We start from the raw sequence: 54469 nt of genomic DNA, 5'->3' as shown, positions 1-54469 counted from the left end.
CTGGCCGAACGCCAGACCGGCGGGCGCGGCCGCCGCGGCCGGCCCTGGGCCTCGCCGCTGGCCGCCAACCTGTACCTGTCGGTGGGGCGCCGCTTCGATGCGGGCCTGGCGCGGCTGGGCGGGCTGAGCCTGGTCGCGGGAATCGCGGTCGTCGAGACCCTGCACGCGCTGGGCGTGGCCGTGGCCCGGCTGAAGTGGCCCAACGACGTGGTCGTGGCCGAGGGCGGGCGGCTGCGCAAGCTCGGCGGCATCCTGGTCGAAGGCGGCGGCGAATACGCGGGCCCGGCGCGGGCGGTGATCGGCATCGGGCTCAACGTGCGCATGCCGGCGACCGCCGGCGCCGACATCGACCAGCCCTGGATCGACCTGCAGGCGCTGTGCGAGCCGCCGCCGCGCGACCACATCGCCGCAACCCTGCTGGCGCGGCTGCTGCCGGCGCTGGCGCGCTTCGACGAGGCCGGGCTGGCGCCGTTCCTGCCGGCCTACGCCAGGCACGACGCGTTGGTTGGGCAGGCGGTGCGGATGCAGTCGGGCGATATCGAGCAACACGGCATTGCGCTGGGCCTGGGGGCCGATGGCGCGCTGCGGGTCCGCATGGACGATGGCGAACGCAGCTTCCATGCAGGCGAAGTCAGCTTGCGCCCGGGAGCGGATGCGTGAGCGCGTGGTTGTTCGACGTCGGCAACTCGCGGCTCAAGTGCGCGCCGCTGGGCGGGGACGGGCGTCCGGGCGAGGTCCGGGCCTTCCCCCATCAGGACGGGGCGCTCGCGCCGGGCTGGGCAGCGGACCTGCCGCCCCGGATCGAGGCCGCGTACGTGGCGAGCGTGGCCTCGCCGGCGCTGCGCGTGGCCCTGCTCGACGCGCTGGCCGCGCGCTGCGGCCGCATCAGCGTGGCGACGACACGAAAGACATGGCAGGGCCTGCGCATCGCCTACGACGAGCCGGCGCGGCTGGGCGTGGACCGGTTCCTGACCCTGCTGGCTGCGCACGGGCGCGGCGGCGCGTGGCTCGTGGTGGGGGTTGGTACGGCGCTGACCATCGACCTGGTCGATGCCGAAGGCCGCCACCACGGCGGGCGCATCGCGCCGGCGCCGACGCTGATGCGCCAGTCGCTGCAGGCGCGCGCGGCGCAGCTGCCGGCAGCAGGTGGCGACTATCGCGTCTTCGCCAGCGGGACGCTCGACGCGCTGGCGTCCGGCTGCCTGGGCGCGGCGCTGGCCCTGGTCGAGCAGAGCCGCGAGGCGGCCGCACGGGCCTGCGGCGGACCGGTGTCGCTGCTGCTGCACGGCGGCGGCGCCGCGGACCTGCTGCCACACCTGGGCGATGCCGTGTGCGAGCCGGCGCTGGTGCTGGAGGGTCTTGCGCGCTGGGCCCGGGTCGACGCCGGCCACGGCTAGAATCCCGCAATGCCCAGCCGTGCCCTGATCGTCCTGCTGCTGATCCTCAACCTTGGCGTCACGCTGTGGTGGATCACGCGCGTGGACACGCAGCCGGCGCCGGTGGTGGCCCTGCCCGAGGGTGCCGAGCCGCTGCGGCTGCTGGACGAGGCCGCCTCACCCGCGATCGCCGCCGTGCCGATGGTTGCGCCGGTGCCGACCCCGGCGCCTGCCCCCGCGGCTGCGGTTCCCTCTGTCGTTGACGTCGACGCCGCCGCCGCCGTTGCGACCGTCTGCCGCAGCTTTGGCCCGTTCGACGATGCCGCCGCCGCGCAGCAGGCCCAGGCGCGGCTTCGCCCCCTGGTGCAATCGCTCGCGACCCGCCAGGTGCAGCCCACGGCGCGCGGCTGGCAGGTGCGGATGCGTGCGCTGCCCGACCGCGCCGCCGCCGCGGCCACGGCGACGCGGCTGGCCGCGGCCGGCTTCCGCGATCATTACCTGATGCCGGCCGATGCCGACGGCTGGGTCGACATCGCGCTGGGCCGCTTCGGCAGCGAGCCGGCAGCCCGGCGCCACCAGCAGGCGCTGGTCGCGGCGGGGTTCGCGGCGATCGCCGAGCCGCTCGGTGATCCCGCCACGGCGCGGCACTGGATCGATGTGGCGGCGCCCGTGGGGGCCGACCTGGCCGCCCTGCAGCGCGCCAGCGGTGCCGCGCGCAGCGAGGCAGTCGAGTGCGCAACCCTGCCGCGCTAGAATGCGGCCGCGCGGCGCCAGCGCCGGCGCGGTCATCTTCGCCGCTTTAGCTCAGTTGGTAGAGCAACGGTCTTGTAAACCGTAGGTCGTCCGTTCGATTCGGACAAGCGGCACCACCCCCGCAGGCGCGGGACTCTCGGTCGACGCCTGACTGCGCCGTGCGATCCACCCGCCGTGCGCGGGCGCATCGATCCGGGTCCCTGCTGCCCCGTGTCATCCGCGCAATCGCAGGGCGCGTCCAGCACTGCACGCCGCTGCGCCGTTGCAGGTGGCCGTAGACTCGGCAGTAATCCCTTGCAGGAGCAACCGTCCATGTCCCGACGCTACCCCCCGGTTTCGATCTTCGGCGTGCCCACCGACATCGGGGCCGGTGCCCGTGGTGCATCGATGGGCCCCGAGGCCCTGCGCGTGGCGGGGCTGGGCGAGGCGCTGGCGGCGCGTGGCGTGGATGTGGTGGATCGCGGCGACGTGGTCGGCCCCCGCAATCCCTGGCAGCAGGCGGTCGACGGCTATCGCCACCTCGACCAGGTCGTGGCCTGGACCCAGGCGGTGTTTGACGCATCCTCGGCGATCCTCGCCTCCGGACGGCTGCCGCTGATGCTCGGCGGCGACCACTCGCTGGCCGTGGGTTCGATCGCGGCTGTCGCAGACCACTGCCGCCGCAGCGGCAAGACCCTGCGGGTGCTGTGGCTGGATGCGCACACCGACTTCAACACCAGCGCGATCACACCCTCGGGCAACATCCACGGCATGCCCGTGGCCTGCCTGTGCGGGATCGGCCCGGACCCGCTGGTGCGCATGGGCGGGCACGTGCCGGCGCTGGTGGCGGCGCAGATTCGCCAGATCGGCATCCGCTCGGTCGACCAGGCCGAAAAGCGCCTGGTCAAGGAGCATGGGCTGGACATCTACGACATGCGCTACATCGACGAGGTGGGCATGCGGCAGACGATGCAGCAGGCGCTGTACGGCCTGGACGAGAACACGCACCTGCACGTGAGCTTCGATGTCGACATCCTCGACCCGACCATTGCCCCCGGCACCGGCACGCCGATCCCCGGCGGGGTCAACTATCGCGAGGCGCAGCTGATCATGGAGATGATCGCCGACACCGGCTGTCTGGGATCGCTGGACGTGGTCGAGGTCAATCCGGCGCTTGACGCCCGCAACAGCACCGCCGAACTGGCTGTCGACCTGGTGGAAAGCCTGTTCGGAAAGTCGACGCTGATGCGCGACTGAGGCCTTGACGCGCCGTTGACAACGCTGAACACCGCTACGGGCAACGCATCCTGCCATCGCCAATCAAACGCGCCTTTCACGCTTCTAACGGTCAGATGTCCGGGACGAGCGCGGAAGGCCGCGCCGCACTACCTGGAGATTACAGATGAAGCGTTTGATGGCCCTGATGCTGCTCGCCATGTTTTCCGTCGGCACGCTCAGCGCGTGCAACACGATGAAGGGTGTGGGCAAGGACGTCGAGAAGGTTGGTGACAAGGTGCAGGACAAGGCCGACGACACTGGCGGGACCGATCCACGCTGATCCGTGATGCGATCAGGAAAGCCGGCGGAAACGCCGGCTTTCTTGTTTTCGGGAGGGTTGCTGAATCAATTCGCGCACATCGCTCATCGTTGTGAACGAAGGTTTACGGAACCTTGATCCGGTCGTGATCAGTGCGACGGCATGCTGGATCCATCGACGCGAACAACGGCGTCGATCCCTCCCTCGAAGAAGGATCAAGCAATGAACAAGGACATCATTTCCGGCAAGTGGACCCAGCTCAAGGGCCAGGCGCAGGCCAAGTGGGGCGACCTGACCGACGACGTGTTCGATGTGGCCGCGGGCGACAGCAAGTACCTGGCCGGCAAGCTGCAGGAGCGCTACGGCTGGGAGCGCGATCGCGCCGAGCAGGAAGTCCGTGACTTCGAGAAAACTCTCTCCTGATCGCGCCGCTCCACGACGCCGGGCGGCATCGCTGGCGTGCAAACAACAGGAAAGGGCCGGCAATGCCGGCCCTTTCCCTATGCGCGCTCACCGCACGCGCCGCAGCCTTGTAGGGCGTTTGTAGGAGCGGCTTCAGCCGCGACCGCACCCTGAATCCTGCGCGTGCCCGTCATGCCAGCGCTTCCAATCCGTCGGCGGGGCTGCCCGCCTATCCATTCCCGAACGCCTATCTCCACCCCTGCGGCGGATCCGCCACAAACCCGCCCGGAAACGCCTGCGGACCACCGCGCATGCTCCACGGCTGCTCCTGCGGCACGATGCCGCGCGCAGCGAGCGCGCCGGGTGAGTCATAGCGCAGCTGTGTGACCTGGTCGGGTCGTGAGGTGCGCTGGAACGAAGTCTGGCCGGCCGGCGACCACTCGCGCTCGCCATGTCCGGTGCCGATGCGTTGCGGCATCGTCGCCAGCGCGTCGGAGGCTTCCGCGACTGGCGCGGCGCTGCGCGATTTCGCCGGCGCGGAGTCGCGCGCGATCGGCGGCGAAGGCCGCGAGGGCGGCGTCCACCCGCCGCGTTCACGGAACGCCGCAATCCCGATCGTGCCCACGTTGTCCGGACGCCCGGTGCGCGCGGCGTAGCTGTCGGTCAGGGCGGTGAACACGAACTGCGCCACGTCGTGGTGCGACTTGCGCCAGCCGGGGATCTCGGTGCTCTGCCAGGGCGCGAGCACGTAGCCGGCCTGCGAGGGATCCGCGGTCTGGCCGGTCACCGCGTTGACCCCGTCGACCGACAGCACCACCAGCACGCGCTCGCCGCTGGTGTTGGTCAGGCGCACCGCGTAGCGATGCCCGGGCATGCCGGCGATCCAGGTGTCACGGCGCTGGCTGTGCTGCTCCAGCCAGCGGCCGCTGTCGCGATCGACGATCTCCATGCGGACCAGAGGCTGGGCCGAGGCGGCGGCGCAGGACAGGCCGGCGAGCGCGGCCAGCGACATTGCGAGGGTGCGGATCATGGCGTATCTCCTTGGGTGCCGTGGGAATCAACGCGCCCGGGGCCGCCGCGGGGTTACGCGGCGCTGCCAGGGACGGGCAACGGTTAAACTCGGGTTCCGTTTTCCGCCGTGCATTCCGCAATGTCGCCAGCTCCCGTCCGCGTCCTGACCGGCATCACCACCTCCGGTACGCCGCACCTCGGCAACTACGTCGGCGCGATCCGCCCGGCGGTCGCCGCCAGCCGTTCGGCCGACGTGGAAAGCTTCTACTTCCTGGCCGACCTGCACAGCCTGATCAAGTCCCAGGACCCCGCGCGCACCCAGCGTTCGACCCTGGAGATCGCCGCCGCGTGGCTGGCCTGCGGGCTGGATCCGGCGAAGGTCTGGTTCTATCGCCAGAGCGACGTGCCCGAGATCACCGAGCTGACCTGGTACCTGACCTGCGTCGCCGGCAAAGGCATCCTCAACCGCGCGCACGCCTACAAGGCCGCGGTCGACCGCAACCGCGCCGAGGGTGAGGACGAGGATGCAGGCGTCAGCGCGGGCCTGTTCATGTACCCGGTGCTGATGGCGGCCGACATCCTGATCTTCAACGCCCAGCGCGTTCCGGTTGGCCGCGACCAGGTGCAGCACATCGAGATGGCGCGCGATTTCGGCCAGCGCTTCAACCATGTCTACGGGCGCGAATATTTCACCCTGCCCGAGGCCGCGGTCGAGGAGCACGTGGCGACGCTGCCCGGCCTGGACGGGCGCAAGATGAGCAAGAGCTATGGCAACACGATCCCGCTGTTCGTGCCGCCGGTGGAGTTGAAGAAGCTGGTGTTCTCGATCGTCACCGACTCGCGCGCACCGGGCGAGGCCAAGGACAGCGCGGGCTCGGCGCTGTTCCAGCTCTACCAGGCCTTCGCCAGCGGCGACGAGACGCGCGCCTTCGCGCAGGCCTATGCCGACGGCATCGGCTGGGGCGAGGCCAAGCAGCAGCTGTTCGATCTTGTCGAACGCGAGATCGCGCCGCTGCGCGAGCGCTATCTCGCGCTCATCGCGCGGCCCGGTGACATCGAGGACACGCTGCGCGATGGCGCCAGGCGGCTGCGCGAACGCCATGCGACGCCGCTGCTGGCGCAGCTGCGCGAGGCCGTGGGCCTGCGCGACCTGTCGAGCGTGCAGCTGGGCGCGATGGAAGTGGACGCCGCTGTGGAGAAACCCCCGCTCGCGGCGTTCAAGCAATACCGCGAGGCTGACGGCCGGTTCTACTTCAAGCTGGTCGAAGGCGACCGCGTGTTGCTGCAGAGCCACGCCTTCGACGCGCCGCGCGAGGCGGGGCAGGCGATTGCCGCGCTGAGGCGTGGCGACACCGCGCTGGTCGATGCGCCGGCGACACCGGGCGAAGGCGTCGGGCTGGCGGCGGTGCAGGCCGCGCTCGATACGCTTGCGGCCGCGGATGCTGAAAAGGTGGCGATGAAGGGAGTGGACGCGTGAACCCGCTGGTCGAAGTCAACCTCACCCTGATCCTGTTCCTGCCCTGGTTCGCGATCCTCGCCACGCTGTACTGGCTCTTCCCGCGGCAGCCGCGCAACGTGGCGCGCGTGCTCTACGACATCGTGACGCTGCTGCTGTCGGTCGCGGTATTCCTGTGGAGCGTGTACTGGTCGATCGATAACGCCGACACCAGCCACGGCAAGCTGTGGCCGCAGATCCTGGCCACGGCGCTGGGCTATGGCGTGTTCCTCGCCGCGCTCGGTGCCGCATTCATAGTGCGCCACCTGTTGTTCAAGCGCCGGCGATGAAGGACCGCGGAATGCACCTGGACGGCATCACCCTGATCGATACCGGCTATATCCGGCCAAGCCTGTGCGCGGCCTGGCTGGTGCACGGCGAGGACGGGCGCGCGGCGCTGGTGGACTGTGGCACCGCGACCTGCGCGCAGCGCGTGCTGGATGCCATCGACGCGGCCGGGGTGGCGCGCGAGGCGGTCGACTGGCTGCTGGTGACCCACGTCCATCTCGACCATGCCGGCGGCGCCGGCCCGCTGATGCGCGCGCTGCCCAATGCGCGGCTGGTGGTGCATCCGCGCGGCGCGCAGCACATGATCGATCCGGCGAAGTTGATCGCCGGCGCGCGCGTGGTCTATGGCGACGCAATGTTCGAGCGCGACCACGCCGGCATGCTGCCGGTCGATGCGGCGCGGGTGGTGGTGGCCGACGACGGCCACGTCGTGCCGCTCGCCGGGCGGCCGCTGCTGTGCGTGGACACGCCCGGCCACGCGCTGCACCACTACAGTGTCTGGGACGCGGCCACGCGCGGCTGGTTCGCCGGTGACGCGTTCGGCCTGTCGTACCGCGAGTTCGACAATGGCAACGGTGCGTTCGCCATTCCCACCACGTCGCCGGTGCAGTTCGATCCGGGGCAGATGAAGGCATCGATCCAGCGCCTCGTCGCGCAGCAGCCGGACTGCATCCACATCGCCCACTACGGCACGCTCACCGAATGCACGCGGATCGGAACCGACCTGGTCGGCCTGGTCGATGCGATGGCGTCGCTGGCACGCGCCCTGACCGACTCGCCCGATCGCCACGCGCGGCTTGTCGACGCGCTGACCGCGCTGTATGTCGAACATGCCGAACGCCACGGTGTCGGCGCCGCCGCGCAGACCGTGGCCGAGGTGCTGGGCGGCGACATCGCGATCAACGCGCAAGGCCTGGGCGTGTGGCTCGACCGCGTCGCGAAGTCGCGACAGTCATGAATGCGGGCCTTGCCCGGAGGAACGTCATGCACCAGTTTCCCCTGTACTGCCTGCTGGCCTGCCTGCTGCCGGCGGCGGCCATCGCGTCCGAACCGACCGTCGGCGGCGCCAGCGGCGAGTCGCTGATGCGCCACGTGCAGGTGCTGGCCTCGGATGCATTCGAAGGTCGGGCGCCGGCAACGGCGGGCGAGGAGAAGACCATCGCCTACCTGGTCGACGAGTTCGCCAAGGCCGGCGTGCAGCCCGGCGGCGAGGACGGCGGCTGGACCCAGGCGGTGCCGCTGCTGCGGGCGCGGGTGGAAGGGCCGGTGCGAGCAACGCTGCGCGTCGGCGGGCAAACGCGCGCGCTGGCCAATGGCGACGACCTGACCCTGCAGACGCTCAGCCCGGTCGACCGGGTCGACGTGCGTGATGCGCCGCTGGTGTTCGTCGGCTACGGCATCACTGCGCCGGAGCGCGGCTGGGACGACTACAAGGGCGTGGACCTGGCCGGCAAGGTGGCGGTGGTGCTGGTCAACGATCCGGATTTCGAGACGCCGACGCCGGGCGCCTTCGACGGCCGCGCCGTCACCTACCACGGTCGCTGGACCTACAAGTACGAGGAGCTCGCGCGCCGCGGCGCACTGGGTGCGCTGATCGTGCACGAGACCGCGCCGGCCGCCTATGGCTGGGACACCGTGCGCAGTTCGGGGCTGTCGCCGCTGTTCGACATTCCGCGCGATGACGCGGCCAGCCACCACACCCTGCTGCGCGGCTGGGTGCATCGCGACTTGGCGGTATCGCTGTTCGCGCAGGCCGGGCTGGAGTTCGAACGCGAGAAGGCGAGGGCGCAGACCACGGCATTCACCCCAGTGGCGCTGGGCGATGCGACGCTCTCGGCCTCGTTCGACGTGGCGCGCGACGAAGTGGTCACGCGCAACGTCATCGGCCGTCTCGAGGGCGCGACGCGCCCCGACGAGACCGTGATCTATTCCGCGCACTGGGATGCCTATGGTATCGGCGAGCCCGACGCCAGCGGCGACGGCATCCGCCACGGCGCGGTCGACAACGCGACCGGCGTGGCCGCCGTACTCGAACTCGCGCGGCTGTTCGCGCGGGGGCCGCGTCCAGCGCGCAGCCTGCAATTCATGGCGCTGACCGCTGAGGAAAAGGGCCTGCAGGGCGCGAGCTACTACGTGGCCAATCCGCTGGCGCCACTGGAGACGACGGCGGCGGTGCTCAACATCGAGATGCTCAGCCCGGATGGCCCGACCCGCGACATCGCATCCTGGGGCAACGGCCGCGTGTCGCTGGAGCAGGACCTGCGCCGCGTCGCCGAAGCCGCAGGCCGCGTCTATTCGCCCGATCCCAACCTGGAGGCGGGCTACTTCTACCGCGCCGACCATTTCGCGTTCGCGCGCGCGGGCGTGCCGGCGATCACCGTTGGCGCCGGGCTCGACCGCATCGACGGCGGCGTGGCCAGCGGCCAGGCGCTGCGCGAGCGCTACTTCGCCGACTGCTACCACCGGCCCTGCGACAACTGGTCGGCGGACTGGGACGTCAGCGGACAGGTGCAGGATGTCGACCTGCTCTACACGCTGGGGCGGGGCATCGCCGATGGCGACGGCTGGCCCGGCTGGCAGGACGACTCGGAGTTCAAGGCGGTGCGCGCACGCAGCGACCCCGCGCGCGCCGGAGCGGCGAAGGACTAGCGCAGGCGCCGCGCGACTTCAGTCCCAGCGGTTGAGGTGCGGACCCAGCGGCTTGCGCTGCGGGCGCACGACACAGAAGCGGTGTCCGCTGGGCGCCTCCATGACGACCCAGCTGTGCACGGCTTCGAGCTTGCGCGCGCCCAGGGCGACCAGGCGCTCGACTTCCGCATCGACGTCGTCGGTTTCGATGTCCAGATGAATGCGCGAGGGGTGCGCGACCTTCTGCAGCAGCAGCACCGGCTCGTCGGTTTCCGTATGTAGGCGCGCGTACTTGCCGTCGCCGTCCTCGTCGCGGGTATCGACGCGCTTGCCCAGCGCGCGGCTCCAGAATTCCACGTGCGGGGCGAGGTCGTCGACCTCGCAGTCGAGGACAAAAGTGCTCAGGCGGCTGTGGTGCGGCATGGCGGTGATCCTGTGGAGGGGCGGCGGTCGCTTATTCCCAGGTGCTGGGCGGGGCGCGTCGATCCGGATCGCGCAGCGGCACCACGCAGAAGCGATGGCCGGTGGGCGCCTCCATCACCCACCAGCGTTCGCGTACGAATTCGATCCGGCGCGCGCCCAGCGCTTCCAGCCGGACGACTTCGGCCTCGATGTCGTCCGCTTCGATGTCCAGGTGCACGCGCGAGGGCTGGTCGACCTTCTGCACCTCCACGTGCAGGCCGCCGGGGCCGGCGTCGAGGACGGCGTAGCGCCCGCGACCGCCTTCGTCCGGCTCCGCAAGCGGCAGGTCGAGCGCGCGGCTCCAGAATGTGGCGGCATCGGCGAGCGTGCCTTGCCCGCAGTCGATCATGAAACCGGCAAGGCGACTGCGATGCATGGCGTGAACCTCGCTTCGGCGGGAGATTCGAAGGGCGCGGACGCCCGGGTCAGTCGGGCAGGGCGAGATCGTCCAGCAACGCCTTGAGGAAGCGTGCGGCTTCGCCGCCGGTGCAGGCGCGGTGGTCGAAGGTCAGCGACAGCGGCAGGATCCGCCGCGCTTCGAAGCCGCCGACCACCGGCACCATTTCGTGGCGGCCACGGCCAGCGCCGACGATGGCCACGCACGGCGGCACCACCACGGGCGTGGCGTAGCGGCCGGCGAACATGCCGAAGTTGGACAGCGAGATGGTGTAGCCGGACAGCTCCGAGGCGGGGATGCTGCGGTCCTGCACCTGCGCGCGCAGGCGGTCGATGCCGTCGCGGATGCCGGCGGCGTCGAGCAGGTCGGCATTGCGCAGCGCGGGTACGAACAGGCCTTCCGGCGTGTCGACCGCGATGCCGATGTCGACCTGCGGATGCAGGGTGCGACTGAGGTTGTCGCCGTCGAACCAGGCGTTGAGCGCGGGCACGGCAGCGGCTGCGGCGCAGATCGCGCGGATCAGGCGCACAGTCATGTCGTTGCCGGGCTGCCAGGCCTGGATGTCGGCATCGTCCACCAGCGTGGTCGGCACGACCTTGGCGTGCGCGTCGGCCATCACCCGCGCCATGTTGCGGCGCACGCCCTTGAGCTGCTCGGGCTGGCCGGTGGCGGCGACCGAGGGCGGCTGGGTGCGCATGGGCTTGCCGGAGGCGGACAGCGGGGTGCGCTGGCCCTGTGCGCGCTGCGGTGCAGGCGCGGCGGCGGAGCTGCCCCCACCCCGGCCCTCCCGCGCGAGCGGGGGAGGGAGTCGATCGCGCGTCGCAGCCGATCCGCGAGGCATTGCTCCCTCCCCCGCCTGCGGGGGAGGGTTGGGGTGGGGGCCGGCAGCCGCCGCAGATCCCTCCGCAGCCGCCCGCTTCACGTCCGCCATCGTCACCACGCCCTCGGCGCCGCTGCCGCGCACGCGCGACAGCTCGACCTTGAGCTTGCGTGCCATCGCGCGCACCGCGGGCATCGCCTTGATGCCGCCGACCGAGACCGCAGACTCCGCATGCACGGCGTCGGAGGCCTGCATCGCGCCGACCACGGTGCCGCTGTCGGCGCGTTCCCCGCCTGGCTCCGACTTGTCTTCGGGCGGCTCAGCGGCGCCGCTTTCGATCGCGCCGCCTTCGGTCGAGGCCACGACGCGATCGTCCGGGGCCGGATCGGAGGCGCCCACGCCCTTCGCCGGAGCGGCCGCGGCGTGATGGTGGCCGGTGTCCTGACCCTCCGCGCGCTGCGGCTGCGAAGGGTCGAGCTCGAACTGCGCAAGCATCGCCCCGGTGGTGATGACGTCGCCCGCCGCGCCAGCAAGCTTCAGCACCTTGCCCGACACCGGCGAGGGCACGTCGACCAGCGCCTTGGCGGTTTCCATCGACACCAGGTTGTCGTCGAGACGGATCGTGTCGCCCTCCTTGACGTACCACTCGACGATGGTCGCGTCGGGCAAGCCTTCGCCGAGGTCGGGGAGGAGGAAGCTCTTGGTCTGGGTCATGGGGGCCTGCGTATCAGTGGAAAGCCAACCGGCGCTCGCGGTTCAGGGTCTTGTCGCCAACGGCGCGCTGCGCGCCGCCAGCGGCCGTCGCATGTCGAACGCGGCTCAGCCCGCGGCCAGCGTGCGCTTCGCCGCCTCGACCACGCGTGCGGTGGACGGCATGTACTTCATCTCCAGGCGGAACAGCGGCATGTGCGTGTCGTAGCCGGTGACGCGTTCGACCGGCGCGACCAGGTCGTACATCGAGTGCTCGGCCAGGCGCGCGGCGATCTCGGCGCCGAAGCCGGCGGTGCGCGGGGCCTCGTGCACGATCACGCAGCGGCCGGTCTTGGCCACCGATTCGGCGATGGTGGCGAAGTCCAGCGGCTTGAGCGTGGCCACGTCGATGACCTCGGCGCTGATGCCTTCGGCCTCGAGTTGCTCGGCGGCTTCCAGCGCTTCCTTGACCTGCGCGCCCCAGGTCACCAGGGTGACGTCGCTGCCGTCGCGCAGCACGTAGCACACGTCCAGCGGCAGCGCCTCGCCGTCGTCGGGCACCACTTCCTTGTACTGGCGATAGATGCGCTTGGGCTCGTAGTAGATCACCGGGTCCGGCTCGCGGATCGCCGCCAGCAGCAGGCCGTAGGCGCGTGCCGGCGACGACGGCAGCACCACGCGCAGGCCGGGCACGTTGGTGAACAACGCCTCGTTGGCCTCGCTGTGGTGCTCGGGCGCGCGGATGCCGCCGCCCCAGGGCACGCGCAGCACCATCGGGCAGGTGATGCGACCGCGGGTGCGGTACCGGAAGCGCGCGGCGTGGCAGATGATGTGGTCGAGCATCGGATAGACGAAGCCGTCGAACTGGGCCTCGGCCACCGGCTTCATGCCCATCGCGGCCATGCCGACGGTGAGGCCGGCAATGGTGGTTTCGTCCAGCGGCGTGTCGAGCACGCGCATCTCGCCAAACTGCTGCTGCAGGCCGGCGGTCGCGCGGAACACGCCGCCGTTCACGCCCACGTCCTCGCCCAGCACCACCACCGATTCGTCGTGGCGCATCTCCCAGGCAAGCGCCTGGGTGACGGCTTCGATCAGGGTGATCGGCTTGGCGGTCGCGGCGCCGCTGGCGTCTCCGCCGACCGGGTTGGCCTCGGCCTTCATGCCCGTCCCTCCAGCGCCAGCAGCTGCGCGCGCTGTTCGAGGATGTCGGGCGGCGGGTCGGCGTAGAGGTAGTCGAACATCACTTCCGGCGGCTGCGTCTTCGTTTCGAGGTAGGCGTTGATTTCCACGTCGATCAGACGCGTGCATTCGGCGATCCAGTCCTTTTCCTGCGCCTCGTCCCACAGGCCCTGGGCGCTGAGCCAGGTGCGCAGCCGCGTCATCGGATCGCGCGTCCAGGCGTCCTTGACCTCGGCTTCGTCGCGATAGCGGCGCGCGTCGTCGGCGGTGGTGTGGTCGTGCAGGCGGTAGGTGAGGAACTCGATCACGGTTCCGCCTTCGCCATTGCGCGCACGCTCCATGGCACGGCGCATGCCCTCGAGCACGGCGAACAGGTCGTTGCCGTCCACCTGCAGGCAGTGCAGGCCGCCGGCCAGGCCCTTCTGCGCCAGCGTCTGCGCGCCGGTCTGCGCGCTGCGCGGCACCGAGATCGCCCAGCCGTTGTTGATGATGCACTGGACGAAGGGCAGGGTGTAGGCACCGGCGGAATTGATCGCGGCGTAGGTATCGGTCTTGGAGCTGCCGCCGTCGCCGCAGCAGGTCACGGCCACGCGCTTCTCGCCGCGCAGCTTGAACGCCAGCGCCGCGCCGGCGGCGTGCAGGCACTGGGTGGCGATCGGCACGCACCAGGGGAAGTCGTGACGCGCGGGCTCGTTGGCGTAATCGTTGCCGCGCTCGTCGCCGCCCCAGTACAGCAGGATCTCGCGCAGCTGCACGCCGCGCATGATCTGCGCGCCGTACTCGCGGTAGCTCGGCGCCAGCACATCCTCCGGGCGCATCGCCGCGCCGATCCCGATCTGGGTGGCCTCGTGGCCCAGCGCGGGCGCGTAGGTGCCCAGCTTGCCGGTGCGCTGCAGCGCGACGGCCTTGCCGTCGAAGGTGCGGAGGAACAGCATCTGCCTGAACAGCGCCAGCAGCTCATCCTTCGGCGGCAGATCCCGCGGCAGTTCGGCGACCAGCTGTCCGTCCGGGTCGAGGTACTGCAGGTACTCGATCTCGAAGCGTGCGGCAACGGTCATTCACGTCCATCCGGTGAGTATTGGACGGCGAATGATAAGGGTCCTTTCGTAGGAAACCGTTGCGCAATGCGGCAATGCGCGGGCGAATGCGGTGTGTGCCGACGCAGGATGGCGCTGCGCTGGATCGCGTTGCGGCGGCGGCCCCCACCCCAGCCCTCCTCCGCTTGCGGGGGAGGGCTGGGGTGGGGGCCGGGCCGCGAAGCGCCTTGGAATTCCCGTTCCTGCCGTCAATCCGTGAACGATGCGCGCAGCGACACATTCGTGAACGCGCGCACGCCCACCAGCTTCACGAGCCAGGTTCCGGGCGCGGGCGCCGTGATCGCCACGGTTTCGTTGTTGCCGGGCCGCTGTGAGCGTCCGTCGAAATCAGCGCCGGTGGGAATGCGCTCGTGGGCCAGGTACAGGCTCACGTCGCCGCTGCCGCCGTAGCTGAGCACGCGCAGGCTGCGTGCGCCGACCGGCACTTCGATGCGGTAGACGAGCTCGTCGCCAGCCGCGCCGGCCTGTCCACCCACCGGGACGCCGTTCTCCAGCACCGGCACGCCCGCGTAAGGGTCGACCACGAGCACTGCGGCGCTGGCGTCGTTGTTGCCCGGCTCCGGATCCTCGGTCTGTGCGGTGGCCGCAGCCGCCAGCGTCAGCTGCGCACCCTGCAGCGCCTCCGGCGCGGTCGCGGCGAGTGCGAACACCGCCTCGGCATCGGCCTCCAGTGATGGGGCATTGCACGCCACCGTGGTGGTGGTGCCGGCGATCTCCGGTGCGTCGCAGCTCCAGCCTGCGGGCGCGGCGACCACCAGGTCGGGCAGGGCCGCGTCGAACACGAAGCCTGCGCCCGGGAAATCAGCGGTGTCGGGCCCGGCGTTTGCGACCACCGCCGAGAACTCCGCCAGCGCCCCGGCGGCAACGGTCGGGGCAAGTGACTCGGCCTCGATCGACAGGTCGGCGAAACGCAGCGCCGCCAGACGCACCAGCAGCACGGTGGGGTCGTGGTCGGACAGCCGCGCCGGCGTGCCGTCCTCGTTGCGCGCGAGTTCGGGGAAGTCGGCGCTGATGCGCGCGTGGCTGAGCTCCAGCCCGGCGACCAGCGACGATTCCACCAGCGCATCGTTGACCAGCACATGGTCGAGCGACTGCGCCTGGTAGTCGAACACGAACGAGTAGCGGTCGGCCGGTTCCGCGAGCAGGGTGAGGTTGTACAGGTCCGGCTCGACCAGGTCGACGCCGTCGCCGTCGACCGCAGTCGTCGCGTCCGGCGCGGGCAGGCCCGTGATCGTGCCGAGCGCGTCGACAAGGCCGTCGTTGAACTCGAAGGCATTGAAATCGCCCATCACCACGATGTTGCGCGCGGCATCGGCGCCCTGCATGCCCTGCACGATCGCGGCCAGCGAATCGGCCTGCGCCTGGCGCTTGGCGCGCACGCGCTGGCCGAGGGTGAGCCAGCCGTTGCTGCCGGCTTCGTCGCTGTCGACGTCGTTGAGCGAGCGCTGGTGCACGACGATCGCGGTGAACGGCCAGCTGCGGCCGTCGCCGAAATGGACGATACCGTCGAGCGACAGCGGCGGCCGGTCGTTGAGCAGGCTGGTGCTGCCGTCGGGATTGGCCAGCAGCTCGCCGGGGCCGTGCTGGGCCAGGCCCAGCACCTCGACGCGCGCCGTGCCGGCCGCGACGTCCGATGCTTTCACCAGGAAGCCCACGTCGATGCCGCCGACGTCGTTGCCTTCCAGCAGGTGCGCGCTGTAGCCCGGGTCCGGATCACCGTCCGTGATCGCATCGGCGTTGATGCGGGATGCCAGCGCCTGCAGCGTGGTGAGGTTCTCGACTTCGGTCAGGCCCAGCACGTCTGGCGTGTGCAGGTAGCCGCGGATCGCCAGCGAGGCCTTGGCCAGGCGCCGTTCGAAGGCCGCGGCGGTGAGTACCGGCTCGCCGATCGCCGGGTCATTGCTGTCGTCGAAGAAGCGCTCGATGTTCCAGGTGGCGAAGCTCGCGTCGTCTGCTGTCGGCAGGCGCGATGGCCGCGGCAGCCCGGTGCCGCTGCAGTCGATGATGAGCGCGCCTTCGGGGTGGATGGTGTAGCGGCGGAAGGTGTAGTCGAGCGGACCGACCAGCGAACCGTCGGTGATCAGGCAGCCCGTCGCCACGTTGGCCGCCGGCGCGCCGATGGTGGTGCTGTTGACTGCGATCAGCTCGGGATTGAAGTCCCAGCGCGGAATATCCGTGGCGCTGCTGCCGAGCGGATCGGGGTTGGGCACCGGAATGCCCGGCTCGCGGAACGGGCGCGGCGTGCCGGTCACCACCACCGCGAAGCGGCCGTTGCTGGTGGCAGTGGCCTGGGCCTCGTTGACGTTGCCGCCGGTGGGCGCGACCACGGTGGCGCTGGGCACCACCACGCGCATGGCTTCAAGGTGTTCGAGCTGGGCGAGCCCGTCATCGGCATTGGGTAGGCCGAGCGTCAGCGCCACCGGCGCGGGCAGGGCGTGGCCGGCCGAGAGCGCGGTCACGCTGGCGTTGACGATCTCGGTCAGCGGCAGCTGGTGCGGGTCTGCCGCCGGGATGAACTCGTCCACCGTGCCCTGCACCAGCACGCGGTTGCCGACCGCAGCCGCTTCGGACGGCGTGGTCGAGGTGAACACGAAGATGCCCTCGGAGGTCGCCGGATTGCCGTCGTCCTCGCCGTCGGGCGTCTGCAGGAAGAAGCCGTTGTTCTTGCGGCCGGTGACGATACCGGTGGTGGCCACCGCCATGCCGTTGTAGGGCGAGTGCTGGCCGTCGCCCTGGATGGCGGAGATCGCGACCGTGGTGACGTCATCGTTGAGGATGGTGCCGATGCCCTGGGCGTCGGCGAGCTCGGCGCCGACGGGATTGGACAACTCGACGCTGAAGCTCTCGTCCGGCTCGTTGGCGGTGTCGCCGATCACCGCGACGCTGATCGTCACCGAGCTTGCGCCCTCGGCGATGCCCACGGTGCCGCTGGCGGCGCTGTAGTCGTTGTCGGCCGTGGTCGCGGTGCCGTCGGCGGTGTTGTAGTCCACGCTCACGCCGCCCGTGCCGGCCGGCTGGTTGAGGCTGATGGTGAAGAAGAACGGCGTGGTGCCGGCATCGCCCTCGGCGGCGCTGGTGTCGCTGATGCTGGCGAAAGGCGTGCCGCCGCCGCCACAGGGCGCGGGCGGGGTAGCGCCGTTGCGGGGTGCGGGCGCGGCGCTGCCGAAGTCGGCGGCGTTGTGGTTGCTGTCGACGCAGCCGTTGTCGGCGCGAAACGCGGCGCTGGCGTTGTTGAGCGCTGGCGCCGTGCCGGCGCCTTCGAAGAAGTTGGCGCCGCCGAAGCCGACCAGGTCCAGGATCAGCGCCAGCTGCGCCGGCGTGCACGGCGTGCTTCCCCCGTTGCAGCCCAGCGAAGATGGCGAATCGACCAGCGCGACCTTGCCCGCGCTGCCGGACATGTTGATGGTGCCGGTCGCGTCCGGCGCCGGCAGCGGGCCACCGTTTGCGCCACCGGCGAGGCCGACCAGGAAGTAGCGCCCGGGCTGCAGCGTGACCGCGGGCAGGACCACGATCTGGCCACTGCCCGCGCCGAGGTTGCCGGTGCCGGTAGCGCTGGCGTACTGCAGCGACAGGCCCGACAGCGGCACTGCCTCGCTGCCGCGGTTGAACAGTTCGACGAAATCGCTGCTGTAGGGCGCGCCGCTGTTGCCGCCGCCGCCATAGACCTGGCTGACCACGACCTGCGCCTGCAGCGGCGCGGCGCACAGCACGCCGCACAGGACCAGCGCCGGCAGCAGCCGGGAAATGAGCCGATTGACCACGGGTACGCTCCTTCGAATCCGTTCCTCGCGGAACGGGTGGCCGGCCCCCCTGGCAGGCGCGATTGTGCACCCTGCGGATGTCGTCTGCATGACGCCGCGCAGCGCCGTGCGCTACCCTCGCGCGATGGCCATCGAACATAACGAACGTCCGCTCGAGGACGGCATCCACACCGATCTCGACGGCAGGATCACCTACGCAGGCTACCTCCGGCTCGACCGGCTGCTGGACGCGCAGCAGCCGCTGAGCGACCCGGCGCACCACGACGAGATGCTGTTCATCGTCCAGCACCAGGTCTCGGAGCTGTGGCTGAAGCTGATCATCCACGAGCTGGGCGCGGCGATCGCGTTCCTGCGCCGCGACCAGGTCTGGCAATGCCAGAAGGTGATCGCGCGCTGCAAGCAGGTGCTGCGCCAGCTGACCGAGCAGTGGTCGGTGCTGGAGACACTCACGCCTTCGGAATACATGGAGTTCCGCGACGTGCTGGGCCCGTCGTCGGGCTTCCAGTCGCTGCAGTACCGCATGGTCGAGTTCCTGCTGGGCAACAAGAACACGGCGATACTCAAGGTGTTCGCCCACGATCCGGCCGGGCAGGCGCGGTTGTGCGAGGCGCTCGATGCGCCCGGGCTGTACGACGAGTTCCTGATGTACCTCGCCCGTTGGGGACACGCGGTGCCGGCGCAGCACCTGCAGCGCGACTGGTCGCGCCCGCACGTGCGCGACGAGGCGCTGCTGCCGGTGTTCGAGGCGATCTACGAAGGCACCGGCCGCTACTGGCGCGAGTACGCGCTGTGCGAGGACCTGGTGGATCTTGAGACGCAGTTCCAGCTGTGGCGCTTCCGCCACATGCGCACGGTGATGCGGATCATCGGCTTCAAGCGCGGCACCGGTGGCTCGTCGGGCGTGGGCTTCCTGAAGCAGGCGTTGGACCTGACCTTCTTCCCTGAGCTGTTCGACGTGCGCACGCACATCGGGCCGGGGCGCTGAGCGCGCAAGCCCATGGACGCCACGCTGTCAGGCTGGGCGCTGTGGCCGGCGTGGCTGGTCGCTGCACTGGTGCTGGCGCGCACCACCCCGGGGCTGCGCCGGCATCTCGCCGACGCCGATGAGAAGGCGCGCCGGATCCTGATCGCCGCAACGCTCGCGCTCGCGGCGATGCGCTGGTTCAACACCGCCGCGCTGCAGGGCGTGATGCTGCACTTCCTCGGCGCCACCATCGCCACGCTGCTGTTCGGGGCTGGCACCGCCTGCTGGGTGATGGCGCTGGTGAGCCTGGCGGGACTGCTGATGGGCGCGGCCTGGCACGGATGGGCGATGGATTTCCTGGCCACCGGGGCGCTGCCGGTGGCGGTGAGCGCGGTCGTGTCGTGGGCGGCGCGCACCTGGCTGCCGCGCAACGTCTTCACCTACGTGATGCTCAACGCGTTCGCCGGCGCGGCGGTGGCGATGGCCGCTTCGATGCTGGCCAAGACGGCGGTCACCGCGTGGCTGGGCGGTCGTGCGCTGGAGGCCTACCTGGTGGCCACGCCGATGCTGATGTTCGCCGAAGCCTTCTTCGCCGGCGGGGTGATGGTGCTGGTGGTGGTCTATCGCCCGCACTGGTGCCGCAGCTTCGACGATCGCGCCTACCTGTGGCCGGAGCAGCGGATGTAGCTGGCCCGGGCGCGGGCGCGCGCGCCGGCCGGATGCACTAGCATCTGCCGCCTCGCCTGCCACTGGATCCCGCCTGATGAGTGATCAGCGCCCCGAACCCGCCCCGCCCAGCCGCGGCATCTCATCGCGCATCCTCGACAGCGTCGAGCGCGTCGGCAACCGGCTTCCCGACCCGGCCGCGCTGTTCCTGATCCTGATGCTGCTGGTGTGGGCGCTGTCGTGGCTGCTGTCGGGCGTGGAGTTCAGCGCGCTGCATCCGGCGACCGGCGAGCCGATCCGCATCGTCAACCTGCTGTCGGGCGATTCGCTGGTCGCGTTCATGGCCAACCTCTACCGCGTGTTCATGGCCTTCGCGCCGCTGGGCGTGGTGCTGACCGCGATGCTGGGCCTTGGCGTGGCCGAGCACACCGGCTACATCAACGCCGCGCTGCGGCGGATGCTGTCGATCACGCCCAAGGCGCTGTTGACCCCGGCCCTGGTGGCGGTGGCGGTGCTGAGCCACGTCGCGGTCGATGCGGGCTACGTGCTGGTGATCCCGCTGGGCGGGGTGATCTTCTACGCCGCCGGGCGGCATCCGCTGGCCGGCATCGCAGCCGCGTTCTGCGGCGTATCGGGCGGGTTTTCGGCGACGCTGCTGGTGCCCTCGTCGCTGGATCCGCTGCTGGCGAGCTTCACCCAGGAGGCCGGGCGCATCATCGACCCGGCGCTGATCGTGAACCCGCTCAACAACTGGATTTTCACCACTGTCTCGAGCGCGCTGATCATCGCCATCGGCTGGTTCGTCACCGACCGCGTCATCGAGCCGCGGCTGGCGCGCACCCCAGTCGACGGCGACACGAAGGAGCTGCCGACGATGGCGCCGCTCACCGACGCCGAGCGCCGCGGGCTGCTGTGGGCGACGCTGGCGATGCTGGCCGCGCTGGCGCTGTTCGCGCTGAGCCTGTGGCCCGAAACCTCGCCCTGGCGCGCGCCGGCCGACACCCCGGCGGTGGCCGCTGGCGGCAACGCGCTGCTGGTCGCGCAGGCGCCGGTGATGCAGTCGATCGTGGCGCTGATCTTCATCCTGTTCCTGCTGCCCGGCGTCGTCTACGGCTACGTCGCCGGCACCGTCAAGAGCCACCGCGACATCATCGTGGCGATGAGCAAGTCCATGGCCGGCATGGCGTACTACATCGTCATCGCCTTCTTCATCGCGCAGTTCCTGGCCGGTTTCAACGGGTCGGGCCTGGGCACGCTGATGGCGGTGGAGGGCGCCGAACTGCTCGAGTCGATGGGCCTGCCGATGTGGGCGACGATCATCGGCCTGATCGTGATGACCGGCGTGGTCAACCTGTTCATCGGTTCGGCCTCGGCCAAGTGGGCGCTGCTGGCGCCGATCATGGTGCCGCTGATGATGCAGCTGGGGGTCTCGCCCGACCTCACCCAGGCCGCGTACCGCGTCGGCGACTCGATGACCACGATCATCACCCCGCTGATGCCGTACTTCCCGCTGATCGTGGTGTTCTGCCAGCGCTACGTGACCTCGGCCGGCATCGGCACCCTGGCCTCGCTGATGCTGCCGTACTCGCTGGCGCTGTCGGTGCTGTGGACGGCCCTGCTGCTGGCGTTCTGGGGCCTGGGCGTGCCGTTGGGGATCGGTGCCAGCTACGGGTATCCGGCCGGCTGACCCGTCGCAGCGGGCGCCGTCGATGGCCTGGCCGCTGCGGGCGCGCCGCCGCCGCTGCGGCCGCTTGGCGCCCGGCGTGTGCGTCGCCGCCGGATTGCGCGGGGATCGCGCCCGAACGCGCCTGTGCAGGGTCGGATGGCCGGAGATCGACGCCAGATCGGCGCAGTTTCGGGCTCGGGTGATCCGGGCTTCAAATGGAATGGGCGCCGCCCGCGGCTTTCCATCGCAGGGCCCGGCGGGCTAAGTTACGCGCCTCGCGGCCGCCGCCAGGCGCCGTGGTCCTTCCTTCCCAGGAGTCGCCTTCCGTGTCCACCAATCCGCATGCCGTCGAGGCGGGCAAGACCATCCTCGGCCACCCGCGAGGCCTGTTCGTCCTGTTCTTCGCCGAGATGTGGGAGCGCTTTTCCTACTACGGCATGCGCGCGCTGCTGATCTTCTACCTCGTCCAGCACTGGATGTTCTCCGACGGCGAGGCCTCGGTGATCTACGGTGCCTATACCGCGCTGGTGTACATCGCGCCGGTGGTGGGCGGTTATCTCGCCGACCGCTACCTGGGGCAACGCAAGGCGGTGCTGTTCGGTGCGGTGCTGCTGACCTTCGGCCATTTCCTGATGGCGTTCGAAGGCACCGGTGGCCAGGGCGCGGCCGAGATCAACATCTTCTGGCTGGCGCTGTCGTTCATCATCGTCGGCTCGGGCTTCCTCAAGGCCAACATCTCGGTGATGGTCGGCCAGCTGTACCCGCGCACCGACATCCGGCGCGACCCGGCGTACACGATCTTCTACATGGGCATCAACCTGGGCGCGATGCTCGGTTCGCTGATCGCCGGCTACCTGGGCCAGACCTACGGCTGGAAGTACGGCTTCGGCGCCGCCGGCGTCGGCATGCTGCTGGGCCTGGTGGTGTTCATCATCGGCAAGCCGATGCTGATGGGGCGCGGCGAGCCGCGTGATCCGCAGCGGCTTGCGGCGCCGCTGTTCGGCATCCGCTTCGAGTGGCTGCTCTACGTCCTCAGCTTCCTGACCGTGGGCCTGGTGTGGTGGATGATCCAGCACCAGAAGCTGGTCGGCTTCCTGCTGGGCGGCGCCGGCCTGATCCTGGTCTGCTACGTGCTCTACAAGGCGGTGTTCTCGATGCAGCGCGAGGAGCGCAACCGGATCTTCGCCGCGATGTACCTGATCATCGGCTCGATCCTGTTCTGGGCGCTGTTCGAGCAGGCCGGCGCGTCGCTGAACCTGTTCACCGACCGCTCGGTCGACCGCAACATCCTGGGCTGGGAAGTCCCGGCCTCGATGTTCCAGTCGCTCAACTCGATCTACATCGTCTGCCTCGCGCCGCTGTTCGCGATGATGTGGCTGGCATTGGCCAGGCGTGGCCTCGAGCCGTCCACGCCGGCCAAGTTCGCCATCGGCGTGGTGCTGGTGGGCGCGGGCTTCCTGGCCCTGGTCGCCGGCGCCAATGCGTCGACCGTGGGCGCGACCCCGGTGATCTTCATCTTCGTGATCTACCTGATCCACACCCTCGGCGAGCTGTGCCTGTCGCCGGTCGGCCTGTCGGCGATGAACCGGCTGACGCCGGCGCACATGGCCAGCCTGATCATGGGCACCTGGTTCTTCGCCTCGGCCACCGGCAACTTCGCCGCGGGCCTGATCTCGGCCGCCACTGGCGGCGAGGGCGCGGGCCCGGAGAAGGTGCTGGAGGTCTACTCCAACGTCGGCTGGCTGGCGGTCGGAGTGGGCGTGGCCATGCTGTTCATCGCGCCGCTGATCCGCAGGCTGATGCACCTGGACACCCTGTGCGACGACAGCGAACTGGCCGGGCAGGCGGAACTCGCCGAACCGGCGGCCGCGGGCGTGGACATCGGCAAGGAAACCCGGCCCTGAGGACGGGGTGGCGCGCTCAGGCGCGCCGCCCGGATTGCGCTCAGATGTGGCGCAGCATCTCGTCCATGCCGTCGCCGGCGAGCTTGTCGATCAGCCGCGACAGCGTCGCGCGCTCGTCTTCCGACAGCGGCTCGAGCAGGTGGCGCTCGCAGGTCAGGGTCATCGGCGCGACCTCGTCGTACACCGAATAGCCGGCCTCCGAGAGCGTCAGCACCGAGCGGCGGCGGTCGTCGCCGTGGATGTCGCGCTTGAGCAGTTCGCGCTCGAGCAGGCGCGCGACCGCGCGGCTGACCGCGACCTTGTCCATCGCGGTGCGCTCGGTCACCTCGCGTGCGGACAGCCCGGGGTAGCGGCCAAGCACGGCCATGACCCGCCATTCGGTGATCGCTAGGCCGAAGCGGCGGTGGTATTCGCTGGAGATCGCGTTGCTGACCCGGTTGGACAGCACGCTGAGACGGTAGGGCAGGAAGCGCTCCAGATCGAGGATCGCATGTTCCTGTGAGATTGCTGCGTCGGACATGATGCACTGCACCTTGCTGTTGGTTGCGCCTGAAACTGTAAGATGGGCGACCGACACACAGGCCCAGTGCCCTCCCCCCAGAGAGGATTATCACAATGACAACGCAGTCACAAACCGCCCCGGTCCAGCCGGGCATGCAGGTGACCACGTTCGAGAACCCGATGGGCATTGATGGCTTCGAGTTCGTCGAGTATGCCGCGCCCGCCGGCCAGGCCGGGCAACTGCACGACTACTTCCGCAAGCTCGGCTTCGTCCAGGTCGCGCGCCACCGTACCCGCCCGATCACCACCTACCGGCAGGGCAACTGCACCTTCCTGATCAACGAGGATCCCGATTCCTTCGCCGCGCGCTTTGCCGCGAAGCACGGCCCCAGCGCCTGCGGCTTCGCGATCCGCTTCAGCAAGCTCGCCGAGTGGGTGCGCGTGCAGGCGCTGAAGAACGGCGCCGAGGAGTTCGATGCCGCCGACGAGATCAGCAAGGCCGTGGCCGCGCCGGTGATCAAGGGCATCGGCGGCTGCATGCTGTACCTGGTCGACCGCTACGATGAGCGCGGCACCATCCACGACCCGGACTACGAGATCCTGCCCGACGCGGAACTGATGCCCGAGGGCTTCGGCCTGACCTTCATCGACCACCTCACCCACAACCTCTACCAGGGGAACATGGCGAAGTGGTCGGACTACTACGAGCGGCTGTTCAACTTCCGCGAGATCCGCTATTTCGACATCAAGGGCGCCAAGACCGGTCTGTTGTCCAAGGCGATGACCGCACCGGATGGCATGGTGCGCATCCCGCTCAACGAGTCGAGCGATCCCAAGAGCCAGATCAACGAATACCTCGACACCTACCAGGGCGAGGGCATTCAGCACATCGCCTGCTTCACCGACGACATCTACGAGACGGTGGAGCGGATGCGTGCGCAGGGCGTCGAGTTCCTCGATACGCCGGACAGCTATTTCGATGTGATCGACCAGCGCATTCCCGAGCACGGCGAGGACGTGGCGCGGCTGCGTCGCAACGCGATCCTGATCGATGCCGACCCGGAAACCAAACAGCGCAAGCTGCTGCAGATCTTCACCACCAACGCACTGGGCCCGATCTTCTTCGAGATCATCCAGCGCAAGGGCAACGAAGGCTTCGGCGAGGGCAACTTCCAGGCGCTGTTCGAGAGCATCGAGCGCGACCAGATGAAGCGCGGGGTGCTGTAGGGCTTTGCCGCGGATGACGCGGATTCACACGGATAGGGCAGGCTGTTCACGGCGATCCTTGCCCGATCCGCGTCATCCGCGTGAATCCGAGGCAAAAGGATTTTTCTGGCCGCATCATCAGGTTCAACTCGCGGCCGAGTGACGCGTTCTGTGTTTCCGGGAGATACCGTGGACGGATACATGTCGGGCTTTGGCAACGAATTCGCGACCGAGGCGATCGCGGGCACCCTGCCGGTGGGGCGCAATTCGCCGCAGAAGGTGGCGCACGGGCTGTATGCCGAGCAGCTGACCGGCAGCGCGTTCACCGCGCCGCGCGGCAGCAACCGGCGCAGCTGGCTGTACCGGATCCGGCCGGCGGCGATGCACGGGCGCTTCGAGCCGTTCGCGCAGCCGCGTTTCCACGACCGCTTCGGCGAGGCACCGGTGTCGCCGGACCAGATGCGCTGGAACCCGCTGCCGATGCCCGAGGCGCCGACCGATTTCGTCGAAGGCCTGTACACCGTCGCCGGCAACGGCGGCAGCGATGCGCACGCGGGCGTCGGTATCCACCTGTACGCGGCCAACACCGCGATGCGCGGACGCTACTTCTACAGCGCCGATGGAGAGCTGGTGATCGTGCCGCAGCAGGGCCGGCTGCACATCATCACCGAGCTGGGCGTGATCGACCTGGAGCCACTGGAGATCGCGGTGGTCCCGCGCGGCGTGCGCTTCCGCGTCGAGCTGCCTGACGGGCCCTCGCGCGGCTATGTCTGCGAGAATTTCGGCGCCCTGTTGCGCCTGCCGGACCTGGGGCCGATCGGTTCCAATGGCCTGGCCAACCCGCGCGACTTCCTGACGCCGGTGGCGGCCTGGGAGGACCTCGAGGGCGGCTTCGAGCTGATCGCCAAGTTCAACGGCCACCTGTGGCACGCGCCGATCGGCCATTCGCCGCTGGACGTGGTCGGCTGGCACGGCAACTACGCGCCCTACAAGTACGACCTGCGGCGCTTCAACGCGATCGGCTCGATCAGCTTTGACCATCCCGATCCGAGCATCTTCCTGGTGCTGACCGCGCCGACCGACACGCCTGGCGTGGGCAACCTGGACTTCGCGATCTTCCCGCCGCGCTGGCTGGTGCAGCAGGACACGTTCCGCCCGCCATGGTTCCACCGCAACGTGGCCAGCGAGTTCATGGGCCTGATCCATGGCGTGTACGACGCCAAGGCCGAGGGCTTCGCGCCGGGCGGCTGCTCGCTGCACAACTGCATGACCGGGCACGGACCGGACGCGGCCACCTTCGACAAGGCCTCGACCGCGGACCTGTCGAAGCCGGACGTGATCGAAGGCACGATGGCCTTCATGTTCGAGACGCGCGGCGTGCTCAAGCCCACCCGCCAGGCGAGCGGCGCGGCGCACCGGCAGCGCGATTACCAGGCCTGCTGGGCGGGGCTGGGCAAGCACTTCTCGCCGCCGGGCTGAGGGGCTCGGCGCGCACGGTCGAGCCTCGTCACCGTCGCGCTCACGCCCCCCATGACATGCTCGCGCCTCCGCACCGATCCCGGAGGTTCCATGCGCCTGCAGGCCCCCTTGCTGGCTCTTGCCGTGGCGGCACTTGTCGCCTGCGGCAGCCAGCGCGACGATGCCGACACCGCTCCGCCCACCGTCGACGCCATACCGGCACCTGCGCCGTCGGCGCCCGCTGACGCGTCGAGCGGCTTGCCCGCATCCGCAGGCGGCCAGGCCTCCGGCTCGCTGCGCGTCGACGCACCGGCCGAAGGCACGATCGGATTCGCCGGCTTCGGCCCGGCGCAGTTCGGCGCCAGCGCCGAAGCCGTGCGCCAGGCCTGGGGCGGCGACCTTGGCGATGCGCAACCGGCCGAGCCCGGCGGCTGCCACTACCTGATCCCGCAGCCGCTCGGCAGCGAGGGTTACCGTACCGCCTTCATGATCGAGGGCGACCGCTTCGTGCGCGTGGACGTGCGCGACGCCGGCGTCACCGCGCCCGGTGGCGCCAAGCTCGGCATGAGCGGCGACGAGGTGCGCGCGCTGTACGAGGGGCGCGTGGAGGAGCAGCCCCACAAGTACGACCCCGAGGGCAAGGTGCTGCGCGTGTCCGCGCCCGACGGCGGCGACGGCGTGCTCGTGCTGGAACTCGATGCCGCCGGTCGCGTGGACGAGTGGCGCGTAGGCGTGCCGCCGCAGGTGGACTATGTCGAAGGCTGTTCGTGACCGTAACCGCGGCTCCGGCATAGTCGCGGCACTTCGCAGGCGGGGGACGTGACGATGGCCGGTGCGCTGTTCTACTTCGCGGCAGGCATCGCCCTGCTGGCGCTGGGTGGCGATTCGCTGGTCAAGGCCTCGCTCGGCCTGGCGCGGCGCACGGGCATCTCGCCGTTCACCACGGGGCTGCTGCTGGTGGCCTTCGCGACTTCGGTGCCGGAGCTCGCGGTCAACCTGCGCGCGATGGCCATTGGCGACCACGCGCTCGCGCTGGGCAATGCGATCGGCAGCAACATCGTCAACTTCGGATTGACCCTGGGCGCGGCCGCGCTGTGCGCGCCGCTGGTGATCCGCTGGAAGGCGCTGCCCTCGCCGCTGGTGTGCCTGGTGGTGGCAACCCTGGCGACGATCCTGCTGGGCCAGGACGGCTACCTCACGCGCCTGGATGGGGCGGTGCTGGTCGCCGCGTTCGTGGCGGTGCTGGGTTTTGCCTGGTACTTCGGCCGGCGCCAGCCCGAGCTGCGCGCCGAATTCGCCGGCTTCGCCGAAACGCGCACGCCGCCTGCGTTCAACCTGGTGCGCCTGGTGATCGCGATCGCCCTGCTGTGGTTCGGCGCGAAGTGGGTGGTGCAGGGCGCGCTGGACATGCGTCCGCTGCTGGGCATGGACTCGCTGCTGGTCGGCCTGCTGCCGGTCGCGATCGGCACGGCGCTGCCCGAAGTGGCTGCCGCGATCGCGGCGGCGCGACGCGGCCAGGGCGACCTCGTCGCCGGCCACGTGATCGGCTCGAGCCTGGTCAACCTGCTGCTCGTGGTCGGCGGTATGGCCCTGGTGCGCGACGTGCCCGTGCCGGCCTCGTTCCTGCGTTTCGAGCTGCCGGCGGCGCTGGTGTTCGCCGCGCTGCTGCTGCCCATGCTGCGCGGCACCCTGCAGGTCAGCCGCGCCGAGGGCGCGGTGCTGCTGCTGGCGTTCGCGGCGTGGGTGGGGTTCGAACTGGCGATGACCTGAGGCGCTGGGCTGGGCGCCTGAAGCACGCGTCGTCGTCGGCCGCTACTTTTGTCATTTCGACCGAAGGGAGAGGCGCTTTTCAACGGCGAAGCCGGTCAATCTCGGGCGGTTGCATGGCGATCTGGCAGCACGAGCACTGCCTGACGTCCCGGGTGGAAAACAGATTTCTCCCTGCGGTCGAAATGACAGGCAGGGACGAGGCGGCCGGAGACACGCGTGACCTGCGTTACCGGGCCGGTACGCCCTCAGCCGTCGTCGCGGCCTTCCTCCAGCTCGCGCGCCTTCTGCTCGGCGCGTTCGTCGGCATCGTCGCGGATGTGGCCCTCGGGCTCGGTGCTGGTCGACGGCGCCTCGGGGCGCTTGTCCATCAGCGACAGCGCCGCGCGCGACATCAGGTGCGCGGCCACCGGCGCGGTGAGGAACAGGAACACCGTGATCAGCAGTTCGCGTGGATGCAGGCCGGTGCCGTGTATCGAACGATGCAGCACCGAGGCGGCCAGGATGCAGCCCACGCCCAGGGTGCTGGCCTTGGTCGGGCCGTGGATGCGGTGGAAGAAGCTGGTCAGCTTGACCAGGGCAAAGCTGCCCAGGAACACGAAGAAGCAGCCCACGCCCAGCAGCGCCAGGGTCAGGATGTCGATCGCGAGCCTCATTCGACGATGTCCCGGCGGATCACGTACTTGCTCAGCACCACGGTGCCGAAGAAGCCGAGCATCGCGATGATCAACGCGATCTCGAAGTAGACCTCGGTCTCGTCGAGCATGCCCAGCAGCACCACCTCGGCGATGGTGGCCACGTACAGCGTGTCCAGCGCGAGGATGCGGTCGGGCGCGGTCGGCCCGCGCACCAGCCGCCACAGCGCCAGCAGCATGGCCAGACCGACGACGACCATGCCGCCGCCGATCACCGTGTTCATCAGGTCGATCATGGGAAGATCCGGCGCAGTGGCGCTTCGTAGCGTTGCTTGATCTCGTCGATCATCTGCTGCGGGTCCTCCACGTGCAGGCAGTGCACCAGCAGGTGCTTGCGGTCGTTGGAGAGTGCGGCGGTCAGCGTGCCTGGCGTCAGCGTGATCACGCTGGTCAGGGCGGAGATGCCGTGGATGTTGGTCAGCTCCAGCGGGATCCAGATGAAGCCCGGCTTCAGCCGTTCCTCCGGCCCCAACACCTGCCGGGCCACCGTGACGTTGGCCACCAGCACGTCCCACAGCAGCTGCAGGCCAAGCGGGATCAGGATCCAGGCCTCGCCCATGCGTGCGAACTCGCGCTCCAGGCGCGCGGCGATCTGCGGCATCAGCCACGCCAGGATGGCCGCCATCAGCAGCGTGCCCGCGCTGGTGCGCTCGGCCATCAGCCACCAGAACGCGAACACGGTGACGCTCTGCGGGATCGACGGGAATATGCGGCTCAGCATCTCCGGCTCCTCATGGCGCGCGCACCTGCGGCGTGGTGGCGCGCACTTCGCGCACGTAGTCGGCCGGCGACAGCAGCTGCTCGGCCGCGGCCGTGGTGTAGCGCATGACCGGCGCCGGCGCCAGCCCCATCACCACGCCATAGCCCAGCAGCAGCACGGTCGCACCGATCTCCAGCGCGCCCACCTTGGGCATGTCGGACGGCGCGGCGGGGCGCGCGGGCTCGTCCTCGCCGGTGCGCCAGAACAGGCGCGTGCCGGTGCGGCTGAGCCCGATCAGCGCCAGCAGGCTGCTGCCCAGCACCGTCGTGTAGACCCAGCCCGTCTCGTCGGCCGGCACCGCGCCCAGCATCATGAACTTGCCGATGAAGCCCGACAGCGGCGGCAGGCCGATCAGCGACAGTGCGGCCACCATGTACAGCAATCCGGTCAGGCGCGGCATCGGCGGCGCGGTGGGCAGCACGCGATCGCCTGCGCGGCCGCGCTCGCGCTGCACGATGTGCGCGATCAGGAACATCGCCGCCGCCGCGAAGCAGCTGTGCGGCAGGTAGTACAGGCCGGCTGCGATCGTGCCCGGTTGCGCCAGCGAGAACGCCACGAACAGCGTGCCCGACGACATCAGCACCAGGTAGGCAGCGCCGATGCGCAGGCGCAGCGCGCCGACCACGCCAAGGCTGCCGAGCAGCATCGTCGCCATGCCCAGCACCAGCAGTGGTTCCTGCCCGAACCCGGCCAGCGGGCCGGTGCCCTCGCCGAACATCAGCGAGCTCACGCGCAGCAGCGCGTACAGGCCGACCTTGGTCATGATCACGAACAGCGCGGCCACCGCCGCCGGCGCGCGCGCGTAGGCGTCGGGCAGCCACAGGTACATCGGCAGCAGTGCGGCCTTGGCGCAGAACACCACCAGCAGCAGCCCCAGCGCGACCCGCACCAGCGCCGCATCCTCGGGCGCGACTTCGGCCACGCGCACCGCCAGCTCGGCCATGTTGAGCGTGCCCAGCAGGCCGTAGATCAGGCCCAGCGCGATCAGGAACAGGGTCGATGCGGCGATGTTGAACACCGCGTAGTGCATGCCCGCGGCAATGCGCTCGCCGCGTGCGCCCGACAGCAGCAGGCCGTAGGAGGCGATCAGCATCACCTCGAAGAACACGAACAGGTTGAAGATGTCGCCGGTCAGGAACGCACCGTTGAGCCCGGCCAGCTGGATCTGGAACAGCGCATGGAAGTGCAGGGCGCGCCGGTCCCAGCCGGCGCAGGCGTACATCAGCGCCGGGATTGCCAGCAGCGTGGTGGTGAGCACCATCAGCGCGCTGAGCCGGTCGAGCATCAGCACGATGCCCAGCCGCGCGGGCCAGTCGCCCATCAGGTAGACCTGGATGCGGCCTTCGTCGGCCTGCGCCAGCAGCGCCAGCGACGCCGCCAGCAGCAGCGCCATGCCGACCCACGCGCCGGTGCGCAGCACGCGCACGTCGTGGCGGCGCTCGAACAGCAGCAGGATCGCGCCCGAGACCAGCGGCAGCAGGATCGGCGCCAGGACCAGGTGCTGCATCATGCGCGGCGGCTCCGCTCGCCGTCGGCATCGCCCGGAGGCGGCGCCTGTTCCGGCTCGCGTCCGTCGACGTGGTCGCTGCGCAGGTCGGCGTGGTTGCGCATCGCCACCACCACCACCACCGCGGTCATCGCGAAGGCAATCACGATCGCGGTCAGCACCAGCGCCTGCGGCAGCGGGTCGGTGTAGTACTCGGGGATCGCCTCGACCGCCGCCCGCAGCACCGGCGGCTTGCCGGTCACCAGCCGCCCGGCCGAGAAGATCAGCAGGTTGGTGGCATACGACAGCAGGGTCAGCCCCAGGATCACGTCGAAGGTGCGGGCCCGCAGCAGCAGGTACACCCCGGACGCGACCAGCACGCCGATAGCGCTGGCCATCGCGAATTCCATCAGCCTGCCTCCTCGGCCGCCAGGGTGCGCCGCCGCACCGTGCCCATCGTCGAAAGGATCAGCAGCGCGCCGGCAAACACCACCACGTACACGCCGGTGTCGAACACCAGCGCGCTGGCCAGCGGCAGCTTGCCGATCAGCGGCAGCACCGGTTCGATGTGGCCGCTGGTCAGGAACGGCAGCCCGAACAGCAGCGAGCCCAGCCCCCCGGCCGCGGCCAGCAGCAGGCCCAGCGAGATGCCGCGCACGTAGTCGAAGCCGAAGGTCGACTCGACCGCGCGCGCGCCCTGCAGCACGTACTTGATCAGCACCGGCACCGCGATCGCCAGGCCGGCGATGAAGCCGCCGCCGGGCGCGTTGTGGCCGCGCAGGAACAGATAGATCGACACGGTGAGCGCCAGCGGGAACAGCAGCTGGGTGAGATCGGCCGGGATCGGCAGCTGCACCGGCGGGCCGGGCATGATTTCGTCCGGCCGCAGTCGCGCCCAGCGCAGCATCGCGTGCACCACCAGCGCGGCCACCGCGAACACGGTGATCTCGCCGAAGGTATCGAAGCCGCGGAAGTCGACCAGGATCACGTTGACCACGTTGGAGCCGTAGGCTTCCGGCAGCGCGCGGGCCAGCATCTCGGCCGAGACCGTGTCGCCCGGATCGCGGACCAGCATCGCGTAGGCCAGCCCCGCGCAGCCGATGCCGGCCACCGCCGAGATCAGCGCATCGCGCCAGCGCCGGAACGGCGTGCGCGCCTGCTTCGACTGCTTGGGCAGGTAGTTGAGCGCCATCATCATCAGCCCGACGGTCACCATCTCCACCAGCAGCTGGGTGAGTGCCAGATCGGGCGCCGACAGCATCGCGAAGGCGACGCTGACCATCAGGCCGACCGCGCCGATCACGATCAGCGCGGTCAGGCGCTTGCCGTGCCAGGACACGATGGCCAGGGTCGAAACCACCAGCACCGCCCACAGGATCCAGCCCAGCAACGGCATCGGCTGCGGCCCGGGCAGGTCGACCAACAGCGCGGCCTCCTTGCCGACGAAGGGCGTCGCGCCGACCACCAGCACCACCACGATCATCCAGAACAGGCTGCGGCGGATGCCGCCGGCCGCCACCCGCCCGGTGAAGCGCCAGGCGGCGTTGAACAGCTTCTCGACATTGACGTGGTACAGGTGCCGCCCCCAGGTGCGCAGCAGTGCGTCGTGCACCGTGAACAGCCGGCGCAGCGCGAAGTAGAACAGCAGGCCGCCCAGTACACCGGCGATGCTCATCGCCAGCGGCAGGTTCCAGCCGTGCCACACCGCCAGCGAGAACTCCGGCGCGGCCGTGCCGAGCGTGCCGGCCACGGCGGTCTTCAACACCGGTCCGATCACCAGCGCGGGCAGGATGCCGACCGCCAGGCACAGCGCCACCAGGATCGCGACTGGCACCTGCATCCACACCGGCGGTTCGTGGGGCTCCAGCGGCAGCGCACGCGGGCCGCGCCCGAAGAAGGCGTCGTGCACGAAGCGCAGGCTGTAGGCCACGCCGAACACGCCGTACAGCAGTGCGGCGATGCTGATCGCGATGCGGAAGATATTGCGCTCGCCGGCCTGCAATGCCTCGGCGAAGAACATCTCCTTGGACAGGAAGCCGTTGAGCAGCGGGATGCCCGCCATCGCCAGCGAGGCCACGATCGCAAGGGCCGCGGTATACGGCATGTACCTGCGCAGGTTGCCCAGCCGGCGCAGGTCGCGGGTGCCGCATTCGTGGTCGATGATGCCCGCGGCCATGAACAGCGAGGCCTTGAACGTGGCGTGGTTGATGATGTGGAACACGCCGGCCACCACCGCCATCGGCGTGGACAGGCCGAACAGCAGGGTGATCAGGCCCAGGTGCGAGATGGTGGAATACGCCAGCAGGCCCTTGAGGTCATGCTGGAAGATCGCGTACCAGGCGCCGACCAGCAGGGTGATCGCGCCGACGCTCGAGACCACGTAGAAGAACAGGTCGGTGCCGGCCAGCGCCGGATGCAGCCGTGCCAGCAGGAACACGCCGGCCTTCACCATCGTCGCCGAGTGCAGGTAGGCCGACACCGGCGTCGGCGCCGCCATCGCCTGCGGCAGCCAGAAGTGCAGCGGGAACTGCGCGCTCTTGGTGAACACGCCGGCCAGCACCAGCGCCAGGATCGCCGGGTACAGCGTGCTGGCGCGGATCGCATCGCCCGAGGCCAGCACCACGTCCAGCTCGTAGCTGCCGGTGACCCGGCCGATCAGCAGCACGCCGCCCAGCAGCGCGAGCCCGCCCATGCCGGTGATGGTCAGCGCCATGCGCGCGCCCTGGCGGGCATCCTGGCGGCCGGTCCAGAAGCCGATCAGCAGGAACGAGCTGATGCTGGTCAGCTCCCAGAACACCACCAGCAGCAGCATGTTGTGCGCCAGCACCACGCCCAGCATGGCGCCCATGAACAGCATCAGGTAACCGAAGAAGCGCGAGGCGCTGTCCTCCTCGGCCAGGTAGTAGTGCGCGTACAGCACGATCAGCGCGCCAATGCCCAGCACCAGGCCGGCGAACATCCAGGCCAGGCCGTCCAGGTGCAGCGACAGCGCCAGCCCGCCCTCCGGCAGCCAGCCCAGACTCGACTGCAGGGGCGCACCATCCATCACCGTCGGCGTCAGCCAGGCCAGCACGCCCAGGCCCAGCAGCGGTGCGGCCGCCGCCAGCCAGGCGACGGTCCGGCGCGAGGCGCCGCGGGCCAGGGCAATGGCCAGCGCCGCCGCAAAAGGCAGGGCGAGGAGGAACAGCAGCATCCAGGGTCCGGTGAAAGCGGGAGGACCGCACGGCCTGGCGCCGCGGGTCGGCCGCCGAGTTTAACCGACGGTTCGCGGCCGTCGGCCGCTGACCGGCGCGCGCGGGCGCCGCGGCGGCGGCGAGCGTACATCCGGCCGTGACCGCTGCTGCGGCCGGGGTCGCGTTGCCGACCTCCGCTGCATTCGGGCCGTATCCTTCCCGCATGGCCGACCATGCCCCGCATGCATCGCAATTCCCGGAAGCCGGCGCCGCGCGCCCGCCGGTGGCGCTGGTCTTCGGCGGCAGCGGCCAGATCGGCCGGCCGCTGCTGAGGCGATTGTCAGAAGCAGGCTGGGTGGTGCTGGCACTGTCGCGGGAGGCGCAACCCGCGCTTCCCGGCGTGCGCTGGCAGGTGGGCGAGCTGGCGGCAACGGGCCCGCTGCCGCCGGCGGTCGACGTGATCCTCAGCTGCGGACCGCTCGATGGTTTTGCACAGTGGTTGGCGCGGGTCGCGCCCGACTGCAGGCGCGTGATCGCATTCGGTTCCACCAGCGTCGAGGTCAAGCGCGACTCGGCCGACGCCGCCGAACGCGACGTGGCGGCACGGCTGCGTGCGGCGGAGGAGACCCTGTTCGCGGCCGCCGCGGCCCGCGACGCGCACGCCACCGTGCTGCGCCCGACCCTGGTCTACGGCGCCGGCCGCGATGCCACCCTCACCCGGATCGCCGCGCTCGCCCGCCGCCTGCACGGCTTCGCCCTGCCGCGCGATGCCTGCGGGCTGCGCCAGCCGGTGCACGTGGACGATCTTGCCGCCGCCGCCATCGCCTGCCTCGACGTCGCGACCACGCACGGCCACGCCTACGCCCTGCCCGGCGGCGAAACCATGGCCTATCGCGACATGGTGGCGCGGGTGCTGGCCTCGCTGCCGGAGCGGCCGCGCCTGTGGACCCTGCCGCCGCCGCTGTTCCGCATGCTGCTGGCGCCGGCGCGGCTGGCCGGGATGGCGTCGGGCTTCGGCGATGCGGCGCTGGCGCGGATGCGCGAGGACCTGGCCTTCGATGACGGCCCGGCACGGCGCGACTTCGGCTACGCGCCGCGCGCCTTCGCCCCGACCGCCGCGATGTTCACACCTCCGGCGTGACTTCGGCCACCGGCGGCCGCGCCTTTTGCAGGGTGCGGATGGCGATCACCAATACCCCGCCCAGCACCATCGCCCCGCCGATCCACAGCGCAGGCCCCGGCCGATCGCCCCAGAACACGATGCCCAGCAGCACCGCGAACACCGGGGTGAGCAGCAGGTAGGGCGTCACCTGCGCCACCGGATGGCGCTGCACCAGCCAGAAAAACAGCCCGTGCCCGAGCACGGACGCAAACACCGCCGCGTACAGCGCGCCACCCCAGCCCACCCACGTGGCCTCGCGCAGCGCCGCGAACCCGTCCGGCTCGAACACCGCGCTGATCGCCAGCAGCGGCAGCAGGCTCAGCGCCGCGGTCCAGCCCTGCTGGTCGACCACGCCCACGCCGCTCAGTCGCCGCATCAGCACCGTGCCGATCGCCACCATCAGCGACGAGAACAGCATCACCACCAGCGCCAGCGGCTGGTCGAGCACCATCGGATCGAAGCCCAGCACCAGCACCCCGGCAAAACTCAGGGTGATGCCCAGCGCCGTGCGCCAGGCGAAACGCTCCCCCAGCCACCACCACGCCAGCAGCATCGCCATCGGCACATAGGTCTGGGTGACGATGGCGGGCGATGACAGGTTGCCGGCCAGCTTGAGCGCCAGGAAGCTGGTACCGAAGTGCAGTACGCCTGTGAACAGCGCGATCCCGGCCAGCCGCGGCCACTGCGAGCGCGGCGGCGGACGCATGAACGCGCCCAGCAACAGCACCACGATGGCCATGCGCAGCGCGGTGAACAGGAATGGCGGAATCTCCTGCAGCGCGTGCGCCGAGGTCAGGAAATTGAACGCCCAGCACAGGCAGATCAGCAGCGCCAGCGCCAGGTCGCGCCCGCGCAGACCGGCGCCGGCGGTCATGGGGTCACCAGCGCAGGCCGAGCCGGCGATACAGCTTCGACAGCACCCAGGCCGGGCCGATCAGCAGGTAGCGCAGGTCGGTGAAGAAGCTCGGCTTCCTGCCTTCCAGCAGCTTGCTGTGGCCGACGAACTGCGCGATCCACGCCACCACGAACACGCCCACCGCCAGCCACAGCAGAAAGCGGGTGCCCTGCATGCGCTCGATCCAGAAGCTCAGCCACAGCATCGCCACGAACACCGCGAGCATGCCGAAGCCGATCGGGCGCGAGGCGCGGAAATAGAACATCCAGGCAGCGAAGCAGGCCAGCCCTGCCCACAGCCCGGAGCGGAACCCGCTTTCGGCCGGCACCGGGATGCACCACAGCAGCGCGATCACGCTCCACAGGATCAGCGGCACCGCGAACACGTGGATCCACTGGTTGGCGTGGTTGCGGTGGTCGCCCGAATAGCTGTCGAACCAGCGGTCGATGGGGCGGTCGGATTCACCGTTGATCGCGCTCATGAACGCTCCCTTGCGAGGCTTGTCGGCAGTGTCGCCCAGCATAGCGCGGGCACCTGGTTCACGCAGACCCCCGGGCAGCTGCCGGTGGTCCTATGGCCTGCCGCGGGATGGCAGCTGGGCCTCGGCGATGGTCAACAGCGCACGCCGGATCGGTTCGTTGCCGGCGCGGAATCCGGCCAGCAGCGTCCGCTCGATCGGACAGTCGACGAAATCCGCGTCCACCGCGGGCACCGCCTCCGTCGACACCGCCGCAGGGCCGCGGCCGGTGGCCAGCCATTCCCACGACACGCCGGCCAGCACCGCGATCTCCGCGATCCGCTCGCCCGAGGGACAGGAGCGCACCTTGTCGCTCTCCCAGTTGGCGACCGCCGTCCGGCTAACGCCCAGGCTGTTGGCCAGTTCGGCCTGTGAAAGAGTGGCGCGACGTCGCGCGGTCCGGATCCTGGTGCACAGCCTCATCCCGCGGCAACTCCCCTGTCGTGTCCATAACAGTTCCCTGAAGAACGCTCGACTCTCCGCCGAACGTCATCAATGTTGACTGTTCACCAATACTGGCGCAACCGCTCGAACCTGGTTGCGCTCGCAGCCGTCGCTGGCGAGTGTCGGTTCGCCCCTTGCTCCGTTGCTTCGTCTTTCGTGTGAAGGCCGCCACCACGTCTGACGGGTCATCGAAATTGACGCAAGTTGCCGCGTTGCGCTGACAGCCTTGCGCAGCATCCGCGCAATCGCGCATCGCAACCCTCCTGCGTCAGCGATGCTGACATCGACGCGCCTGTGCCGGTGCTTGCCTTCGTCATACCCGGCGGCGACTGTTGGCTCAGTCATAGGGGGATGGGCTTGGATGTCGGGGGACTTGTTCCGGAAGGAAGCGCTTGATGCCAAGCGCGCAGGTTGGCTCGGGGGAATTTCGCTGGCGCAGCCGACACGGCTGTGGATGCTGACTCTCGCTGCGGTCGTATCCGGCCTGGTGGTTGCGCTGTTCCTGACGCTTGGCACGTACACGCGCCGCTCGACGGTGACGGGCCAGCTGGTGTCGGCCAAGGGACTTGCAAGCGTGCTCGCGCCGTCGACCGGCGTCGTATCGACACTGGACGTGGCAGAGGGCACCAGGGTGCGCGAGGGTCAGCGGCTGGCGGTCGTCACCGTGCCGCGTGCGACCGTCGCCGGCGGCGACACCCTCGCGGCGCTCGAACAGCGCCTTGAGCGTCGTCTCGAAGGCCTGGCCGACGGGCAGGACGCGCAGCGCGAACTGCTTGGCGTGCAGGCATCCGGGTTCCGCGCGCAACTTGCGGTGGCACGCAGTGAGTTGACACAGATCGAGGCCGAGATCGACACGCGCCGCGAACAGATCCGCATCGCCGACGAGACCCTGCAGCGCCTGCGGCAGCTCGAGGACGAGCGCTACGTGAGCCTGCTGCAGATCAACCAGCAGGAATCGAACGCGCTGTCGTGGCGCGGCGAGATGCAAGGCCTCGAGCGGCAAGCCATCAGTGCGCGCCGCACCATCGCCCAGCTGCAGCATGCGCTGCGCGAGCTGCCCGGCCAGACACGCGCGAACGAGGCCGGCCATGTGCGCGACCTCGCTCTGCTTGAGCAGGAGCAGCTCGAGACGCAGACACGCGGCGCGCTGGCGGTGACCGCGCCCGTCGATGGCGTGGTCTCGTCCCAGCTGGTCAAGCAGGGGCAGGCGGTGCAGGCCGGCCAGAGCCTGCTCAGCGTGCTACCGGGCGACGAGGGTCTCGAGGCCGAGCTGCTTGTCCCGAGCCGGGCGATCGGTTTCATCGAGCCGGGAGACCGCGTGCTGCTGCGCTACCAGGCCTATCCGTACCAGAAGTTCGGGCATCACGAAGGTGAAGTCGCGCGGATCAGTCGCAGCGCCTTGAACTCGGGCGAACTCGGTGCGCTGCTGGGCAACGCGCAGGCCAGCGAGCCGCTCTACCGCATCACGGTCACGCTGGCGCGGCAGGCCGTGACTGCATACGGCAATGACGAGGCGTTGAAGCCGGGCATGTTGGTCGACGCCGACATCATGGGTGAGCGGCGCCGCCTGATCGAATGGATCTTCGAACCCCTGTATTCGCTCAAGGGCCGAGTGGGCGCCTGACCGGCGAGCCGGGGCAGGCAAGGTTCCGGAACAAGACGCCGCACGGCGGCAGGCAAAGGAGAAACAGATGCGTGAGTTGAACAGCATGGAAATGGAAGCCGTCAGCGGCGGCGTGATGCCATCGTTGCCGCCGGGCTCTATTCCGTCATGGCCGAGCAGCGAGACGGAGCGAATGATCGAGCAACTGCGCGACATGCTCGAACGTGAAGGCCGGATTCTGCAACGCTGACCGGTGGCCGGCTCTGATTGCAATGCCGGTGGCTGCCGCCGGCATTGCCCCTGCGGTGGCGCCCTGCGGCGCGGCGACTTTGCGCGACGGACCTGCAAGCGCAGCCTCGGCATCCATGTTTCCTTGACCAGACAGTCTCCGATGATCCTGATCCATACCGAGCCATGCGACCTTCATGCCATCGCGGCGGCCTGCATGCTGCGTGCGCGTGGACACGCCGTTGCGCGCTGCATCGGCATGGCGTTCCCCGAGCGGGAAACGATCTCGTTCCGCGCCGGCATGGAGGGTGAAACGTCCCTGCGGTGGGCACGGCAGGACGGGGTGGTCGATGTCGCTGAGGTGACCGCCGTGTGGTACCGGAGGCCGCGCCCGATCCGCGTGCCGTCGCTGGTGCACGACTCCGACCGGGAATATGCATACAACGAGTGCAGCGAGCTCTATCGGGGCTTCGCATTTGCGCCGCGCGATGCGTTCTGGGTGAACCCGATCGCTTCGCAGGACACCGCGAGCAACAAGGTCCTGCAGTTGCGCCTGGCAAGGACGCTGGGGCTGACGATCCCGGCGACGCTGATCTCCAACGTGCCGTCCGATGTGCGGGACTTCGTGGCCGGTCACCGCGTCGTCTACAAGCCGATGCGGGGCGCGTCCTGGCTGGTCGAAGGCAAGGTGCACGGCACGTACACCACGCCCGTGTCGCCGGAGGATCTGCCGTCCGACGAGCTGCTGCGCGCCTGCCCGGGCATCTACCAGGCGCTGGTGAAGAAGAGCTTCGAGGTGCGTGCGCAGTTCTTCGGCGACACCTGTATCGCAGTGAAGATCGACTCGAACGCGATGGAGTACGGCGAGTACGACTGGCGCCGCCACCAGACCACGTGCAGTCCGAACGCCGAACGCATCGACCTGCCTGCGAGCGTGTCGGACCTGTGCCTGGCGATGATGCGCGAGCTGGGGATCGTGGCAGGCGCCTTCGATTTCATCGTCGATGAAGCCGGTCACTGGATCTTCCTCGAGGTGAACCCCGTCGGCCAGTTCGCCTTCCTCGAATTGTGGTGTCCGGACCTCCCGGTGATGTCCCTGTTCTGCGACTTTCTCGAGTCGCGCGATCCGCGATTCAGATCTGCCGGGGGTGGTCGCAATGCCGCCCTGGCCGATGTCCTGGCCTCGGAAGAATTCCAGGTCGTGATGGCCGACGACGTGTCGCTCTATGACAGGGGCGATATCGGCCGTCGGTCGGTAGTGGAAAAGACGTCCAACCCATCAACACATGAGGTGTGAATTGGAAAAGCGCAATGAGGCAGGTCCGCAGCAGCGGATCCTGGGCAGGTCGCTCGCGGTGGCCGAGCAGGACAAGGTCACCGGTGGCTGGGACAACTACCACAACCCGGTCAGCTCCTGGGATCTGGACAACGGCCAGTTCTCGGGCCTGTTGATCTATGACGACAGGGCGCCGGGGCAGCGGCCCTTTCAGAGTGTGGAGATTCCGTGACCGCAGGGGATCGAGAGATGGCAGAAGAGAAGAATGGCGAACGCGTGCTCGGACGCACCCTGGCCGTAGAGGAGACAGAAATCGTCAGCGGTGCCGTGACGAGTCCGGGCGATGACGGCCAGACAAGCCCCCAGGCTGACGCAGGCACCGGCTGTATCGGAAATGATGATTTCCGTGTCGCAAGTGGGTTGATCTGACAGGGAACGACCAGTTTTCCGGGAGGATTCCCGGATCCCAAGGGTGCCGGGATGGCACTCATAAAATGGAGAAATGTATGCGTGATCTGCAACGTAACGAGATCGAATCCGTTCAGGGCGGAGCGGGCCCTTTGGCAATTCTTGCGGCTGCCGTGCTGCTCTACGAGGCGGCGAACATCGCATATGAGTTCGGCCAAGGCTTTGCCGAAGGCTACAGCGAAGCGCGCAACTAGGATCGCCAAGGAGAAGATGATGAGAACTCTTGAATTGAACGAAATCGAACTCGTTGACGGTGGATCTTTGGCCCACGATGTCGGCAATGCAGTGGGGTCTGCTGTCGCTGAAGCAGCCAACGCAGTGGAATCTGCCTGGAACTTCCTGACATCTCCGCCTCAGACGTGGGCGTACCAGCTGGCCTATTGACCTTTTCGTCAAGAGACAGCGAGCGCCCTTGGTCCGCCAAGGGCGCTATCACCTTGGGGGTAGGCGTGAAATCATCGGGTGCTTATCGTGTTCTGGCACTGGGGTTCATCTTGCTGGCGTCGTATTTCGCCTTCGACGCAGCATATGAGTCCTTCTGGAAAGGGCAGGTCGTGTCTTTGGCAACCATCATCAAGCCTATCGCAATGGCGATCATAGGCGCCTGCCTCTTCCATCTGGCCAAGAGAAGACCTGCGTAGGTTGGGCGCCATGGGCTGTCAGTGTGGCGTGGTTCAAGGCTGCCGAGGGTGAGAATGATTCTCTTGGTTCGGTCACCGTTCCCCTGTCGAGAGTCTTTCGATACGGGGGAGGATCTCGTGTCCTTTGGCCTGATATTGCGCGGCAGATGGGTTGCGCATGACGCGACCCATGGTTGTTGATTGATCAGAGTCAGAAGAGGGTTTCTTGAAGTCGATCCTGCAATCAGAAGCCGCAGAATGCGGGCTTGCCTCCCTTGCGATGGTCGCCGACGCGCATGACCTGCATATCGGTCTCCCCGAGCTGCGACGCCGCTTCTCGCTCTCGCTCAAAGGCGCCAAGCTCAGCCAGCTGATCCATATCGCGCAGCAGCTGGGATTCCAGACGCGTCCTCTGCGGTTGGACATGGAGGACCTGGGCAAGCTCAAGCTGCCCTGCATCCTGCACTGGGACCTCAACCACTTCGTGGTGCTGGCCAAGGTTGGGCGCTCGGGCGTGACGATCCTCGATCCGGCTTCGGGGGAGCGGCGGCTGCCGCTGTCCGAGGTGTCCGACCACTTCACCGGGGTGGCGCTCGAACTCACGCCGGGTCACGAGTTCCGGCCGCAGAAGGCCGCGCCCGCGGTGTCGATCCGGCAGCTGACCGGCCCGGTGCGCGGACTCTGGCGCGCGCTGGGGCAGATCCTGCTGCTGTCGGTGGCGCTGCAGATCTTCGTGGTGCTGGCACCGTTCTACATGCAGTGGGTGGTGGACCAGGTGCTGGTCTCCGCCGACCGCGACCTGTTGGCTGTGCTCGGCCTGGGGTTCGGGCTGGCGCTGTTGCTGCAGGTTGCGATCGGGTTGCTGCGCGGCTGGTCGGTGGTCTACCTGTCCTCGCGGCTCGGCCTGCAGTGGATGGGCAACGTGTTCGCCCACCTGCTGCGGCTGCCGCTGGATTTCTTCGAGAAGCGGCACCTGGGCGACGTGACCTCGCGCATGTCGTCCGTGCAGGCGATCCAGCGCACCCTGACCACCAGCTTCGTCGAGGCCATCATTGACGGCCTGATGGCCGTGGTGACCCTCGCGCTGATGCTGGTCTACAGCTGGAAGCTTGCCCTGGTCACGCTGCTGGCGGTCGCGCTCTACCTCGGGATCCGCTGGCTCGCCTATCGCCCCGTCCGCGACGGGACCGAGCGGCAGCTGGTCGCCGCCGCAAAGCAACAGACACACCTGCTCGAGTCGTTGCGCGGAATGCAGAGCCTGAAGGTCGCGGGTGAGGAAGCCGGCCGCCGCTCGACCTACGACAACCTGATGGTCGACACGGTGAACCAGGAAGTGCGGTTGGCGCAGATGGGACTCGGATTCAACAGCGCCAGCCAGTTCGTGTTCGGGATCGAGCGGATCGCGGTGATCTGGATCGGCGCCGTGCTGGCGCTGCAGAACGTATTCTCGGTTGGCATGCTGATCGCCTACCTGGCCTACAAGGACCAGTTTGCCGGACGCATGTCGGCCCTGATCGACAAGTGGGTCGAGTTCAGGATGCTCCGGCTGCACGGCGAGCGCCTGTCCGACATCGTGTTGACGCCGCCCGACGAAGTGGATGGGCCCGTCGAATCGCTGCCGCCAACCGACACCCGCATCGAGGTGGAGAACCTGTCGTTCCGCTACGCCGACGGCGAGCCCTGGGTGCTGAAAGACTGCAGCTTCAGCGTCGAGCCCGGGGAATCCGTGGCGCTGGTGGGCAGCTCGGGCTGCGGCAAGACCACCCTGGTCAAGCTGATGCTCGGCCTGCTGGCGCCGACCTCGGGGACGATCAGGATCGGTGGCCAGGACCTGCGCAAGACCGGGCCGCGCAACGTGCGGACCATCGTCGGCGCGGTGATGCAGGACGACCAGCTGTTTGCCGGCAGCGTCGCCGACAACATCTCGTTTTTCGATCCCGACCATGACCAGGCCCGGATCGAGGCTGCTGCGCGGCTGGCGGCGGTACACGAGGAGATCGCCGCCATGCCGATGGGCTACCACAGCCTGATCGGCGACATGGGCAGCTCGCTTTCGGGCGGGCAGAAGCAGCGGGTGATCCTGGCGCGGGCGCTCTACCGCAATCCCAAGCTGCTGTTCCTGGACGAAGCCACCAGCCACCTGGACGTGACGAACGAGCGCGCGGTGAACGAAGCGGTGAAGCAGCTGTCGCTCACCAAGGTGATCGTGGCCCATCGCCCGGAAACCATCGCCAGCGTGGACCGCGTGCTGGTGGTGCAGGGTGGCCGCATCGTCCACGAAATGCGGGCGCAGGAGGTTGCGCAGGCGCAAAGCGCGGCGCAGGCCCCCGAGGACGTGGAGGCTGGCTGAGGCCGTGGCTGGCCCTCAGTCGACCGAAATCCCCGCCAGCTTCTGCAGTGCTTCGGCGTACCTGGCGCGGGTGCGCTCGATCACTTCGGGTGGCAGCCTCGGTCCCGGGGCGGTCTTGTCCCAGTCCAGCGTTTCCAGGTAGTCGCGCACGATCTGCTTGTCGTAGCTGGGCGGGCTGGAGCCGACTTCGTACTCGTCGGCGGGCCAGTAGCGTGACGAGTCCGGGGTGAGCATCTCGTCCATCACGTACAGGCGGCCGTCGGCGTCGGTGCCGAACTCGAACTTGGTGTCGGCCAGCAGGATGCCGCGCTGGGCAGCGTATTCGCAGGCGTGGCGGTACAGGCGCAGGGTGGCGTCGCGCACCTGTTCGGCCAGATCGGCGCCGGCCAGCTTGACCGCGGTGTCGAAGTCGATGTTCTCGTCGTGGTCGCCGACCGCGGCCTTGGTCGACGGGGTGAAGATCGGCTCTGAGAGTTTTTCGGCCTGGCGCAGGCCGTCGGGGAGGCGGATGCCGCTCACGCGGCCAGTGCGCTGGTAGTCCTTCCAGCCGCTGCCGATGATGTAGCCACGCGCGATTGCTTCGATCGGCACCGGCCGCAGTTTCTTGGTCACCACCGCACGCCGTGCGTACAGCGCCGGATCCACCCCATCGGGCAGCACCGTGGCCACGTCGATGCCGGTGAGGTGGTTGGGCACGAGCGCCGCGGTCTGTTCGAACCAGAAATTGCTGATCTGGCAGAGCATCTCGCCCTTGCCGGGAATCGGGTCGGGCAGGACCACGTCGAACGCGCTGAGGCGGTCGGTGGCCACGATCAGCAGCCGGTCGTCGCCCAGGTCGAACACGTCGCGCACCTTGCCGCGGTGGCGCAGGCCAAGACCGGGCAGTTCGCTTTGCAGCAGGGTCGTCGCCAAGGAGAGCAGCCTTCGGGCGGGCCGGCAAGTGTAGTGCGATTTCCGCCGGGGGTGCACGGCGGACGCTACACTGCCCCCATGAACCGCTGGTACGGAAAACTGCTGGGCTTCATCGCCGGCTGGCTGCTGCTGCGCCATCCCGGCGGCGGCCTGATCGGATTGCTGATCGGCCATGCCTTCGATGCGGGCTGGATCGCGTCGGGTGGCGGAGGCGGCACGGCGTACCGCGCCCTGGGCCTGTCGAGCGAGGCCACCGAGGCTGAAATCGACCAGGCCTACCGTCGCCTGATGTCGCAATACCACCCCGACAAGGTGGCAGGCGCCGCGCCGGAGCTGCGCGAGCAGGCCGAGAAGAAGGCGCGCGAGATCAACGCCGCCTACGACCGCATCATGGCGCAGCGCCGCCGTTAGCTGGCCCTCCGCGGCTGGGAATCGCCCGGGGCAAGACAGCAGATTCCTCACTTCGTACGGAATGACATCGATGCAAGCACCCGTGATCGCTCCGTCCATCCTCTCGGCCAATTTCGCCAAGCTTGGCGAGGAGGTCGACAAGGTCCTCGCCGCGGGCGCCGACTGGGTGCACTTCGACGTGATGGACAACCACTACGTGCCCAACCTCACCATCGGCCCGCTGGTGTGCGAGGCGCTGCGCAGCCACGGCGTGACCGCGCCGATCGACGTGCACCTGATGGTCGAGCCAGTCGACCGCCTCGTGCCGGATTTCGCGAAGGCCGGCGCCAGCCTGATCAGCTTCCATCCGGAGGCCTCCAGGCACGTGCACCGCACCATCCAGCTGATCAGGGCCGAAGGTTGCCAGGCCGGGATCGTGCTCAATCCAGGCACGCCGGTGGACGTGCTCGACTACGTGCTTGAGGAGCTCGACCTGGTGCTGCTGATGTCGGTCAACCCGGGCTTCGGCGGCCAGGCCTTCATTCCCTCGACGCTGGAGAAGCTGCGCAGGGTGCGCGAGCGCATCGACGCCACGGGCAGGCCGATCCGGCTGGAAATCGACGGCGGCGTGAAGCCCGACAACATCGGCCAGATCGCAGCCGCCGGCGCGGACACCTTCGTCGCCGGCAGCGCGATCTTCGGCAAGCCCGACTATGCAGCGGTGATCGCGCAGATGCGTTCGGAGATCGACAGGGCCACCGCATGAACACCTGCGACCTGTGCGACCAGTACGAAGACCGGGTCCGCGTGCTGGAGCTGCCGCTGCGCGACTACGGCGGCCGGACCGCGTTCGCGGGGCTGGTCAGCACGGTCAAGGCGCTGGAGGACAACTCGCTGGTGCGCGAGGCGGTGGCCGAACCCGGCGAAGGGCGCGTGCTGGTGATCGACGGCGGCGGCTCGCTGCGCCGGGCGATGCTGGGCGACATGCTGGCGGAAAAGGCGGTGGCCAGCGGCTGGAGCGGGGTGCTGGTGCATGGCGCGATCCGCGACAGCGCGGCGATCGGCGTGCTCGATCTCGGGGTCAAGGCCCTGGCGACGTGCCCGCGCAAGACCGACAAGCTTGGCCAGGGATTGCGCGACGTGCCGGTGGCGTTCGGCGGACTGGTGATCGCGCCGGGGCAGTGGCTGGCTGCGGACGAGGACGGCGTGGTGCTGATGGATTCGGCACCGGGCTGATCGCGGCAACCGGGTCCGCGGCCTTCCTGGCGACGGACCCGCCTGTCTGCGGCAGGTCCGTCGCCGGAGACATGAGGGCAATCCAGCCCCCGCCCGTCTTCCCTGCTATGGCCTCCGATGCTGCGCGTCGTGCATGACGCGAAGATGACAAGTGCAGCGTGACTCCACCGCGCCGGCATGTCCCCGCGCTGCGTCGCGGTCGCGTGAAGCGCTGCGCACGTGCGCGTGCTACACCAGCGTCCCCGACCTGTCCCACCGTCCATGACCACTCCTCGCTGGTGCCTGATCATCAACGGCAAATCCGCCGGCGACGACCCATTGCGCGCCGCCGTGCAGGCGATGCGCGAACGCGGCACGCACATTGACGTGCGCGTGACCTGGGAGGATGGCGATGCCGCGCGCCATGTCGCCGAGGCGACCGAGGACGGTGCCTCCACGATCGTCGCGGCAGGCGGCGACGGCACCCTGAGCGAGGTCGCGACCGCGCTTGCCCATGGCGACGTGGCTGCCGACGCGCTGCCGTCGCTGGGCCTGGTGCCGATGGGCACTGCCAACGATTTCGCCACGGCCGGCGGCATTCCGGACCAACCGCTGCCGGCACTCGAACTGATCTCGGCGCAGCTGGCGCGGCCCGTCGACCTGCTGCGCCTGGACGCGGGCGGCGTGGTGCACTGGGCAGCCAACATGGTCAGCGGCGGCTTTGGAACGCAGGTCACCGTGGAAACGCCGGAAGGCATGAAGAAACTGCTGGGTGGCCTGGCCTACCTGCTGACCGGGCTGTCGAAGCTCGGCCGGATCGAGCCCAGCCGGGCGACGCTGCGCGGGCCGGGCTTCGCGTGGGAAGGCGAGTTCATCGCAGTGGGCGTGGGCAACGGACGCCAGGCGGGCGGCGGCCAGGCACTGTGCCCGGATGCGGTGGTCGACGACGGATTGCTGGACCTCACCGTGATACCGGAACTGTCCGGCGAGATCGCCGCGACGCTGGGCGCGGTGATCAGCGAGGGCAAGGTCGCGGCGCTGGAACGCGTGGCCACGCGCGCGCGCCTGCCGTGGATCGAAATCGCCGCCGAGGCGCCGCTGGCGCTCAACCTCGACGGCGAGCCGGTCGAGTCCACCTGCTTCCGCATCGACTGCGTGCCGGGCCGGGTGCGCATGCACCTGCCGCCGGACAGTCCGTTGCGATCGCAACCAGCTGCGCCGTCTGTGAAAACGGCCGCAAAGCCGCTACATTGACCGCCATGGGCGCGACCGCATTCCCACATTTCCTTGCTGCCGGCGAAGGCTGGCGATGGTGGCCTGCCGCCGTCGCAACCGCCCGCCCGCATCCCTGGGAAATGTCGCGTGACCTCGCAAGAAGAATTCCAGCAATCGGCCGCTGAAGGCCATACCCGCATCCCCGTCGTGCGCGAGGTCCTGTCCGACCTCGACACGCCGCTGTCGGTCTACCTCAAGCTTGCCGACGGCCCGTACAGCTACCTGTTCGAATCGGTCGAGGGCGGCGAACGCTTTGGCCGCTATTCGATCATCGGGCTGCCGGCCACGCGCGTGTTCAGCTTCCGCGGCCACACGCTGACCGTCAGCGAGCACGGCGAAGCGGTCGAAACGCGCGAGGTCGAAGATCCGTTCGCCGAGGTCGAGCGCCTGCGCGCCGAACACTCCGTGCCGCGGCTGCCCGGCCTGCCCGGTTTCAGCGGCGGGCTGGTCGGCTGGTTCGGCTTCGAGTGCATCGAATACATCGAGCCGCGCCTGCGCGCCAACCCGAACCCCGACGAGCTCGACACGCCCGACATCCTGCTGATGCTGAGCGAGGAAGTGGCGGTGTTCGACAACCTCAAGGGGCGGCTGTACCTGGTGGTGCATGCCGATCCGCGCGCGCCGCAGGCCTTTGCGCGCGCCAGCCGCCGGCTCGACGCGCTGGCGCACCGGCTGCGCCACGGTGGCGCCGGCTATCCGGAAACGCTGCGCCCGGAAGCGCTGGACGAAGCCCACTTCGAGTCCGGCTTCACCCGCGAGGGCTTCCTCGACGCGGTTGCGCGGGCCAAGGACTACATCGCCGCCGGGGACGCCTTCCAGGTGGTGCTGTCGCAGCGCATGAGCGTGCCCTTCAACGCCCGCCCGGTGGATGTGTACCGTGCGCTGCGGGCGATGAACCCCTCGCCGTACATGTACTTCCTCGACGTCGGCGACACCCAGGTGGTGGGCTCGTCGCCGGAGATCCTGGTGCGCCTGCAGGCCGGCGAGGTGACCGTGCGTCCGATCGCCGGCACGCGTCCGCGCGGCGCAACGCACGAGGAGGACCTGGCGCTGGAAGCCGAGCTGCTGGCCGACCCCAAGGAGCGCGCCGAGCACCTGATGCTGATCGACCTGGGCCGCAACGACGTCGGCCACGTGTCCACGCCCGGCAGCGTCGAGGTCGGCGAGCGCTTCGTGATCGAACGCTACAGCCACGTGATGCACATCGTCAGCGAGGTCACCGGCCGGCTGAAGGAGGGCTTGAGCTACGCCGACGTGCTGCGCGCCACGTTCCCCGCCGGGACCGTCAGCGGCGCGCCCAAGGTCCGCGCGCTGGAGATCATCCGCGAGCTCGAGCCGGTCAAGCGCAACGTCTACGCCGGCGCGATCGGCTACATCGGCTGGCACGGCGACGCCGACACCGCCATCGCCATCCGCACCGCGGTCATCCAGGACGGCCGCCTGCACGTGCAGGCTGGCGCAGGCATCGTGTTCGATTCCGATCCGCAGAAGGAGTGGGACGAAACCATGAGCAAGGGCCGCGCGCTGTTCCGCGCGGTGGCGCAGGCGGCGAAAGGGCTGTAGCCGCGCGGCACGAACATCCACCGGAAGAATCTCGACATGATAGCCATGCGCATCGCCTTCCTCGTCCTCCTGCTGCTGGCGCAACCGGCGTGGGCACAGGTCAACGCACTGCCGTCGCTGCCGCACCTGCTGGTGAAGGGGGAAGCCAACCGCGACGTGGTGCCGGACCGCTTCACCGTTTCGATGACCCTGGCCACGGTCGACATGAGTCCCGGCCGCGCGCGGGAACAGGTGCAAGCCAATCTTGCCACGCTCATCGACTCGCTCAAGGGCGGCCGCGCCATCGCCGGGTCGATTGACGCTGCGGTGTTCTCGATCGCGCCCGAGTACGAATACGAAAACAACAAGCGCGTGTTCAAGGGAACGCGGGCAGCCAGGCAGCTGCGTGTCACGTTCCCCGATGCCGACAGCACCCGCGGGTTCCTGTCCGGCCTGGTGGCTGGCGAGGAGGTGATGCTCAACGGCATCCAGCCCGCCTACTCGGGCGAGGAGGACCTCCGTGCCGATCTGAAGGCCGAGGCGATGAAGCAGGCACGGGCCACCGCGGACCTGCTTGCGCGCAGCTATGGCACGCGCATCCGGGGGTTGTACAGCGTCTCCGACGTTGCCCCCAGCTTTGCCTACGGGGTGCAAGCCGGCCAATGGCCGCGTGCCTCGCGGCGCGTGGGCGGGCTTCCCGCGCCACCGGACGAACCGCCGGTTGTGTTCGACGCCCCGTCCGCAGTGGACAGCGTCACCGTCACCGGCAGCCGTATCACGCCGGAGAGCATTGAGGTGGGCACCATCAACATCGCGGAGCACCTGTACGCGATCTTCCTGCTGGCGGACTGACCGTGCCCTGCGCGATCGACAGCCGCCGCGGACACTGCGGCACGATGGCTGCCTCAGCCGGCCGTCGCGCGCCCCTGCGCGGGCCAGCGCACCTGCACCACCGCCGGATCTTCCGCATGCTCGAGCAGCATCCGGCGTACGCGCCCCTGCCAGGCGTCGCCGAACCGGCGCTGCTGCGCGGCGTCGGCCTGTCCCTGCACAACCAGGGCGAACAGGTTGCGCTGGTCGGGCTCGACCGGTACCGGCGATGTGTCCAGCGCCACCTCCACGACCTGGCCGCTGTCGCGCCTGCGCATGCGCAGCGCACCGATACCGGGATCGCCGTAGCGCAGCAGGCCATTGCGGGCGTGGCCGCCGGCCAGGCCCTTGAATCCGTCGGCGCCGGCCGCGCCGGTGACCAGGGTCATGACCTGTCCGATCACGCCGGACACGCCCGCGTCCTCGGCCTGGGGCAGGCTGACCGCGATATTGCCGCGTTCGGGCAGGGTGTCGCCGTAGAGCGCACGCAGCCCGGCGCGCGCGCACAGCCAGGCGCCCGCCACGGTCGGGCAGGAGTGGCCCGCCAGGCGCACTGCATCCGCGTAGCGATACTCGATCACCCCATCCGGCGTGACGCCGAGCAGCGCGGCCAGGCCGTCGCGCAGGCGCAGCACCGGTGCCTGCTCGAAGAACGCCGGGAAGCCCACGGTTCAGGCCCGGACGATGAAGTCGATCACGATCGCGCCCGGCTCACGCTGGCGGTACAGGATCTCGACGCGGTCGCCGAAACGGTCCACCAACTGGCCCAGGAGCGGCAGCGGGTCGTGGTCGTTGACGAAGCGCATCGCCTCACCCGGCAGCAGCGCACCCAGCGCGCCGAAGATCGCCGAATGGCGGAAGCGTCGCGCGATGCCGCGCGCGTCGAAGGGATGGGCGGTGTAGTCGGTGTTGCCGGCTGCGTCGGTCATGGCGTGGCTCCTGTGGTCGGGCGCGCCAGCCTGCGCGGACGAGGGGCGCCGCGCCCTGATCCAGGTCAGGCCATCACGAGATCGACGCCCGCTGGCCAAGCGGAACGAGGAAGCGCAGACAGCGCGAAGGGACCAGCATGCTGCTGATGATCGACAACTACGACAGCTTCACCTGGAACCTCGTGCAGTACCTGCAGGCACTGGGGGCGGAGGTGAAGGTGGTGCGCAACGACGAGCTGACGGTCACGCAGATCGATGCGCTTGCGCCGGAGCGCATCGTCATTTCACCGGGACCCTGCACGCCCAACGAGGCGGGGGTGTCGGTCGGCGTGATCGAGGCGCTCGGCGCGCGCGTGCCGATCCTCGGCGTGTGCCTGGGCCACCAGAGCATCGGCCAGGCCTATGGCGGCAAGGTGGTGCGTGCGGGACGGATCATGCACGGCAAGACCTCGCCGATCCGCCACGAGGGCAAGGGCGTGTTCGCCAACCTGCCCGACGGCTACGAGGCCACGCGCTACCACTCGCTGGTGGTCGAGCGCGACTCGTTGCCCGGATGCCTGGAAGTGACGGCCTGGGCCGACAACGAGGACGGATCGGTCGAGGAGATCATGGGCCTGCGCCACCGCGAGCACCCGGTCGAGGGCGTGCAGTTCCATCCCGAGTCGATCCTGACCGAACACGGGCATGCGCTGCTCAAGAACTTCCTCGCGCGCTGATGCAGGCGCTTGTCGGACACAAGCTGCCATCCGGGCGCAGCGACTCGTCCAAGCCCGGGCTGTCGGCGGACGCGGGCTGCCGTCCCAAGCAAAATTGTCATCCCGAGCGCAGCGAGGGATCTTGTGTCCGGCGGCATGAGTCGAGCAGATCCCTCGCTGCGCTTGGGATGACACCGTTCGATCTCCCGCCACCCATCCCTCACCTCTCACGAGTCCCAATCACGGTTCCCGCCATGTCCATCACCCCCCACGAAGCCCTGCAGCGCACCATCGAGCATCGCGAGATCTTCCATGACGAAATGATCGACCTGATGCGGCAGATCATGCGCGGCGAAGTCTCGCCGGTGATGACCGCGGCGATCCTCACCGGTCTGCGCGTCAAGAAGGAAACGGTCGACGAGATCGCGGCCGCCGCCAGGGTGATGCGCGAGCTCTCGCTCCCCGTCGACGTGCCCGACCGTTCGCATCTGGTCGATATCGTCGGCACCGGTGGCGATGGCTCGCATACCTTCAACATTTCCACCGCCAGCATGTTCGTGGCCGCTGCGGCGGGCGCGCGCGTGGCCAAGCACGGCAACCGCAGCGTGTCGTCCAAGTCGGGCAGCGCCGACGCGCTCGAGGCGCTGGGTGCGGCGATCGAACTGCAGCCGGCGCAGGTCGCGCGCTGCATCGACGAGGTCGGCGCCGGCTTCATGTTCGCCCCCATCCACCATCCCGCGATGAAGGCGGTGGCGCCGGTGCGACGCGAGATGGGCGTGCGCACGATCTTCAACATCCTGGGGCCCCTGACCAACCCTGCCGGCGCGCCCAGCGTGCTGATGGGCGTGTTCCACCCCGACCTGGTCGGCATCCAGGTGCGCGTGCTGCAGGAGCTTGGCACCGAGCGTGCGCTGGTGGTCTGGGGCCGCGATGGCATGGACGAGATCTCGCTGGGCGCGGCGACGATGGTGGGCGAACTGCGAGACGGGGTGGTGCGCGAGTACGAGATCCATCCGGAGGATTTCGGCATCGGCATGGCTGCCAGCCGCAACCTGCGCGTGGCCGACCCGGCCGAATCGAAGGCGATGCTGCTCCGCGCGCTGCGCGGTGAAGCGGGCCTGCCGCTGGAGATCGTGGCACTCAACGCCGGCGCGGCCCTGTACGTGGCCGGTGTCGCCGATTCGATCGGCGATGGCATCGCGCGTGCAAGGGCGGCGGTTGCCTCCGGTGCCGCGCTGCAGAAGCTGGAGGCATTCGTCGCGGTCACGCGCCGGCTCGCGGGCGCAGACTGACGCGTCACCGCGCCCGGCATCCGGAGAACCCGCCATGCATCCCGCCACGTTCGCCCGACTGCCCGCGCCGCCGTACTACGCGGTGATCTTCAGCGCCCAGCGCACCGACATCGACAACGGCTACGGCGCGACCGCCGAGCGCATGGTCGAGCTGGCGCAGCTGCAGCCCGGCTTTCTTGGCGTCGAATCGGTGCGCGGCGAGGATGGATTCGGGATCACGGTGGCGTATTGGGACAGCGAGGACGCGATCCGCGCCTGGCGCCAACATGCCGAACACACCGCAGCGCGCGAGCGCGGCCGCGCCGAGTGGTACCGGCATTTCGAACTGCGTATTGCCCGAGTCGAGCGCGCCTATGGCTGGGATCGCGGCGAGGGACCTGCCGAAGGCGCCGGATGAGGCGCAAGCCTCTCCCCATCGCGGCGCCCGGGGCGGGGTCGCGCCCGACGGGCGGATCCTGCGATCATGCTCACCTTCCGCCGGGGCTGGCGCGTGCCGCCCCGGCGACCCCCGTTGAAGAGGACACACGGCCTTGAACCACCTGTTGCGTTCCACGCTGCCGCGCAGCGAGGACATCCTGCAGAAGATCCTGGCGCGCAAGGCCGAGGAGGTCACCGCACGGGCCGCCGCGCGCCCGCTGGCGGAGATGCGCGAGCTGGCCGCCGACATGCCGCCAACGCGCGGCTTTGCCGATGCGATCGAGGCGAAGATTGCCGCCGGCGCGCCGGCCGTGATCGCCGAGGTCAAGAAGGCCAGCCCCTCCAAAGGCGTGATCCGCCCCGATTTCCACCCGGCGCAGATCGCACGCAGCTACGAGGCCGGCGGCGCGGCCTGCCTGTCGGTACTCACCGACGTCGATTTCTTCCAGGGCGCCGACCTGTACCTGCAGGAAGCACGCGCAGCCTGCACGCTGCCGGTGCTGCGCAAGGATTTCATCATCGACCCCTGGCAGGTGCACGAGGCGCGCGCGCTGGGCGCCGACTGCATTCTGCTGATCGTCGCCGCGCTGTCGGACGCGCAGCTCGCCGAGCTGTCCGGTACCGCCATGCAGCTCGGCCTGGACGTGCTGGTGGAAGTGCACGACATCGACGAGCTCGAGCGCGCGATCCAGGTGCCGGCGCCGCTGCTCGGCGTCAACAACCGCAGCCTGCGCAGCTTCGAGGTCTCGCTCGACACCACGCTGTCGCTGCGCGGCGCGGTGCCGCGCGACCGACGCCTGGTGACCGAGAGCGGCATCCATACCGCCGCCGATGTCGCGCGCATGCGCGAAGCGGGCATCGACGCCTTCCTGGTCGGCGAGGCCTTCATGCGCGAACCCGATCCGGGCGAGGCGCTGCGCGGGCTGTTCTTCCCGGCATGAGCGATGCCGCCGATGCCCGCCGCGTGGTCTTCGACTTCGACCACACGCTCTACGACGGCGACTCGGGCAGCCATCTGTTCGCCTGGCTGATCCGGCGCAGCTGGTGGCGCACGGGGCTGGCGCTGCTGGCCGCGCCGCTATTCGGCCCGATGGTGGCGTTCCTGCCCACGCGCCGCTACGGCATTTCGGGATTCGTCTGGATCGGGACGGTCGGCATGTCCGGCCCACGCACGCTGGACGCCGCGATCGACCGCTACGTCGCCACCCACGAGGCGCAGATCCGCGAACGCCTGCTGCCGGTGGCGCT

The 54469-nt window shown here is 69.4% G+C and carries 58 protein-coding genes and 1 tRNA gene (2 of these 59 running past the window's edge); 39 read left to right on the top strand and 20 right to left on the bottom strand.

Features of this window, described 5'->3' with window-relative positions; genetic code table 11:
* The 7 genes from birA to ACW5EG_RS13125 all read left to right on the top strand — a co-directional run.
* Positions 1-660: the 3' portion of a bifunctional biotin--[acetyl-CoA-carboxylase] ligase/biotin operon repressor BirA gene (gene birA, locus ACW5EG_RS13155; RefSeq protein WP_457021754.1), read on the top strand. 333 nt of this gene lie to the left of the window's left edge; 660 of the gene's 993 nt are visible here — the last part of the coding sequence; the start codon falls outside the window, past its left edge; the stop codon is at positions 658-660.
* On the top strand, positions 657-1397 hold the full coding sequence (locus tag ACW5EG_RS13150) for a type III pantothenate kinase (protein WP_457021752.1): 741 nt from the start codon (positions 657-659) through the stop codon (positions 1395-1397). The genes birA and ACW5EG_RS13150 overlap by 4 nt, the downstream gene beginning before the upstream one ends.
* A 9-nt stretch (positions 1398-1406) precedes the next feature.
* Positions 1407-2129, top strand: a complete 723-nt coding sequence (locus ACW5EG_RS13145) for an SPOR domain-containing protein (protein ID WP_457021750.1) — start codon at positions 1407-1409, stop codon at positions 2127-2129.
* A gap of 40 nt (positions 2130-2169) precedes the next feature.
* A tRNA-Thr gene (locus ACW5EG_RS13140) sits at positions 2170-2245 on the top strand.
* A gap of 196 nt (positions 2246-2441) precedes the next feature.
* Positions 2442-3365, top strand: a complete 924-nt coding sequence (gene rocF / locus ACW5EG_RS13135) for an arginase (protein WP_457021748.1) — start codon at positions 2442-2444, stop codon at positions 3363-3365.
* 145 nt (positions 3366-3510) lie between these two features.
* A complete protein-coding gene (locus ACW5EG_RS13130; protein ID WP_457018531.1) occupies positions 3511-3666 on the top strand; it encodes an entericidin A/B family lipoprotein in 156 nt (51 codons plus the stop codon).
* 201 nt (positions 3667-3867) lie between these two features.
* On the top strand, positions 3868-4068 hold the full coding sequence (locus tag ACW5EG_RS13125; RefSeq protein ID WP_457018532.1) for a CsbD family protein: 201 nt from the start codon (positions 3868-3870) through the stop codon (positions 4066-4068).
* Positions 4069-4294: 226 nt separating this feature from the next.
* Here ACW5EG_RS13125 and ACW5EG_RS13120 read toward each other — a convergent pair whose 3' ends face one another.
* Positions 4295-5077 (bottom strand): hypothetical protein, encoded by a 783-nt coding sequence (locus ACW5EG_RS13120; protein WP_457021746.1) that lies wholly within the window; start codon positions 5075-5077, stop codon positions 4295-4297.
* Positions 5078-5197: 120 nt separating this feature from the next.
* Here ACW5EG_RS13120 and ACW5EG_RS13115 point away from each other — a divergent pair, with 120 nt between their 5' ends.
* Genes ACW5EG_RS13115 through ACW5EG_RS13100 form a run of 4 tightly spaced genes read left to right on the top strand, consistent with a single transcriptional unit; the run spans position 5198 to position 9490 of the window.
* Positions 5198-6535: a tryptophan--tRNA ligase gene (locus ACW5EG_RS13115; RefSeq protein ID WP_457018534.1), complete on the top strand. Its 1338-nt coding sequence runs from the start codon at positions 5198-5200 to the stop codon at positions 6533-6535.
* The gene (locus ACW5EG_RS13110; protein ID WP_457018535.1) at positions 6532-6843 is read left to right on the top strand and encodes a hypothetical protein; all 312 of its coding nucleotides are present in this window, start codon (positions 6532-6534) and stop codon (positions 6841-6843) included. The genes ACW5EG_RS13115 and ACW5EG_RS13110 overlap by 4 nt, the downstream gene beginning before the upstream one ends.
* Positions 6844-6854: 11 nt before the next feature.
* Positions 6855-7799: an MBL fold metallo-hydrolase gene (locus ACW5EG_RS13105; protein ID WP_457018536.1), complete on the top strand. Its 945-nt coding sequence runs from the start codon at positions 6855-6857 to the stop codon at positions 7797-7799.
* Positions 7800-7825: 26 nt separating this feature from the next.
* Positions 7826-9490 carry a M28 family metallopeptidase gene (locus tag ACW5EG_RS13100; protein WP_457021744.1) on the top strand — a complete coding sequence of 555 codons (1665 nt, stop codon included), beginning with the start codon at positions 7826-7828 and terminating at the stop codon, positions 9488-9490.
* 18 nt (positions 9491-9508) lie between these two features.
* Here ACW5EG_RS13100 and ACW5EG_RS13095 read toward each other — a convergent pair whose 3' ends face one another.
* From ACW5EG_RS13095 to ACW5EG_RS13070, 6 genes are all read right to left on the bottom strand, one after another.
* Positions 9509-9892: a VOC family protein gene (locus ACW5EG_RS13095; protein WP_457018538.1), complete on the bottom strand. Its 384-nt coding sequence runs from the start codon at positions 9890-9892 to the stop codon at positions 9509-9511.
* Positions 9893-9923: 31 nt separating this feature from the next.
* On the bottom strand, positions 9924-10307 hold the full coding sequence (locus tag ACW5EG_RS13090; protein WP_457018539.1) for a VOC family protein: 384 nt from the start codon (positions 10305-10307) through the stop codon (positions 9924-9926).
* Between the two features lie 49 nt (positions 10308-10356).
* A complete protein-coding gene (locus ACW5EG_RS13085; RefSeq protein WP_457018540.1) occupies positions 10357-11862 on the bottom strand; it encodes a dihydrolipoamide acetyltransferase family protein in 1506 nt (501 codons plus the stop codon).
* 105 nt (positions 11863-11967) lie between these two features.
* Complete coding sequence (locus ACW5EG_RS13080) at positions 11968-12999, bottom strand: alpha-ketoacid dehydrogenase subunit beta (protein WP_457018541.1); 1032 nt, start codon at positions 12997-12999, stop codon at positions 11968-11970.
* Positions 12996-14075 carry a pyruvate dehydrogenase (acetyl-transferring) E1 component subunit alpha gene (gene pdhA / locus ACW5EG_RS13075; RefSeq protein ID WP_457018542.1) on the bottom strand — a complete coding sequence of 360 codons (1080 nt, stop codon included), beginning with the start codon at positions 14073-14075 and terminating at the stop codon, positions 12996-12998. Before pdhA ends, ACW5EG_RS13080 begins: the two co-directional genes overlap by 4 nt.
* Before the next feature lie 227 nt (positions 14076-14302).
* Complete coding sequence (locus ACW5EG_RS13070; RefSeq protein WP_457021742.1) at positions 14303-17875, bottom strand: Calx-beta domain-containing protein; 3573 nt, start codon at positions 17873-17875, stop codon at positions 14303-14305.
* Positions 17876-17999: 124 nt separating this feature from the next.
* Here ACW5EG_RS13070 and ACW5EG_RS13065 point away from each other — a divergent pair, with 124 nt between their 5' ends.
* The 4 genes from ACW5EG_RS13065 to ACW5EG_RS13050 all read left to right on the top strand — a co-directional run bounded on the left by ACW5EG_RS13065 (position 18000) and on the right by ACW5EG_RS13050 (position 23075).
* Positions 18000-18860 (top strand): tryptophan 2,3-dioxygenase, encoded by an 861-nt coding sequence (locus ACW5EG_RS13065; protein WP_457021740.1) that lies wholly within the window; start codon positions 18000-18002, stop codon positions 18858-18860.
* Between the two features lie 12 nt (positions 18861-18872).
* The gene (locus ACW5EG_RS13060) at positions 18873-19526 is read left to right on the top strand and encodes an energy-coupling factor ABC transporter permease (RefSeq protein ID WP_457018545.1); all 654 of its coding nucleotides are present in this window, start codon (positions 18873-18875) and stop codon (positions 19524-19526) included.
* A gap of 76 nt (positions 19527-19602) precedes the next feature.
* Positions 19603-21192 (top strand): AbgT family transporter, encoded by a 1590-nt coding sequence (locus tag ACW5EG_RS13055; protein WP_457021738.1) that lies wholly within the window; start codon positions 19603-19605, stop codon positions 21190-21192.
* 305 nt (positions 21193-21497) lie between these two features.
* Entirely contained in the window at positions 21498-23075 is a 1578-nt protein-coding gene (locus ACW5EG_RS13050) for a peptide MFS transporter (protein WP_457018547.1), read from the top strand.
* A gap of 40 nt (positions 23076-23115) precedes the next feature.
* Here ACW5EG_RS13050 and ACW5EG_RS13045 read toward each other — a convergent pair whose 3' ends face one another.
* Positions 23116-23595, bottom strand: a complete 480-nt coding sequence (locus ACW5EG_RS13045) for a MarR family winged helix-turn-helix transcriptional regulator (RefSeq protein WP_457018548.1) — start codon at positions 23593-23595, stop codon at positions 23116-23118.
* A gap of 95 nt (positions 23596-23690) precedes the next feature.
* On the opposite strand from ACW5EG_RS13045, the gene hppD reads away from it, so the two are divergent.
* From hppD to ACW5EG_RS13025, 4 genes are all read left to right on the top strand, one after another.
* A complete protein-coding gene (gene hppD / locus ACW5EG_RS13040) occupies positions 23691-24803 on the top strand; it encodes a 4-hydroxyphenylpyruvate dioxygenase (protein WP_457018549.1) in 1113 nt (370 codons plus the stop codon).
* Positions 24804-24983: 180 nt separating this feature from the next.
* Positions 24984-26261, top strand: a complete 1278-nt coding sequence (hmgA, locus tag ACW5EG_RS13035) for a homogentisate 1,2-dioxygenase (RefSeq protein ID WP_457021822.1) — start codon at positions 24984-24986, stop codon at positions 26259-26261.
* Positions 26262-26351: 90 nt separating this feature from the next.
* A complete protein-coding gene (locus ACW5EG_RS13030; protein ID WP_457018550.1) occupies positions 26352-27011 on the top strand; it encodes a hypothetical protein in 660 nt (219 codons plus the stop codon).
* 54 nt (positions 27012-27065) lie between these two features.
* Positions 27066-28010 carry a sodium:calcium antiporter gene (locus ACW5EG_RS13025; RefSeq protein WP_457018855.1) on the top strand — a complete coding sequence of 315 codons (945 nt, stop codon included), beginning with the start codon at positions 27066-27068 and terminating at the stop codon, positions 28008-28010.
* 245 nt (positions 28011-28255) lie between these two features.
* Here the strand turns inward: ACW5EG_RS13025 and mnhG are convergent, their stop codons facing one another.
* From mnhG to ACW5EG_RS12995, 6 genes are read right to left on the bottom strand one after another with little or no spacing between them, the layout of a single operon-like run.
* A complete protein-coding gene (gene mnhG / locus ACW5EG_RS13020; protein WP_457021736.1) occupies positions 28256-28663 on the bottom strand; it encodes a monovalent cation/H(+) antiporter subunit G in 408 nt (135 codons plus the stop codon).
* Positions 28660-28938, bottom strand: a complete 279-nt coding sequence (locus tag ACW5EG_RS13015; RefSeq protein ID WP_457021734.1) for a K+/H+ antiporter subunit F — start codon at positions 28936-28938, stop codon at positions 28660-28662. Before ACW5EG_RS13015 ends, mnhG begins: the two co-directional genes overlap by 4 nt.
* The gene (locus ACW5EG_RS13010; RefSeq protein ID WP_457021733.1) at positions 28935-29423 is read right to left on the bottom strand and encodes a Na+/H+ antiporter subunit E; all 489 of its coding nucleotides are present in this window, start codon (positions 29421-29423) and stop codon (positions 28935-28937) included. Before ACW5EG_RS13010 ends, ACW5EG_RS13015 begins: the two co-directional genes overlap by 4 nt.
* Positions 29424-29433: 10 nt before the next feature.
* The gene (locus ACW5EG_RS13005; protein WP_457018554.1) at positions 29434-30969 is read right to left on the bottom strand and encodes a monovalent cation/H+ antiporter subunit D; all 1536 of its coding nucleotides are present in this window, start codon (positions 30967-30969) and stop codon (positions 29434-29436) included.
* Positions 30969-31358: a Na+/H+ antiporter subunit C gene (locus ACW5EG_RS13000; RefSeq protein WP_457018555.1), complete on the bottom strand. Its 390-nt coding sequence runs from the start codon at positions 31356-31358 to the stop codon at positions 30969-30971. Before ACW5EG_RS13000 ends, ACW5EG_RS13005 begins: the two co-directional genes overlap by 1 nt.
* Entirely contained in the window at positions 31358-34141 is a 2784-nt protein-coding gene (locus tag ACW5EG_RS12995) for a monovalent cation/H+ antiporter subunit A (protein WP_457018556.1), read from the bottom strand. Before ACW5EG_RS12995 ends, ACW5EG_RS13000 begins: the two co-directional genes overlap by 1 nt.
* Before the next feature lie 203 nt (positions 34142-34344).
* Between ACW5EG_RS12995 and ACW5EG_RS12990 the strand changes: the two genes are divergently transcribed.
* Positions 34345-35262, top strand: coding sequence for an NAD-dependent epimerase/dehydratase family protein (locus ACW5EG_RS12990; protein ID WP_457018557.1), 918 nt, complete (start codon positions 34345-34347; stop codon positions 35260-35262).
* On the opposite strand, the gene ACW5EG_RS12985 is transcribed toward ACW5EG_RS12990, so the two are convergent.
* The 3 genes from ACW5EG_RS12985 to ACW5EG_RS12975 form a co-directional block, all read right to left on the bottom strand.
* Entirely contained in the window at positions 35246-36157 is a 912-nt protein-coding gene (locus ACW5EG_RS12985; protein WP_457018558.1) for a DMT family transporter, read from the bottom strand. The genes ACW5EG_RS12990 and ACW5EG_RS12985 overlap by 17 nt on opposite strands.
* A 4-nt stretch (positions 36158-36161) precedes the next feature.
* Positions 36162-36659 (bottom strand): Mpo1 family 2-hydroxy fatty acid dioxygenase, encoded by a 498-nt coding sequence (locus ACW5EG_RS12980; protein WP_457018559.1) that lies wholly within the window; start codon positions 36657-36659, stop codon positions 36162-36164.
* Positions 36660-36749: 90 nt separating this feature from the next.
* On the bottom strand, positions 36750-37118 hold the full coding sequence (locus ACW5EG_RS12975; RefSeq protein WP_457018560.1) for a helix-turn-helix transcriptional regulator: 369 nt from the start codon (positions 37116-37118) through the stop codon (positions 36750-36752).
* 382 nt (positions 37119-37500) lie between these two features.
* On the opposite strand from ACW5EG_RS12975, the gene ACW5EG_RS12970 reads away from it, so the two are divergent.
* From ACW5EG_RS12970 to ACW5EG_RS12935, 8 genes are all read left to right on the top strand, one after another.
* Positions 37501-38763: an HlyD family secretion protein gene (locus ACW5EG_RS12970; RefSeq protein WP_457018561.1), complete on the top strand. Its 1263-nt coding sequence runs from the start codon at positions 37501-37503 to the stop codon at positions 38761-38763.
* A gap of 67 nt (positions 38764-38830) precedes the next feature.
* Positions 38831-38992, top strand: coding sequence for a hypothetical protein (locus ACW5EG_RS12965; RefSeq protein WP_457018562.1), 162 nt, complete (start codon positions 38831-38833; stop codon positions 38990-38992).
* A gap of 141 nt (positions 38993-39133) precedes the next feature.
* Entirely contained in the window at positions 39134-40267 is a 1134-nt protein-coding gene (locus tag ACW5EG_RS12960; protein ID WP_457018563.1) for an MvdC/MvdD family ATP grasp protein, read from the top strand.
* A 1-nt stretch (position 40268) separates the two neighbouring features.
* Positions 40269-40478: a hypothetical protein gene (locus tag ACW5EG_RS12955; RefSeq protein WP_457018564.1), complete on the top strand. Its 210-nt coding sequence runs from the start codon at positions 40269-40271 to the stop codon at positions 40476-40478.
* 17 nt (positions 40479-40495) lie between these two features.
* Entirely contained in the window at positions 40496-40675 is a 180-nt protein-coding gene (locus tag ACW5EG_RS12950) for a hypothetical protein (protein ID WP_457018565.1), read from the top strand.
* Positions 40676-40752: 77 nt separating this feature from the next.
* Positions 40753-40908 (top strand): class IIb bacteriocin, lactobin A/cerein 7B family, encoded by a 156-nt coding sequence (locus ACW5EG_RS12945; RefSeq protein WP_457018566.1) that lies wholly within the window; start codon positions 40753-40755, stop codon positions 40906-40908.
* 19 nt (positions 40909-40927) lie between these two features.
* Entirely contained in the window at positions 40928-41098 is a 171-nt protein-coding gene (locus ACW5EG_RS12940) for a hypothetical protein (protein WP_457018567.1), read from the top strand.
* A 462-nt stretch (positions 41099-41560) separates the two neighbouring features.
* Positions 41561-43684 carry a peptidase domain-containing ABC transporter gene (locus ACW5EG_RS12935; RefSeq protein ID WP_457018568.1) on the top strand — a complete coding sequence of 708 codons (2124 nt, stop codon included), beginning with the start codon at positions 41561-41563 and terminating at the stop codon, positions 43682-43684.
* A 15-nt stretch (positions 43685-43699) separates the two neighbouring features.
* On the opposite strand, the gene ACW5EG_RS12930 is transcribed toward ACW5EG_RS12935, so the two are convergent.
* Complete coding sequence (locus ACW5EG_RS12930) at positions 43700-44596, bottom strand: phosphoribosylaminoimidazolesuccinocarboxamide synthase (protein WP_457018569.1); 897 nt, start codon at positions 44594-44596, stop codon at positions 43700-43702.
* 78 nt (positions 44597-44674) lie between these two features.
* On the opposite strand from ACW5EG_RS12930, the gene ACW5EG_RS12925 reads away from it, so the two are divergent.
* From ACW5EG_RS12925 to ACW5EG_RS12900, 6 genes are all read left to right on the top strand, one after another.
* Positions 44675-45007, top strand: a complete 333-nt coding sequence (locus ACW5EG_RS12925; protein ID WP_457018570.1) for a DnaJ domain-containing protein — start codon at positions 44675-44677, stop codon at positions 45005-45007.
* Positions 45008-45077: 70 nt separating this feature from the next.
* Positions 45078-45752: a ribulose-phosphate 3-epimerase gene (gene rpe, locus ACW5EG_RS12920; RefSeq protein ID WP_457018572.1), complete on the top strand. Its 675-nt coding sequence runs from the start codon at positions 45078-45080 to the stop codon at positions 45750-45752.
* Positions 45749-46222, top strand: coding sequence for a ribonuclease E activity regulator RraA (rraA, locus tag ACW5EG_RS12915; RefSeq protein WP_457021731.1), 474 nt, complete (start codon positions 45749-45751; stop codon positions 46220-46222). Before rpe ends, rraA begins: the two co-directional genes overlap by 4 nt.
* A 261-nt stretch (positions 46223-46483) precedes the next feature.
* Entirely contained in the window at positions 46484-47455 is a 972-nt protein-coding gene (gene yegS, locus ACW5EG_RS12910) for a lipid kinase YegS (RefSeq protein WP_457021729.1), read from the top strand.
* A gap of 108 nt (positions 47456-47563) precedes the next feature.
* On the top strand, positions 47564-49039 hold the full coding sequence (gene trpE / locus ACW5EG_RS12905; RefSeq protein WP_457021727.1) for an anthranilate synthase component I: 1476 nt from the start codon (positions 47564-47566) through the stop codon (positions 49037-49039).
* 36 nt (positions 49040-49075) lie between these two features.
* The gene (locus tag ACW5EG_RS12900; protein ID WP_457018579.1) at positions 49076-49870 is read left to right on the top strand and encodes an SIMPL domain-containing protein; all 795 of its coding nucleotides are present in this window, start codon (positions 49076-49078) and stop codon (positions 49868-49870) included.
* A 53-nt stretch (positions 49871-49923) separates the two neighbouring features.
* Here the strand turns inward: ACW5EG_RS12900 and ACW5EG_RS12895 are convergent, their stop codons facing one another.
* Together ACW5EG_RS12895 and ACW5EG_RS12890 are read right to left on the bottom strand one after the other, a co-directional pair.
* Positions 49924-50556 carry an FmdE family protein gene (locus tag ACW5EG_RS12895; RefSeq protein ID WP_457021725.1) on the bottom strand — a complete coding sequence of 211 codons (633 nt, stop codon included), beginning with the start codon at positions 50554-50556 and terminating at the stop codon, positions 49924-49926.
* Between the two features lie 3 nt (positions 50557-50559).
* Positions 50560-50817, bottom strand: a complete 258-nt coding sequence (locus ACW5EG_RS12890) for a DUF2249 domain-containing protein (protein ID WP_457018581.1) — start codon at positions 50815-50817, stop codon at positions 50560-50562.
* A 137-nt stretch (positions 50818-50954) separates the two neighbouring features.
* Here ACW5EG_RS12890 and ACW5EG_RS12885 point away from each other — a divergent pair, with 137 nt between their 5' ends.
* From ACW5EG_RS12885 to ACW5EG_RS12865, 5 genes are all read left to right on the top strand, one after another.
* A complete protein-coding gene (locus tag ACW5EG_RS12885) occupies positions 50955-51533 on the top strand; it encodes an anthranilate synthase component II (RefSeq protein ID WP_457018582.1) in 579 nt (192 codons plus the stop codon).
* Positions 51534-51766: 233 nt separating this feature from the next.
* On the top strand, positions 51767-52804 hold the full coding sequence (trpD, locus tag ACW5EG_RS12880) for an anthranilate phosphoribosyltransferase (RefSeq protein WP_457018583.1): 1038 nt from the start codon (positions 51767-51769) through the stop codon (positions 52802-52804).
* A 34-nt stretch (positions 52805-52838) separates the two neighbouring features.
* Positions 52839-53201 carry an antibiotic biosynthesis monooxygenase family protein gene (locus ACW5EG_RS12875; protein WP_457018584.1) on the top strand — a complete coding sequence of 121 codons (363 nt, stop codon included), beginning with the start codon at positions 52839-52841 and terminating at the stop codon, positions 53199-53201.
* Between the two features lie 133 nt (positions 53202-53334).
* Positions 53335-54162 (top strand): indole-3-glycerol phosphate synthase TrpC, encoded by an 828-nt coding sequence (gene trpC, locus ACW5EG_RS12870; protein ID WP_457018585.1) that lies wholly within the window; start codon positions 53335-53337, stop codon positions 54160-54162.
* Positions 54159-54469, top strand: partial view of a haloacid dehalogenase-like hydrolase gene (locus ACW5EG_RS12865; RefSeq protein ID WP_457018586.1) — the 5' portion only. It continues 409 nt past the right edge of the window; 311 of the gene's 720 nt are visible here — the first part of the coding sequence; it begins with the start codon at positions 54159-54161; the stop codon falls past the right edge of the window. Before trpC ends, ACW5EG_RS12865 begins: the two co-directional genes overlap by 4 nt.

The organism is Luteimonas sp. A611, from assembly GCF_054072715.1.
Note: the sequence above shows the minus strand (reverse complement) of the source record. Positions and strands in the feature narration are given on the sequence as shown.

What these genes read in the sequence shown, in the direction of transcription:
- ACW5EG_RS13145 (WP_457021750.1), top strand. Translation starts at nt 1,407, where the DNA reads ATGCCCAGCCGTGCCCTGATCGTCCTGCTGCTGATCCTCAACCTTGGC.
- rocF (WP_457021748.1), top strand. Translation starts at nt 2,442, where the DNA reads ATGTCCCGACGCTACCCCCCGGTTTCGATCTTCGGCGTGCCCACCGAC.
- ACW5EG_RS13130 (WP_457018531.1), top strand. Translation starts at nt 3,511, where the DNA reads ATGAAGCGTTTGATGGCCCTGATGCTGCTCGCCATGTTTTCCGTCGGC.
- ACW5EG_RS13125 (WP_457018532.1), top strand. Translation starts at nt 3,868, where the DNA reads ATGAACAAGGACATCATTTCCGGCAAGTGGACCCAGCTCAAGGGCCAG.
- ACW5EG_RS13120 (WP_457021746.1), bottom strand. Translation starts at nt 5,077, where the DNA reads ATGATCCGCACCCTCGCAATGTCGCTGGCCGCGCTCGCCGGCCTGTCC.
- ACW5EG_RS13115 (WP_457018534.1), top strand. Translation starts at nt 5,198, where the DNA reads ATGTCGCCAGCTCCCGTCCGCGTCCTGACCGGCATCACCACCTCCGGT.
- ACW5EG_RS13105 (WP_457018536.1), top strand. Translation starts at nt 6,855, where the DNA reads ATGCACCTGGACGGCATCACCCTGATCGATACCGGCTATATCCGGCCA.
- ACW5EG_RS13100 (WP_457021744.1), top strand. Translation starts at nt 7,826, where the DNA reads ATGCACCAGTTTCCCCTGTACTGCCTGCTGGCCTGCCTGCTGCCGGCG.
- ACW5EG_RS13095 (WP_457018538.1), bottom strand. Translation starts at nt 9,892, where the DNA reads ATGCCGCACCACAGCCGCCTGAGCACTTTTGTCCTCGACTGCGAGGTC.
- ACW5EG_RS13090 (WP_457018539.1), bottom strand. Translation starts at nt 10,307, where the DNA reads ATGCATCGCAGTCGCCTTGCCGGTTTCATGATCGACTGCGGGCAAGGC.
- ACW5EG_RS13085 (WP_457018540.1), bottom strand. Translation starts at nt 11,862, where the DNA reads ATGACCCAGACCAAGAGCTTCCTCCTCCCCGACCTCGGCGAAGGCTTG.
- ACW5EG_RS13080 (WP_457018541.1), bottom strand. Translation starts at nt 12,999, where the DNA reads ATGAAGGCCGAGGCCAACCCGGTCGGCGGAGACGCCAGCGGCGCCGCG.
- pdhA (WP_457018542.1), bottom strand. Translation starts at nt 14,075, where the DNA reads ATGACCGTTGCCGCACGCTTCGAGATCGAGTACCTGCAGTACCTCGAC.
- ACW5EG_RS13065 (WP_457021740.1), top strand. Translation starts at nt 18,000, where the DNA reads ATGGCCATCGAACATAACGAACGTCCGCTCGAGGACGGCATCCACACC.
- ACW5EG_RS13060 (WP_457018545.1), top strand. Translation starts at nt 18,873, where the DNA reads ATGGACGCCACGCTGTCAGGCTGGGCGCTGTGGCCGGCGTGGCTGGTC.
- ACW5EG_RS13055 (WP_457021738.1), top strand. Translation starts at nt 19,603, where the DNA reads ATGAGTGATCAGCGCCCCGAACCCGCCCCGCCCAGCCGCGGCATCTCA.
- ACW5EG_RS13045 (WP_457018548.1), bottom strand. Translation starts at nt 23,595, where the DNA reads ATGTCCGACGCAGCAATCTCACAGGAACATGCGATCCTCGATCTGGAG.
- hppD (WP_457018549.1), top strand. Translation starts at nt 23,691, where the DNA reads ATGACAACGCAGTCACAAACCGCCCCGGTCCAGCCGGGCATGCAGGTG.
- hmgA (WP_457021822.1), top strand. Translation starts at nt 24,984, where the DNA reads ATGTCGGGCTTTGGCAACGAATTCGCGACCGAGGCGATCGCGGGCACC.
- ACW5EG_RS13030 (WP_457018550.1), top strand. Translation starts at nt 26,352, where the DNA reads ATGCGCCTGCAGGCCCCCTTGCTGGCTCTTGCCGTGGCGGCACTTGTC.
- ACW5EG_RS13025 (WP_457018855.1), top strand. Translation starts at nt 27,066, where the DNA reads ATGGCCGGTGCGCTGTTCTACTTCGCGGCAGGCATCGCCCTGCTGGCG.
- mnhG (WP_457021736.1), bottom strand. Translation starts at nt 28,663, where the DNA reads ATGAGGCTCGCGATCGACATCCTGACCCTGGCGCTGCTGGGCGTGGGC.
- ACW5EG_RS13015 (WP_457021734.1), bottom strand. Translation starts at nt 28,938, where the DNA reads ATGATCGACCTGATGAACACGGTGATCGGCGGCGGCATGGTCGTCGTC.
- ACW5EG_RS13010 (WP_457021733.1), bottom strand. Translation starts at nt 29,423, where the DNA reads ATGCTGAGCCGCATATTCCCGTCGATCCCGCAGAGCGTCACCGTGTTC.
- ACW5EG_RS13005 (WP_457018554.1), bottom strand. Translation starts at nt 30,969, where the DNA reads ATGCAGCACCTGGTCCTGGCGCCGATCCTGCTGCCGCTGGTCTCGGGC.
- ACW5EG_RS13000 (WP_457018555.1), bottom strand. Translation starts at nt 31,358, where the DNA reads ATGGAATTCGCGATGGCCAGCGCTATCGGCGTGCTGGTCGCGTCCGGG.
- ACW5EG_RS12995 (WP_457018556.1), bottom strand. Translation starts at nt 34,141, where the DNA reads ATGCTGCTGTTCCTCCTCGCCCTGCCTTTTGCGGCGGCGCTGGCCATT.
- ACW5EG_RS12990 (WP_457018557.1), top strand. Translation starts at nt 34,345, where the DNA reads ATGGCCGACCATGCCCCGCATGCATCGCAATTCCCGGAAGCCGGCGCC.
- ACW5EG_RS12985 (WP_457018558.1), bottom strand. Translation starts at nt 36,157, where the DNA reads ATGACCGCCGGCGCCGGTCTGCGCGGGCGCGACCTGGCGCTGGCGCTG.
- ACW5EG_RS12980 (WP_457018559.1), bottom strand. Translation starts at nt 36,659, where the DNA reads ATGAGCGCGATCAACGGTGAATCCGACCGCCCCATCGACCGCTGGTTC.
- ACW5EG_RS12975 (WP_457018560.1), bottom strand. Translation starts at nt 37,118, where the DNA reads ATGAGGCTGTGCACCAGGATCCGGACCGCGCGACGTCGCGCCACTCTT.
- ACW5EG_RS12970 (WP_457018561.1), top strand. Translation starts at nt 37,501, where the DNA reads ATGTCGGGGGACTTGTTCCGGAAGGAAGCGCTTGATGCCAAGCGCGCA.
- ACW5EG_RS12965 (WP_457018562.1), top strand. Translation starts at nt 38,831, where the DNA reads ATGCGTGAGTTGAACAGCATGGAAATGGAAGCCGTCAGCGGCGGCGTG.
- ACW5EG_RS12960 (WP_457018563.1), top strand. Translation starts at nt 39,134, where the DNA reads ATGATCCTGATCCATACCGAGCCATGCGACCTTCATGCCATCGCGGCG.
- ACW5EG_RS12950 (WP_457018565.1), top strand. Translation starts at nt 40,496, where the DNA reads ATGGCAGAAGAGAAGAATGGCGAACGCGTGCTCGGACGCACCCTGGCC.
- ACW5EG_RS12945 (WP_457018566.1), top strand. Translation starts at nt 40,753, where the DNA reads ATGCGTGATCTGCAACGTAACGAGATCGAATCCGTTCAGGGCGGAGCG.
- ACW5EG_RS12940 (WP_457018567.1), top strand. Translation starts at nt 40,928, where the DNA reads ATGAGAACTCTTGAATTGAACGAAATCGAACTCGTTGACGGTGGATCT.
- ACW5EG_RS12925 (WP_457018570.1), top strand. Translation starts at nt 44,675, where the DNA reads ATGAACCGCTGGTACGGAAAACTGCTGGGCTTCATCGCCGGCTGGCTG.
- rpe (WP_457018572.1), top strand. Translation starts at nt 45,078, where the DNA reads ATGCAAGCACCCGTGATCGCTCCGTCCATCCTCTCGGCCAATTTCGCC.
- rraA (WP_457021731.1), top strand. Translation starts at nt 45,749, where the DNA reads ATGAACACCTGCGACCTGTGCGACCAGTACGAAGACCGGGTCCGCGTG.
- yegS (WP_457021729.1), top strand. Translation starts at nt 46,484, where the DNA reads ATGACCACTCCTCGCTGGTGCCTGATCATCAACGGCAAATCCGCCGGC.
- ACW5EG_RS12900 (WP_457018579.1), top strand. Translation starts at nt 49,076, where the DNA reads ATGATAGCCATGCGCATCGCCTTCCTCGTCCTCCTGCTGCTGGCGCAA.
- ACW5EG_RS12890 (WP_457018581.1), bottom strand. Translation starts at nt 50,817, where the DNA reads ATGACCGACGCAGCCGGCAACACCGACTACACCGCCCATCCCTTCGAC.
- ACW5EG_RS12885 (WP_457018582.1), top strand. Translation starts at nt 50,955, where the DNA reads ATGCTGCTGATGATCGACAACTACGACAGCTTCACCTGGAACCTCGTG.
- trpD (WP_457018583.1), top strand. Translation starts at nt 51,767, where the DNA reads ATGTCCATCACCCCCCACGAAGCCCTGCAGCGCACCATCGAGCATCGC.
- ACW5EG_RS12875 (WP_457018584.1), top strand. Translation starts at nt 52,839, where the DNA reads ATGCATCCCGCCACGTTCGCCCGACTGCCCGCGCCGCCGTACTACGCG.